The sequence below is a fragment of the Stenotrophomonas lacuserhaii genome (genome assembly GCF_039674585.1).
Lineage (GTDB): Bacteria > Pseudomonadota > Gammaproteobacteria > Xanthomonadales > Xanthomonadaceae > Stenotrophomonas > Stenotrophomonas pennii_A.
In genome coordinates this window covers 1-55,399 of sequence record NZ_JBDJNU010000011.1, presented here as the reverse complement: position 1 = coordinate 55,399, position 55,399 = coordinate 1, and the positions used below count along the sequence as shown (strand labels likewise).

At 64.7% G+C, this 55,399-nt stretch carries 59 protein-coding genes and 5 tRNA genes (1 of these 64 cut by a window edge); 57 read left to right on the top strand and 7 right to left on the bottom strand.

Going from position 1 to position 55,399, the window contains the following annotated elements; all coding sequences use genetic code 11:
- On the top strand, nt 1–3 hold the final stretch of the coding sequence (locus ABE522_RS06710; protein ID WP_346591010.1) for a TlpA family protein disulfide reductase. The gene continues 591 nt to the left of window position 1, outside the view; 3 of the gene's 594 nt are visible here — the last part of the coding sequence; its start codon lies beyond the left edge, outside the window; it ends in the stop codon at nt 1–3.
- A 54-nt stretch (nt 4–57) separates the two neighbouring features.
- Here the strand turns inward: ABE522_RS06710 and ppk2 are convergent, their stop codons facing one another.
- Genes ppk2 through hemA form a run of 4 tightly spaced genes read right to left on the bottom strand, consistent with a single transcriptional unit; the run spans nt 58 to nt 4,931 of the window.
- Nucleotides 58–831: a polyphosphate kinase 2 gene (gene ppk2, locus ABE522_RS06705; RefSeq protein ID WP_346591009.1), complete on the bottom strand. Its 774-nt coding sequence runs from the start codon at nt 829–831 to the stop codon at nt 58–60.
- A gap of 46 nt (nt 832–877) precedes the next feature.
- Nucleotides 878–2,581 (bottom strand): O-linked N-acetylglucosamine transferase, SPINDLY family protein, encoded by a 1,704-nt coding sequence (locus ABE522_RS06700; RefSeq protein ID WP_346591008.1) that lies wholly within the window; start codon nt 2,579–2,581, stop codon nt 878–880.
- A 3-nt stretch (nt 2,582–2,584) separates the two neighbouring features.
- Entirely contained in the window at nt 2,585–3,670 is a 1,086-nt protein-coding gene (gene prfA, locus ABE522_RS06695; protein ID WP_320506248.1) for a peptide chain release factor 1, read from the bottom strand.
- Nucleotides 3,648–4,931 (bottom strand): glutamyl-tRNA reductase, encoded by a 1,284-nt coding sequence (gene hemA, locus ABE522_RS06690; protein WP_346591007.1) that lies wholly within the window; start codon nt 4,929–4,931, stop codon nt 3,648–3,650. The genes prfA and hemA overlap by 23 nt, the downstream gene beginning before the upstream one ends.
- Before the next feature lie 63 nt (nt 4,932–4,994).
- Between hemA and ABE522_RS06685 the strand changes: the two genes are divergently transcribed.
- From ABE522_RS06685 to ABE522_RS06410, 56 genes are all read left to right on the top strand, one after another.
- On the top strand, nt 4,995–6,683 hold the full coding sequence (locus ABE522_RS06685; protein WP_346591006.1) for a tetratricopeptide repeat protein: 1,689 nt from the start codon (nt 4,995–4,997) through the stop codon (nt 6,681–6,683).
- Nucleotides 6,683–7,336 carry a lipoprotein insertase outer membrane protein LolB gene (lolB, locus tag ABE522_RS06680; protein WP_406846319.1) on the top strand — a complete coding sequence of 218 codons (654 nt, stop codon included), beginning with the start codon at nt 6,683–6,685 and terminating at the stop codon, nt 7,334–7,336. The genes ABE522_RS06685 and lolB overlap by 1 nt, the downstream gene beginning before the upstream one ends.
- Nucleotides 7,333–8,205 (top strand): 4-(cytidine 5'-diphospho)-2-C-methyl-D-erythritol kinase, encoded by an 873-nt coding sequence (gene ispE, locus ABE522_RS06675; RefSeq protein WP_346591004.1) that lies wholly within the window; start codon nt 7,333–7,335, stop codon nt 8,203–8,205. The genes lolB and ispE overlap by 4 nt, the downstream gene beginning before the upstream one ends.
- A gap of 12 nt (nt 8,206–8,217) precedes the next feature.
- Nucleotides 8,218–8,294 (top strand) — tRNA-Gln (locus ABE522_RS06670).
- A 138-nt stretch (nt 8,295–8,432) separates the two neighbouring features.
- Nucleotides 8,433–9,392 carry a ribose-phosphate diphosphokinase gene (locus ABE522_RS06665; RefSeq protein ID WP_042614861.1) on the top strand — a complete coding sequence of 320 codons (960 nt, stop codon included), beginning with the start codon at nt 8,433–8,435 and terminating at the stop codon, nt 9,390–9,392.
- Between the two features lie 110 nt (nt 9,393–9,502).
- Nucleotides 9,503–10,126 (top strand): 50S ribosomal protein L25/general stress protein Ctc, encoded by a 624-nt coding sequence (locus ABE522_RS06660; protein ID WP_042614860.1) that lies wholly within the window; start codon nt 9,503–9,505, stop codon nt 10,124–10,126.
- 77 nt (nt 10,127–10,203) lie between these two features.
- Nucleotides 10,204–10,782 (top strand): aminoacyl-tRNA hydrolase, encoded by a 579-nt coding sequence (gene pth / locus ABE522_RS06655; protein WP_346591003.1) that lies wholly within the window; start codon nt 10,204–10,206, stop codon nt 10,780–10,782.
- Between the two features lie 173 nt (nt 10,783–10,955).
- Complete coding sequence (gene ychF, locus ABE522_RS06650) at nt 10,956–12,047, top strand: redox-regulated ATPase YchF (protein WP_346591002.1); 1,092 nt, start codon at nt 10,956–10,958, stop codon at nt 12,045–12,047.
- Nucleotides 12,048–12,832: 785 nt separating this feature from the next.
- A complete protein-coding gene (locus tag ABE522_RS06645) occupies nt 12,833–13,876 on the top strand; it encodes an isoaspartyl peptidase/L-asparaginase family protein (protein WP_346591001.1) in 1,044 nt (347 codons plus the stop codon).
- Nucleotides 13,877–14,012: 136 nt separating this feature from the next.
- A tRNA-Tyr gene (locus ABE522_RS06640) sits at nt 14,013–14,098 on the top strand.
- A gap of 35 nt (nt 14,099–14,133) precedes the next feature.
- Nucleotides 14,134–14,207: transfer RNA gene (locus ABE522_RS06635), tRNA-Gly, on the top strand.
- Between the two features lie 53 nt (nt 14,208–14,260).
- A tRNA-Thr gene (locus ABE522_RS06630) sits at nt 14,261–14,336 on the top strand.
- Nucleotides 14,337–14,376: 40 nt separating this feature from the next.
- Nucleotides 14,377–15,567, top strand: coding sequence for an elongation factor Tu (tuf, locus tag ABE522_RS06625; protein WP_101098575.1), 1,191 nt, complete (start codon nt 14,377–14,379; stop codon nt 15,565–15,567).
- Nucleotides 15,568–15,670: 103 nt separating this feature from the next.
- A tRNA-Trp gene (locus tag ABE522_RS06620) sits at nt 15,671–15,746 on the top strand.
- A 46-nt stretch (nt 15,747–15,792) separates the two neighbouring features.
- Nucleotides 15,793–16,206 (top strand): preprotein translocase subunit SecE, encoded by a 414-nt coding sequence (gene secE, locus ABE522_RS06615; protein ID WP_101098572.1) that lies wholly within the window; start codon nt 15,793–15,795, stop codon nt 16,204–16,206.
- A 10-nt stretch (nt 16,207–16,216) separates the two neighbouring features.
- Nucleotides 16,217–16,780, top strand: coding sequence for a transcription termination/antitermination protein NusG (gene nusG / locus ABE522_RS06610; protein WP_042615323.1), 564 nt, complete (start codon nt 16,217–16,219; stop codon nt 16,778–16,780).
- 201 nt (nt 16,781–16,981) lie between these two features.
- Nucleotides 16,982–17,410, top strand: coding sequence for a 50S ribosomal protein L11 (gene rplK / locus ABE522_RS06605; protein WP_042615322.1), 429 nt, complete (start codon nt 16,982–16,984; stop codon nt 17,408–17,410).
- Nucleotides 17,411–17,414: 4 nt separating this feature from the next.
- On the top strand, nt 17,415–18,113 hold the full coding sequence (gene rplA, locus ABE522_RS06600; protein ID WP_042615321.1) for a 50S ribosomal protein L1: 699 nt from the start codon (nt 17,415–17,417) through the stop codon (nt 18,111–18,113).
- A 385-nt stretch (nt 18,114–18,498) separates the two neighbouring features.
- Nucleotides 18,499–19,032 (top strand): 50S ribosomal protein L10, encoded by a 534-nt coding sequence (rplJ, locus tag ABE522_RS06595; RefSeq protein WP_042615320.1) that lies wholly within the window; start codon nt 18,499–18,501, stop codon nt 19,030–19,032.
- A 63-nt stretch (nt 19,033–19,095) separates the two neighbouring features.
- Nucleotides 19,096–19,464: a 50S ribosomal protein L7/L12 gene (gene rplL, locus ABE522_RS06590; RefSeq protein WP_042615319.1), complete on the top strand. Its 369-nt coding sequence runs from the start codon at nt 19,096–19,098 to the stop codon at nt 19,462–19,464.
- 309 nt (nt 19,465–19,773) lie between these two features.
- Entirely contained in the window at nt 19,774–23,928 is a 4,155-nt protein-coding gene (gene rpoB, locus ABE522_RS06585; protein ID WP_042615318.1) for a DNA-directed RNA polymerase subunit beta, read from the top strand.
- A gap of 89 nt (nt 23,929–24,017) precedes the next feature.
- On the top strand, nt 24,018–28,262 hold the full coding sequence (gene rpoC / locus ABE522_RS06580) for a DNA-directed RNA polymerase subunit beta' (RefSeq protein ID WP_101098573.1): 4,245 nt from the start codon (nt 24,018–24,020) through the stop codon (nt 28,260–28,262).
- A 290-nt stretch (nt 28,263–28,552) separates the two neighbouring features.
- Nucleotides 28,553–28,927, top strand: a complete 375-nt coding sequence (gene rpsL, locus ABE522_RS06575) for a 30S ribosomal protein S12 (protein WP_042615316.1) — start codon at nt 28,553–28,555, stop codon at nt 28,925–28,927.
- An 11-nt stretch (nt 28,928–28,938) separates the two neighbouring features.
- A complete protein-coding gene (gene rpsG / locus ABE522_RS06570) occupies nt 28,939–29,406 on the top strand; it encodes a 30S ribosomal protein S7 (RefSeq protein ID WP_042615315.1) in 468 nt (155 codons plus the stop codon).
- 137 nt (nt 29,407–29,543) lie between these two features.
- Complete coding sequence (fusA, locus tag ABE522_RS06565) at nt 29,544–31,685, top strand: elongation factor G (RefSeq protein ID WP_346591000.1); 2,142 nt, start codon at nt 29,544–29,546, stop codon at nt 31,683–31,685.
- Between the two features lie 50 nt (nt 31,686–31,735).
- Nucleotides 31,736–32,926: an elongation factor Tu gene (tuf, locus tag ABE522_RS06560; RefSeq protein WP_101098575.1), complete on the top strand. Its 1,191-nt coding sequence runs from the start codon at nt 31,736–31,738 to the stop codon at nt 32,924–32,926.
- A gap of 331 nt (nt 32,927–33,257) precedes the next feature.
- Entirely contained in the window at nt 33,258–33,569 is a 312-nt protein-coding gene (gene rpsJ, locus ABE522_RS06555; RefSeq protein ID WP_010341589.1) for a 30S ribosomal protein S10, read from the top strand.
- A gap of 11 nt (nt 33,570–33,580) precedes the next feature.
- Nucleotides 33,581–34,231, top strand: coding sequence for a 50S ribosomal protein L3 (gene rplC, locus ABE522_RS06550; RefSeq protein WP_042614230.1), 651 nt, complete (start codon nt 33,581–33,583; stop codon nt 34,229–34,231).
- Between the two features lie 12 nt (nt 34,232–34,243).
- Entirely contained in the window at nt 34,244–34,849 is a 606-nt protein-coding gene (gene rplD, locus ABE522_RS06545) for a 50S ribosomal protein L4 (protein WP_042614229.1), read from the top strand.
- Nucleotides 34,846–35,145 (top strand): 50S ribosomal protein L23, encoded by a 300-nt coding sequence (gene rplW, locus ABE522_RS06540; RefSeq protein WP_042614228.1) that lies wholly within the window; start codon nt 34,846–34,848, stop codon nt 35,143–35,145. Before rplD ends, rplW begins: the two co-directional genes overlap by 4 nt.
- A 10-nt stretch (nt 35,146–35,155) precedes the next feature.
- Nucleotides 35,156–35,983: a 50S ribosomal protein L2 gene (rplB, locus tag ABE522_RS06535; protein ID WP_042614227.1), complete on the top strand. Its 828-nt coding sequence runs from the start codon at nt 35,156–35,158 to the stop codon at nt 35,981–35,983.
- 6 nt (nt 35,984–35,989) lie between these two features.
- Nucleotides 35,990–36,259, top strand: a complete 270-nt coding sequence (gene rpsS / locus ABE522_RS06530) for a 30S ribosomal protein S19 (protein WP_042614226.1) — start codon at nt 35,990–35,992, stop codon at nt 36,257–36,259.
- 12 nt (nt 36,260–36,271) lie between these two features.
- Nucleotides 36,272–36,607, top strand: coding sequence for a 50S ribosomal protein L22 (gene rplV, locus ABE522_RS06525; RefSeq protein ID WP_017355410.1), 336 nt, complete (start codon nt 36,272–36,274; stop codon nt 36,605–36,607).
- Nucleotides 36,608–36,624: 17 nt separating this feature from the next.
- A complete protein-coding gene (gene rpsC / locus ABE522_RS06520; RefSeq protein ID WP_042614225.1) occupies nt 36,625–37,356 on the top strand; it encodes a 30S ribosomal protein S3 in 732 nt (243 codons plus the stop codon).
- Nucleotides 37,357–37,361: 5 nt separating this feature from the next.
- A complete protein-coding gene (gene rplP / locus ABE522_RS06515) occupies nt 37,362–37,775 on the top strand; it encodes a 50S ribosomal protein L16 (protein ID WP_042614224.1) in 414 nt (137 codons plus the stop codon).
- Nucleotides 37,775–37,960: a 50S ribosomal protein L29 gene (gene rpmC, locus ABE522_RS06510; RefSeq protein ID WP_042614223.1), complete on the top strand. Its 186-nt coding sequence runs from the start codon at nt 37,775–37,777 to the stop codon at nt 37,958–37,960. Before rplP ends, rpmC begins: the two co-directional genes overlap by 1 nt.
- An 11-nt stretch (nt 37,961–37,971) precedes the next feature.
- Nucleotides 37,972–38,241 (top strand): 30S ribosomal protein S17, encoded by a 270-nt coding sequence (gene rpsQ, locus ABE522_RS06505; protein WP_042614222.1) that lies wholly within the window; start codon nt 37,972–37,974, stop codon nt 38,239–38,241.
- A gap of 13 nt (nt 38,242–38,254) precedes the next feature.
- Entirely contained in the window at nt 38,255–38,623 is a 369-nt protein-coding gene (gene rplN, locus ABE522_RS06500; protein ID WP_042614221.1) for a 50S ribosomal protein L14, read from the top strand.
- A gap of 16 nt (nt 38,624–38,639) precedes the next feature.
- Nucleotides 38,640–38,957, top strand: coding sequence for a 50S ribosomal protein L24 (gene rplX / locus ABE522_RS06495; RefSeq protein ID WP_042614220.1), 318 nt, complete (start codon nt 38,640–38,642; stop codon nt 38,955–38,957).
- A gap of 10 nt (nt 38,958–38,967) precedes the next feature.
- Nucleotides 38,968–39,510, top strand: a complete 543-nt coding sequence (gene rplE, locus ABE522_RS06490; RefSeq protein WP_042614219.1) for a 50S ribosomal protein L5 — start codon at nt 38,968–38,970, stop codon at nt 39,508–39,510.
- 20 nt (nt 39,511–39,530) lie between these two features.
- On the top strand, nt 39,531–39,836 hold the full coding sequence (gene rpsN / locus ABE522_RS06485) for a 30S ribosomal protein S14 (RefSeq protein WP_182342225.1): 306 nt from the start codon (nt 39,531–39,533) through the stop codon (nt 39,834–39,836).
- A 224-nt stretch (nt 39,837–40,060) separates the two neighbouring features.
- A complete protein-coding gene (rpsH, locus tag ABE522_RS06480) occupies nt 40,061–40,459 on the top strand; it encodes a 30S ribosomal protein S8 (RefSeq protein ID WP_004145387.1) in 399 nt (132 codons plus the stop codon).
- A 17-nt stretch (nt 40,460–40,476) separates the two neighbouring features.
- Nucleotides 40,477–41,001, top strand: a complete 525-nt coding sequence (gene rplF / locus ABE522_RS06475) for a 50S ribosomal protein L6 (protein WP_346590999.1) — start codon at nt 40,477–40,479, stop codon at nt 40,999–41,001.
- Between the two features lie 80 nt (nt 41,002–41,081).
- Complete coding sequence (gene rplR, locus ABE522_RS06470) at nt 41,082–41,441, top strand: 50S ribosomal protein L18 (RefSeq protein ID WP_346591031.1); 360 nt, start codon at nt 41,082–41,084, stop codon at nt 41,439–41,441.
- A 160-nt stretch (nt 41,442–41,601) separates the two neighbouring features.
- Nucleotides 41,602–42,144 carry a 30S ribosomal protein S5 gene (gene rpsE / locus ABE522_RS06465; protein WP_042614215.1) on the top strand — a complete coding sequence of 181 codons (543 nt, stop codon included), beginning with the start codon at nt 41,602–41,604 and terminating at the stop codon, nt 42,142–42,144.
- On the top strand, nt 42,137–42,328 hold the full coding sequence (gene rpmD, locus ABE522_RS06460; RefSeq protein ID WP_042614214.1) for a 50S ribosomal protein L30: 192 nt from the start codon (nt 42,137–42,139) through the stop codon (nt 42,326–42,328). Before rpsE ends, rpmD begins: the two co-directional genes overlap by 8 nt.
- Nucleotides 42,329–42,332: 4 nt before the next feature.
- A complete protein-coding gene (gene rplO / locus ABE522_RS06455) occupies nt 42,333–42,776 on the top strand; it encodes a 50S ribosomal protein L15 (protein ID WP_042614213.1) in 444 nt (147 codons plus the stop codon).
- A gap of 7 nt (nt 42,777–42,783) precedes the next feature.
- Nucleotides 42,784–44,151: a preprotein translocase subunit SecY gene (gene secY, locus ABE522_RS06450; protein WP_042614212.1), complete on the top strand. Its 1,368-nt coding sequence runs from the start codon at nt 42,784–42,786 to the stop codon at nt 44,149–44,151.
- A gap of 361 nt (nt 44,152–44,512) precedes the next feature.
- Nucleotides 44,513–44,869: a 30S ribosomal protein S13 gene (gene rpsM / locus ABE522_RS06445; RefSeq protein WP_042614233.1), complete on the top strand. Its 357-nt coding sequence runs from the start codon at nt 44,513–44,515 to the stop codon at nt 44,867–44,869.
- A gap of 11 nt (nt 44,870–44,880) precedes the next feature.
- The gene (rpsK, locus tag ABE522_RS06440) at nt 44,881–45,270 is read left to right on the top strand and encodes a 30S ribosomal protein S11 (RefSeq protein ID WP_042614211.1); all 390 of its coding nucleotides are present in this window, start codon (nt 44,881–44,883) and stop codon (nt 45,268–45,270) included.
- Between the two features lie 14 nt (nt 45,271–45,284).
- Nucleotides 45,285–45,914, top strand: coding sequence for a 30S ribosomal protein S4 (gene rpsD / locus ABE522_RS06435; RefSeq protein ID WP_042614210.1), 630 nt, complete (start codon nt 45,285–45,287; stop codon nt 45,912–45,914).
- 55 nt (nt 45,915–45,969) lie between these two features.
- The gene (locus ABE522_RS06430; protein WP_042614209.1) at nt 45,970–46,968 is read left to right on the top strand and encodes a DNA-directed RNA polymerase subunit alpha; all 999 of its coding nucleotides are present in this window, start codon (nt 45,970–45,972) and stop codon (nt 46,966–46,968) included.
- Between the two features lie 186 nt (nt 46,969–47,154).
- Entirely contained in the window at nt 47,155–47,541 is a 387-nt protein-coding gene (gene rplQ / locus ABE522_RS06425) for a 50S ribosomal protein L17 (protein WP_042614208.1), read from the top strand.
- A gap of 152 nt (nt 47,542–47,693) precedes the next feature.
- Nucleotides 47,694–48,197, top strand: coding sequence for a disulfide bond formation protein B (locus ABE522_RS06420; protein WP_042614207.1), 504 nt, complete (start codon nt 47,694–47,696; stop codon nt 48,195–48,197).
- Nucleotides 48,198–48,263: 66 nt separating this feature from the next.
- Nucleotides 48,264–49,622 (top strand): class II 3-deoxy-7-phosphoheptulonate synthase, encoded by a 1,359-nt coding sequence (locus ABE522_RS06415; RefSeq protein WP_346590998.1) that lies wholly within the window; start codon nt 48,264–48,266, stop codon nt 49,620–49,622.
- Nucleotides 49,623–49,720: 98 nt separating this feature from the next.
- Nucleotides 49,721–50,839, top strand: coding sequence for a mechanosensitive ion channel family protein (locus ABE522_RS06410; RefSeq protein ID WP_346590997.1), 1,119 nt, complete (start codon nt 49,721–49,723; stop codon nt 50,837–50,839).
- A 72-nt stretch (nt 50,840–50,911) separates the two neighbouring features.
- On the opposite strand, the gene ABE522_RS06405 is transcribed toward ABE522_RS06410, so the two are convergent.
- The 3 genes from ABE522_RS06405 to typA are packed head-to-tail and all read right to left on the bottom strand — an operon-like array spanning nt 50,912 to nt 54,890.
- A complete protein-coding gene (locus ABE522_RS06405; RefSeq protein ID WP_346590996.1) occupies nt 50,912–52,525 on the bottom strand; it encodes an amidase in 1,614 nt (537 codons plus the stop codon).
- A 41-nt stretch (nt 52,526–52,566) separates the two neighbouring features.
- Nucleotides 52,567–53,034, bottom strand: a complete 468-nt coding sequence (locus ABE522_RS06400) for a DUF2127 domain-containing protein (protein ID WP_042614204.1) — start codon at nt 53,032–53,034, stop codon at nt 52,567–52,569.
- 8 nt (nt 53,035–53,042) lie between these two features.
- Complete coding sequence (gene typA / locus ABE522_RS06395; RefSeq protein ID WP_042614231.1) at nt 53,043–54,890, bottom strand: translational GTPase TypA; 1,848 nt, start codon at nt 54,888–54,890, stop codon at nt 53,043–53,045.
- Nucleotides 54,891–55,399 lie beyond the last annotated feature (509 nt).

The window sequence follows — 55,399 nt, the reverse complement described above, 5'->3', positions numbered from 1 at the left end:
TGAGGTCAGGCTCAGGTTCCTTCTGCGGCGCAAAAGGAACCTGACCCCGAAGCGCTGTCAGACCACGTCCGGGATCGGCTCCAGCAGCGTGTAATGCTCGCGGTGCAGCTTGCCTTTCAGCTTCGGCAGCTTTGGCAGCGCCTCGTCGACATGGGTATCGGGCAGGCGGTCCAGCAGGTCGCGGACCAGGGTCAGCCGACCCGTGCGCTGGTCGTTGAAATCCACCAGCGTCCACGGCGCATGGGTACGGTGGGTTGCCTGCAGCATGGCCTCGCGGGCCTGGGTGTAGGCCTCGTACTTGTCGCGCGACTGCAGGTCCACCGGGGACAGCTTCCAGCCCTTCAGCGGATCGGCATGGCGCTCGGCGAACCGTTCCTCCTGCTGCGCCTGGTCCACCGCCAGCCAGTACTTGAACAGCAGGATGCCGTCGTCCACCAGCAGTTGTTCGAACACCGGCGCCTGCTGCAGGAACTGCCGGTACTGCGCATCGCTGCAGTAGCCCATCACCCGTTCCACGCCGGCGCGGTTGTACCAGCTGCGGTCCATCAGCACGATCTCGCCGGCCGCTGGCAGGTGGCTGGCATAGCGCTGGAAGTACCACTGCGTGGCTTCGCGGTCGGTCGGCCTGGGCAGTGCGACCACCCGGCATTGGCGCGGATTGAGATGCTGGCTGATGGCCTGGATGGCGCCGCCCTTGCCGGCGGTGTCGCGGCCTTCGAACAGCACCAGCACACGCTGGCCGGTCAGCTGCACCCAGCGCGCCATGGTGGCCAGTTCCAGCTGCATCGGTTCCAGCAGGGCCTCGTAGGCCTTGCGCTTCAGCTTTGCCATCGAAGGCTCCCGTTGGGTGGAAGCCCCAGTGTGCCGCGTGCGCGGTTCAGGCGGTGTGCGCGCCCTGCCAGCCCCGTTCGCTGGCCAGCTGCTGCAGCATCCGGGACAGGTCCACAGCGAAGCCGGCCATGTCGAACAGGCTGCTGCCGGCACGTGCCTGGGCCAACTGCGTGCGCAGCTGCGCCAGCGCCGCGGGGTCGTTGCCCAACGCGATGGCGCGGGTGATGAAAGCGGCATCGTCGGCCACGTTCATCGCATGCAGGCCGAGGTGGTGGTTCAAGCTGCCGGCCACCCGCGCGGCGAAGGTATCGCCGGGGCAGGTCAGCACTGGACAGCCGGCCCACAGCGCATCCGATGCGGTGGTGTGCGCGTTGTACGGATGGGTGTCCAGGAACAGGTCGGCCAGGGCGTAGCGGGCGAGGTACTGCGCATGCGGCAGCTTGGCCATGAACACCAGCCGCGCCGGATCCACCCCGGCCGCGCGCGCTGCATCACGCAGGCGGGCATCGGCGCGGCCCGGTCCGGACAGCAGCCACAGCACGCTGCCGGGCACGCCCCGCAGGACCTGGAAGGCCCGCGCCATGCTGCGCGGATTCAATTTGTAGCTGTTGTTGAAACAGCAGAACACCACGCCGTGTCCGGGCAGGCCGCACGCGGCACGCGACGGTGCCGGCTGCAGCACGCGGGTGTTGTCCGATGGCTGGAAGGCACGCGGCAGGCGCACGACGCGCTCGCTGAAGTGCGCCTCCAGCGCGGCCGGCAGCACGAAGTCGTCGGCCAGCGCCACGTCCATCCACGGGGCACCGGAGGTGCCCGGATAGGCGAGCCAGTTGACCTGCACCGGGGCCGGGCGCAGGGCCAGCACTTCCGGTACGCCGCCACCGCCCCAGCCGCGCAGGTCGAACAGCACGTCGACGCCTTCGCTGCGGATCCGGGCCGCCACGTCGGCATGCCGCAGGCCGGCCACGTCGTGCAGATGGGTGGCCGCGCACAGGCGCTGGCGGATCGGGCTGCCATCGTCGCGGGTGAGTGCGAACAGATGGATGTCCAGCGCCGTGTCCTGCCGCAGTTGTTCGAACACCGCCACGGTCAGCAGGCCGGTGGGGTGCGCGCCGAAGCCGTTGGACAGCAGGCCGATCCGCAGCGGGCCGCGTTGCCGCACCGGGGTCGGCGGCAGCGGCCGCACACCGCTGAACTGCGCCGCGCGCAGCCGCGCACAGGCCAGCTGTTCGGCGGCGCTGGCGTCCTCGCTGAGGAAGGCGAACGGTTCCACCGCGCCACGGCCGCCGGCCACGGCATCGCGGACCTGCCGTGACAGCGCATCAACGTCCTGCCAGTCGCACAGGCGGCGCTGCCAGGCCAGCCGCTGCGCGGCGATGTAGGGCTCATCGGGCAGCAGCGCGTGGGCGCGTCGGTAGGCATCGGCCGCGCCCTCGGCATCGCCGGCATCTTCCAGTGCGTGGCCGAGCCACAACGCGATGCCCGGGTGCTGCGGCGCGCTGGCTGCGGCCTCGCCGAGCAGCTGCGCGGCATCGCCGTGCGCGCCGGCCATCCACGCCACCCGGCCCAGCCGGGCCAGCGCTTCGGGATGCCGCGGGCGCAGCTGCAGGGCACGCCGCGCGGCCTGTTCGCCCGCTGCCAGGTCACCGGCTTCCAGTTCGGCATCGGCCAGCATCACCCAGGCGATGAAGTCCGTCGGTTGGCGACGTACCGCCTGCTGCAACTGCTGGCGCTGGCTGGTGGGCTGCATCGATCAGGCCGACGCGGCCAGCTGGGCCAGTGCATCGGCCTGGTGTTCCTGCGACAGCCGCTGCAGCAGCGCGTCCATGTCGCCGGCCATCACGTTGGGCAGGTCATACAGGGTCAGCCCTTCCACGCGGTGGTCGGTGATGCGGCCCTGCGGGAAGCTGTAGGTGCGGATGCGCTGGCTGCGGTCGCCGCTGCCGACCTGCAGGCGCCGCGACGCCGCCTGCGCTGCATCCTGGCGCGAACGCTCGGCATCCAGCAGCTGCGCCTTCAGGCGTTTCATCGCCTTGTCGCGGTTGGCGTGCTGGCTGCGTTCGGTCTGGCATTCCACCACCACCCCGGTCGGGACGTGGGTGATGCGGATGGCCGATTCGGTCTTGTTGACGTGCTGGCCACCGGCGCCGGAGGAACGGAACGTGTCCACCCGCAGGTCGGCCGGATTGATCTGCACCTCGTCGATTTCATCGGCTTCGGGGATGATCGCCACCGTCGCCGCGGAAGTATGGATGCGGCCCTGCGATTCGGTGGCCGGCACCCGCTGCACGCGGTGCGTGCCGGACTCGAACTTCAGGCGCGAGAACGCGCCGCGCCCGACCACCCGGGCCACCACTTCCTTGTAGCCGCCGTGCTCGCCCGGGCTGTCCGATTCGATCTCGACTTTCCAGCCCTGGCGTTCGGCGTAACGCGCGTACATGCGGAACAGATCGCCGGCGAAGATCGCCGCTTCGTCGCCGCCGGTGCCGGCACGCACTTCCAGGAACAGGTTGCCTTCGTCGCGCGGGTCGCGCGGCACCAGCAGCAGCGCCAGGTCCTGGTCCAGCTGCGCCAGCCGGGCCTGCGCGGCGTCCACTTCCTCTTCAGCCAGCTCGCGCAGGTCCGGGTCGGCGCGCATCGCCTCGGCGGCGGCCAGGTCGTCCTTGGCGCGGCGCTCTTCTGCCAGTGCGGTGGCGACCGGTTCCAGCTGGGCGAACTCGCGCGAAAGATCGCGGAAGCGCTTGTTGTCGGCCACCACGCTGGGGTCGGAAAGCAGGCGTTCGAGTTCTTCGCGGCGCTCGGCCAGCGCTTCAAGCTTACGGCGCAGGGTCGGCGTCATCAGGTCTCACGGCAGGGTGGTGGTATCCCGGCTGCGCCGGGAACAGGCGCTCGGCGGCGCGGGTCAGGTCGGCATCTCCGCTCAGCGCGGCGGCCCGCAGGGCAGCGGTGGGCGGGTGCAGCAGGCGGTTGGTCAGGCCATGGGCGAGCAGTTCCAGCACTTCATCGGCCGGCTTGCCGTTGGCCAGCTGTGCCCGCGCGCGCTCCAGCATTTCCGCGCGGGTGGTCTCGCCGAACGCGCGCAGCTGCCTGAGCGGTGCGTGGTGGGCGCCGGCCTGCTGGGTTTCCACGAAGCGCGCGACCTGCAGTTCGATGATCGCTTCGGCTTCGGCGGCGGCTTCGCGGCGGCTGCGGCGGTTGTCTTCCACCGCCCGCTCCAGGTCGTCCACGGTATACAGGAAGGCGTCGTCCAGGCTGGCCACGCTGGCTTCGATGTCGCGCGGCACGGCCAGGTCGAACAGCAGCATCGGCTTGTGCCGACGGGTGCGCAGCGCGCCGGCGACGGCCTCGCGGTGGATCACCGGCTCGCGTGCGGCGGTGGCGGAAAACACGATGTCCGCTTCCGCCAGGTGGCGATCCAGTTCGGCCAGCGGCAGCGCCACCCCGCCATGCCGGCTGGCCAGGTCCTGGGCGTGGGCCAGGGTGCGGTTGGCGATCAGCAGGCGGCGCACCTTGCCATCGCTCAGATGGCGTGCGGCCAGTTCGATGGTCTCGCCGGCGCCGACCAGCAGCACGGTGGAATCGTCCAGCCGCGCGAAGGAATTCTGCGCCAGCCGCACCGCGGCCGAAGCCACCGAGACCGGATTGGCGCCGACCTGGGTATCGGTCCGCGCGCGTTTGGCCACCGAGAAGGTCTGCTGGAACAGCCGGTCCAGGCGCTGGCCGAGCAGGCCGTGTTCGCGCGCCACCGACCAGGCGTCCTTCACCTGGCCGAGGATCTGCGGTTCGCCCAGCACCATCGAATCCAGGCCGGTGGCGACCCGGAACAGGTGGCGCACCGCATCGGCGTCGGCGTGCTGGTACAGATAGCCCTGCAGGTCGCCGGCCTGGCCCTGCAGCCACTGGTTCAGGGCGGCTTCGGACTCGGCCACCGCATACAGTTCGGTGCGGTTGCAGGTGGACAGCAGCACCGCTTCGGCGATCTGCGGGGTATTGCGCAACGAACCGAGCGCGCGCGGCAATGCGTCACCGGCGAAGGCCGCGCGTTCGCGCAGGTCCACCGGTGCGGTCTGGTGATTCAGTCCGAGCACCCACAGGGTCATTGTTCAGTTGCTTGCGATAAGCTGCTGGCCATAGGCACTCATTTTAAGGCCCCAATGCCGTCGATGCCCGCATTGATTCGCATCTCCAGTGTTCTGCTGCTCAGCCTGATGGCTGGCGAGGCGCTGGCAGCCCCCTCCGTCGCCCGCGTGCTGGACCAGGCCGAACGTGCCCAGGAACCTTCGCTGGAGCCTGCGCTGGTGGGCGAATTCGCCCTGCAGGCAGGCAAACTGCCCGAGTCGGCCACGCACTACCTGCTGGCCGCGCAGGCCAGTGATGGCGATGCCGGGCTGGCCGAACGGGCCACCCGGATCGCCATGCTGGCCAATGATGATGCCCGTGCCGCGCAGGCGCTGGCCCTGTGGCAGCAGCGTGCACCACGCGCGCTGGCGATGCGCAGCGCCGCCGCGGCGCTGGCCATGCGCCAGGGCAAGCCGGAGCGTGCGACCACTGAACTGAAAGCCCTGCTGGCCGCGCCCGGCGAGGAAGGCTGGCGCTTCACCCTGGCCGCGCTGGTCGGTGGCGGGCGCGATCCGGGGGTGCCCGCGCAGGTGCTCGAGGCGCTGGTCCAGGCCGATGCGATCCCCAACCGGATCGAGGTCTGGCAGGAATTCGGCCGGTTGGCGATGCGCATGGACAAGCCCGAGCTGGCCCAGCGCATGGTCGACGAAGTGGTGCGCCGGTTCCCGCAGGATCCGCGCGTGGCCCTGCTGCGCGCCAGCCAGCTGCAGCAGACCGGACGCACCGCCGAGGCGTTGGCGGTGCTGCAGGCGCTTGAGCCGCAGACCCGCACCAGCGTCGACCTGCGCAATGCCGTGGCGATTGCCTATGACAGCATGAACCAAGCGGAGGCTGCCGAGCGCGTACTGTCCAGCGGCCCGCAGGACACCCAGACCTACGGCATGCGCGCCTCGCTGCTGGCCAAGCAGGACGATGCCACGGCGCTGACTGCGTTGTACGCCGAGTTGTCGCGTGCCGCCAGCAAGCCCGATCCGGCGCAGCGGCTGCTGCTGGGCAAGATCGCCGAATACCTCAAGCGCTACCAGGAGGCGGTGGACTGGTACCACAGCGTGCCCGGCGGCGATGAGCTGAGCGAGGCACGCCTGCGCGCGGCCAACGCGCAGGGCCTGCTGGGCAACCAGGCCAAGGCACTGGAAGAAGTGCGCGCGGTGCAGTCCGATGCGGTGCTGGCCGAAGAAGCGCGCCGCGACGCCTATCTGCTGGAAGCCGAGCTGCGCCTGCGGGCCGGCGACGAGGCCGGCGAGCTGGACGCGCTGGCGCGCGGTCTGGCGGCGTATCCCGATGAGAACGCGCTGCTGTATGCGCGTGCGCTGGCCTGGGAGCGCCGCGACGACATCCCGCGTGCGGAGGCCGACCTGCGCAAGGTGCTGGTCACCGAACCGGAAAATGTCGCCGCATTGAATGCGTTGGGCTACACCCTGGCCGACCGCACCCAGCGCTACCAGGAGGCGCTGCAGCTCATCGACCGCGCCCGCGTGGCCGAACCGGACAACCCGGCGATCATAGACAGCCATGGCTGGGTACTGTATCGGCTGGGCCGCAACGAAGAGGCGCTGGTGCAGCTGCGCCGCGCCTACGCGCTGGCCAAGGATGCCGAGATCGCCGTGCACCTGGGCGAAGTGCTGTGGGTGATGGGCCGCCAGGACGAGGCGCGGCGCTACTTCGACGAAGCCGCCAGGCTGGATCCCGACAACCGCGCGCTGCAGCGCGTCCGTGAGACTTTCAAGCCATGATGCATTCGATGACCCGGCCGTTGCTGCTGGCAACGGTCACCCTGGCGCTGGCCGCCTGTACCTCGGTCGGTTCGCAGAAGACCCCGGTGCCGGACGTGGCCTATAGCGTGTCCCCGGCCGCCGAACGTGCCGAAGCTGCACGCGTGCAGGCGCTGCGGGCCCAGCCGGACTGGGCGTTCCAGGGCCGGGTGGCGGTCAGCAAGGGGAAGAACGGCGGCAGTGGCCGCATTGAATGGGACCAGCAGGGCAGTGCCTACCAGGTCCAGCTCAGTGCCCCGGTGACCCGGCAGAGCTGGCGCCTGCAGGGTGACGCCACGCAGGGCAGTGGCCGGCTGGAAGGGCTGGACGGTGGCCCGCGCGAGGGCGCCGATGCGCAGGCTGTCCTGCTCGAGGCGACCGGCTGGGACATCCCGGTCAACCAATTGCCGGACTGGACCCGTGGCCTGGTGCTGGAAGGCAGCGGTGAGGCCGCCGTGCAGCGCGACGCCGAAGGGCGACCACGCCAGCTGCGCCAGGCCGGGTGGCAGGTGGATTACCTGGACTGGTACCCGGCGCAGGACGGCCGACAGTCGCTGCCGCGGCGTATCGAAGCCAGCAAAGGCGACGCCAAGGTGCGCCTGGTGGTCGACCAGTGGGGCGACGCCGGTCCATGAATCCGTCGCATGATGACGCCGACGGCTGGTCCTGGTGGCCGGCTCCGGCAAAGCTGAATCTGTTCCTCAACATCACCGGCCGTCGCGCCGATGGCTACCACCAGCTGCAGACCGTGTTCCGGCTGCTGGACTGGGGTGACCGGATCGGACTCCGCCTGCGCCAGGACGGGCAGGTGCGTCGCCAAGGTGCCTCGCTGCCCGGCGTGGCGGAGTCCGATGACCTCGCCGTGCGGGCGGCGCTGCTGCTGCAGGCGTCTGGCAAAATCGGCGAAGGTGTTGACATCATCGTTGAAAAGCACGTTCCGGCGGGCGGTGGCTTCGGCGGTGGGTCGTCCGATGCGGCGACCGTCCTGGTGGCATTGAACCAGCTGTGGCGCACCGGGCTGGCCCCGGATGCGCTGGCCGCGCTGGGCCTGCAGCTGGGCGCGGACGTGCCGGTTTTCGTCCGCGGGCACAACGCCTGGGCCGAGGGCATAGGGGAGCAGCTGACCCCCATCGAGCTGCCGCCAGCGTGGTACGTGATCGCCGATCCGGGGGTCCATGTGCCCACTCCGGCCCTTTTTGCGGATCCGGATTTGACGCGCGACAGTCCAATGGCGAAAATAGAGGACTTCGTTTCCGGATACCTGTCCGGCAATGCGTTCGAACCGGTGCTGCGCCGCCGCGAGCCTGCCGTAGAGGCCGTGCTTGCTGCGTTGAGCAACATCGGCGCGGCGCGGCTGACAGGGTCGGGAAGTGGGTGCTTCGTCGAGTTCCCTTCGCAGCAGGCTGCGCAGGCGGGCAGGGCGGGGTTGTCCAAGGAGTTGCGGGCGTGGGTGGTGGCAGGCGTTGGCCGGTCACCACTGCTGGATGCACTCGAGCGTAACTGATTCATTTGATGCAGGGGCGTCGCCAAGAGGCCCAAGGCACCAGGTTTTGATCCTGGCATTCGGAGGTTCGAATCCTCCCGCCCCTGCCACTTGCGGCTTGGTCCGCGCCAACCAGCGCAGCTGTCTGCGCGGGACGTGGAAATGCCGTGGTGCAATCAGCCGCAGGGGCCTTCGGGCGCCTGGGGTAACCCGATCTCCGCCACTCGCCCCCGCCCGAGACAACCATGATGCAAGATTCGCCCAACCTGCTGGTCTTTTCCGGCAACGCCAACAAACGCCTCGCACAGAACATCTGCAAGGAGCTGGGCGTGCGTCCGGGCAAGGCGTTGGTGTCGCACTTCTCCGATGGCGAAGTGCAGGTCGAAATCGAGGAGAACGTCCGCAAGCAGGACGTCTTCGTGATCCAGCCGACCAGTGCGCCCAGCGCAGAGAATCTGATGGAACTGCTGGTGCTGATCGACGCGCTCAAGCGCGCATCGGTGGCCAGCGTCACCGCGGTAGTGCCGTACTTCGGCTACTCGCGCCAGGATCGCCGCATGCGGTCTTCGCGCGTGCCGATCACCGCCAAGCTGGCGGCGAAGATGTTCAGCACCGCCGGTGCCGATCGGGTGTTGACCGTGGACCTGCATGCCGACCAGATCCAGGGCTTCTTCGATATCCCGGTGGACAATGTGTACGCCTCGCCGCTGCTGCTCGCCGATATCTGGCGCGCCTACGGCACCGAAAACCTGATCGTGGTGTCCCCGGACGTAGGTGGCGTGGTGCGCGCGCGCGCCGTCGCCAAGCGCCTGGACGATGCCGACCTGGCGATCATCGACAAGCGCCGTCCGCGCGCCAACGTGTCCACCGTGATGAACATCATCGGTGACGTCGAAGGCAAGACCTGCGTGATGGTCGATGACATCGTCGATACCGCCGGCACGCTGTGCGCCGCTGCTGCTGCCCTGAAGGCGCGCGGCGCGCTCAAGGTCGCGGCGTACTGCACCCACGCGGTGCTGTCCGGCCCGGCGGTGGACAACATCACCAATTCCCAGCTCGATGAGCTGGTGGTGACCGACACCATCCCGCTGAAGGACGCCGCGCGGGTCTGCAGCAAGATCCGCCAGCTCAGCGTGGCGGAAATGCTGGCCGAAACGATGCGCCGCATCGCCTTCGGTGAGTCGGTCAGCTCGTTGTACGTGGATTGATTTTTTTTCGTTCCGGCCGGTAACGGCAGGGACCTCCAAGGGCACTTCTGGTCGCGGAAGTGCCTTCATCCGCCCCGCCACACGGCAGGGCACCCAACAGGTAGTAGAAAATGTCCAAGACCCATGAAATCAAGGTCACCAAGCGTGAACTGCAGCGCAAGGGTGCGAGCCGCCGCCTGCGTCACGCTGGCGTGATCCCGGCGATCGTCTACGGCGGCAACGCCGAGCCGGTCGCCATCAGCCTTGACCACAATGAAATCTGGCTGGCCCAGTACAACGATTGGTTCTACTCGTCCATCCTGGACCTGAACCTCGATGGCAAGGTCGAGCGCGTGCTGCTGCGTGACATGCAGCGCCACCCGTTCAAGCAGCTGATCCTGCACCTGGATTTCCTGCGCGTGAACGAGAACGAAGTCCTGACCGCTTCGGTGCCGCTGCACTTCATCAACGAAGAAACCTCGCCGGCTGGCAAGGCTTCGGACATCGTGGTCACCCACGAAGTGAAGGAAGTGACCGTGTCCTGCCTGCCGAAGGACCTGCCGGAGTCGATTGAAGTCGACCTGGGCGCCCTGGAAGCCGGTGGCGTGATCCATCTGTCCGACCTCAAGCTGCCGAAGGGCGTTGAGCTGCCGGCGCTGGCGCTGGGCAAGGATCACGACGATGCCGTGGTCACCGCCAAGCACGGCAAGGAAGACGCTGCCGACGCTGCCGAAGACGCAGAAGCCGCAGAGTAATGCCGTTGCGGCGCCTGTCCCCCGGGACGGGCGCCGTACCTGCCGGCAGCGCTGGCAGGCCGCAACAGGAAGAGACAATGGCAGGATTGCGACTGATCGTCGGCCTGGGAAACCCAGGTGCCGAGCACGCCCGGACCCGGCACAACGCTGGGTTTCATTTTGTGGAGGCCCTGGCCGAAAAGGCGGGCGCACGCTGGAGCGTGGACAGCAAGCTGTTCGGCGAAACCGCCAAGGTCGATATCGCAGGCCAGCCGGTCTGGCTGCTGAAGCCGGCCACCTACATGAACCTCAGTGGCAAGTCGGTCACCGCCGCGCAGCGGTTCTGGAAGATCGAGCCTGAAGAAACCCTGCTGGCACACGACGAGCTGGACCTGCCGCCGGGTGCGGCGCGGTTGAAGTTCGATGGCGGCCACGGGGGGCAGAATGGCCTTCGCGATACCATCCGCCTGCTCGGGCACGGCAGGTTCCATCGCCTGCGCGTGGGCATCGGTCATCCCGGCCACAAGGACCGTGTGGTGCCGTGGGTGCTGGGACGGGCATCGAAGGATGACGACGTGCTGGTCGCACGGGCCATCGACGACGCCATCGATGTGCTGCCATTGGCGGTGCAGGGGGATTTCAACGAGGCGATGAAGCGCCTGCATACCCCGAAGTAACCCAGCAAGATGGGTAGCGCCGAGCCATGCTCGGCGGAAATTGGTAGCGCCGAGCCATGCTCGGCGGAAATTGGTAGCGCCGAGCCATGCTCGGCGGTTGTGCGAAGAGAGCGATTTGCCAAGCCGCGCGCGCGCTGCTTCGCCAATCACTTTCACCCCAAAGGTTGTCGAACATGGGTATCAAATGCGGAATCGTCGGCCTGCCCAACGTGGGCAAGTCGACACTGTTCAACGCGCTGACCAAGGCAGGTATCGCTGCGGCCAACTTCCCGTTCTGCACCATCGAGCCGAACGTCGGCATCGTGCCGGTGCCGGATCCGCGGCTGAACGAGCTGGCGGCGATCATCAACCCGCAGAAGGTCATCCCGACGGCGGTCGAGTTCGTCGACATCGCCGGCCTGGTGGCCGGTGCGGCCAGCGGCGAAGGCCTGGGCAACAAGTTCCTGGCGCACATCCGCGAAGTGGATGCGATCACCCACGTGGTGCGTTGCTTCGAAAACGCCGACGTCATCCACGTCAACAACAAGGTTGATCCGCTGTCGGACATCGACACCATCGATACCGAGCTGGCGCTGGCCGACCTGGACAGCGTGGAGAAGGCGCTGAACCGCGCCGAGCGTTCGGCCAAGGGCGGCGACAAGGAAGCGGCGGCACGCAAGCCGGTGCTGGCCAAGCTGCAGGCGGCGCTGGCCGATGGCAAGGCCGGTCGTTCGGCCGGCCTGGACGAAGAGGAAAAAGCGCTGGTGCGCGACCTGTTCCTGCTGACGCTGAAGCCGGTGATGTACATCGCCAACGTGCTGGAAGATGGCTTCGAGAACAATCCACACCTGGATGCGGTGCGTGCGCGCGCGGCCGAAGAGGGTGCGAAAGTGGTGCCGGTGTCGGCGGCCATCGAAGAGGAGCTGTCGCAGCTGGATGACGAAGACCGTGACACCTTCCTGGCCGACCTGGGCCTGCAGGAGCCGGGCTTGAACCGCGTCATCAATGCGGCCTACCAGCTGCTGGGCCTGCAGACCTACTTCACCGCAGGCGTGAAGGAAGTGCGTGCGTGGACCGTGCGCAAGGGCGCCACCGCGCCGCAGGCGGCCGCGGTGATCCATACCGATTTCGAGAAGGGCTTCATCCGCGCTGAAACCATCGCCTACGACGACTTCATCAAGTTCAAGGGCGAAGCCGGTGCCAAGGAAGCCGGGCGCCTGCGCCTGGAAGGCAAGGAATACCGCGTGCAGGAAGGCGACGTGCTGCACTTCCGCTTCAACGTCTGATCCTGCAACAGGCGATCGGAAGCCCTCGCCTGCGGGTGAACGGCGGAGCGCCTCGTGGTGGGTCGCCAAGTGCGGGTTCGGTGGTTTGGGCCGGGCGGGAGGGGTTGGTGGGGGACGGCAGAAGCCGCTCCTGCGGGCCTCGTTTCGCGCCATCCTTGGCGCGGGTCCACGTCACCGCATTCGCGCTGCCGCTCCCACGCTTTGCTGCGCAAACCGTGGGCCCCATCTCACCAGCACCCACACCCCGCCGCTTCGCGGCCGCCCCTGACTCAGGGGCTCCCTCCACCCGATGGCCACCGAGGCCGTTTGGTGACGCCGGCCATGGGTCGGCGCTACCGCTTTTTCTTTTTTCTTACGTGGCGGGCCGCGCCCGGCCCCGGCGCGAGAACAAGCACTTCGCGACCCGCCACGAGTGGCTCTGCCGTTCGCTGCTGCGATACATCGTTCGCTTGAGTGAGCCGCATCACGGCTGCGTGCGGGGCTTCTTTCGCCTGGACAAATAATGACCAGCGTTCAAAACGCCTGCGGTGCGTGGCTCAGCGGTACTTGTCCACATCAAACCCCCACGGCTCTCCACGTGGGGTGTGGAGAACCGCATCGCGCTGGACAAATAATCGCCACCTTTCGAAACGCCTGCGGCATGGTGCTCAGCGGTACTTGTCCACACCAAACCCCCATCGCTCTCCACGCCGGGTGTGGAGAACCCGGCGCCGGCATCGAGCGGCACTTGCGAATGTCCGCGCCGCCGCGCAGCGTGTCGGCAACTGTGTGATGGGAGTTGCCGAATGAGCCTGCGCCTGGGAATGCTGTGCGCCCTGTTGTCGATCTCCGTTGCCGCCGCGGCCGCACCTGCACCTGCGCCTGCACCTGCACCTGAAACGGCGCCGCTGCTGGTCATCCATGGCGGTGCCGGCGTGCAGCGTGCGGGGTTGTCCGCCGAAGAAGAGCGCGCCGCGCGCACGGCGCTGCGCAATGCGTTGCTGCAGGGGCATGCCGAGCTGCAGGCAGGCCGCCCGGCACTGGCCGCGGTGACCCGGGCGATCACCGTGCTGGAGGATGACCCGACCTTCAATGCAGGGCGCGGTGCGGTGTTCACCCACGACGGCCGCAACGAGCTGGACGCTGCGCTGATGGACGGCGCGACGCGCCGCGCCGGCGCGGTGGCCGGCGTGCAGCGCGTGCGCAACCCGATCCTGCTGGCGCAGGCGGTGATGGCGCACTCCGCGCACGTGATGATGGTGGGGCAGGGGGCTGAAACGTTCGCTGCCGAACAGGGCATCAGCCTGGTCGATCCGTCCTACTTCCGCACTGAAAAGCGCTGGCAGCAGCTGCAGCGCGCCCTGCAGGAGGAGATGGCGGGGCAGGCGCATGCCGAGCTGGAAACCGCCAGGCACTTCGGTACCGTCGGCGCGCTCGCGCTGGATGCCGAAGGAAAGCTCGCCGCGGGCACGTCGACCGGCGGCATGACCAACAAGCGCTACGGACGGGTAGGCGACTCGCCGGTCATCGGCGCGGGGACCTGGGCCGACGAGGGTTGTGCCGTCTCCGGCACCGGCTGGGGCGAGTTCTACCTGCGCACCGCGGCCGCGCACGAGATCTGCGCACGCGTGCGGCTGGCGGGTGCGTCCGCCGCGCAGGCAGGGCGCGAGGTGATCAACGGGATGATCCCTGCGCTGGGCGGCGACGGCGGGGCGATCGTGCTCACTGCGAAGGGCGAGGTCGGGCTGCCGTTCAACACCGAAGGCATGTACCGCGGCTGGATCGGCGCGGACGGTGTGCCGCATGTTGCGATCTTCGACGACGAAGCGCTGCCGCTGCCGGGTCAATAACCTTGCGTATCAACGGGTTTGCGACAGCGTGTGAAAAAAAAGAAAAAACGTGTTGACAGACCCCCGCCGGATCAGCAGAATTGCGGGCTCACCACCACACACCGCAACGCTTCGGCGCCACGGCATGGGGTGGTAAGGAGGGATACCCAAGCGGCCAACGGGGGCAGACTGTAAATCTGCTGGCTTACGCCTTCGGTGGTTCGAATCCACCTCCCTCCACCAGTTTCACGTAGTTTCACGTTGTGGCAATTCCCGGTGCGGGAGTAGTTCAATGGTAGAACTTCAGCCTTCCAAGCTGATTGTGCGGGTTCGATTCCCGTCTCCCGCTCCATTGAATGTTTAGAACTTTGAAGATATTTCAGTTCGTGCCATAATGCAAAACTCGCTCACGTAGCTCAGTCGGTAGAGCACTTCCTTGGTAAGGAAGAGGTCGAAGGTTCGATTCCTTTCGTGAGCACCATCTTCAGCACCACCCCAAGACGAATTCGAGATAAGCAGCCATGGCCAAGGGTAAGTTCGAGCGCACCAAGCCGCACGTCAACGTCGGCACCATCGGTCACGTCGACCACGGCAAGACCACGCTGACCGCCGCACTGACCAAGATCGGTGCCGAGCGCTTCGGTGGCGAGTTCAAGGATTACTCCGCGATCGACGCCGCGCCGGAAGAAAAGGCGCGTGGCATCACGATCTCGACCGCACACGTCGAATACGAATCCACCGTTCGTCATTACGCCCACGTCGATTGCCCGGGCCATGCCGACTACGTCAAGAACATGATCACCGGTGCTGCGCAGATGGATGGCGCGATCCTGGTCTGTTCCGCTGCTGACGGCCCGATGCCGCAGACCCGCGAGCACATCCTGCTGTCGCGCCAGGTCGGCGTGCCGTACATCGTCGTGTTCCTGAACAAGGCCGACATGGTCGACGACGCCGAGCTGCTCGAGCTGGTCGAAATGGAAGTGCGCGAGCTGCTGAGCAAGTACGACTTCCCGGGCGACGACACCCCGATCATCGCCGGTTCGGCCCGCCTGGCGCTGGAAGGCGACCAGAGCGACATCGGCGTGCCGGCCGTGATCAAGCTGGTCGAAGCCCTGGACAGCTGGATTCCGCTGCCGGAGCGTGACGTCGACAAGCCGTTCCTGATGCCGGTGGAAGACGTGTTCTCGATCTCGGGCCGCGGCACCGTGGTGACCGGTCGTATCGAGCGCGGCGTGATCAAGGTCGGCGAAGAAATCGAAATCGTCGGTATCCGTGACACCGTCAAGACCACCGTCACCGGCGTGGAAATGTTCCGCAAGCTGCTCGACCAGGGTCAGGCAGGCGACAACGCCGGTCTGCTGCTGCGCGGCACCAAGCGTGACGACGTGCAGCGCGGTCAGGTCCTGTGCAAGCCGGGTTCGATCAAGCCGCACACCGAGTTCGAAGGCGAAGTGTACGTGCTGTCGAAGGATGAGGGCGGCCGTCACACCCCGTTCTTCAACGGCTACCGTCCGCAGTTCTACTTCCGCACCACCGACATCACCGGCGCTGCCAAGCTGCCGGAAGGTGTTGAAATGGTGATGCCGGGCGACAACGTGAAGATGGTTGTCACCCTGATCAACCCGGTCGCCATGGACGAAGGCCTGCGCTTCGCCATCCGCGAAGGCGGTCGTACCGTCGGCGCCGGCGTGGTCTCCAAGATCATCAAGTAATCTGCACTACCGGCGGTTTTTGTAAAGCTGCCGGTCGCGCGAGTGGCGGGCCGGGAACCTCGGTCCGCCTTCGCCGTCTAAGGCAAGGCAAAGTTTATAACGTACGCCAGTAGCTCAATTGGCAGAGCAGCGGTCTCCAAAACCGCAGGTTGGGGGTTCGAGTCCCTCCTGGCGTGCCATCTGCCTTCCTAACCAGCGGTCCGCCGCTAAAGCAGCCCGAGCCGGATGAACAGCAAGATCGAACACTCCAAGGATACGTCCACTTCTGGTGGAGACCTCGTCAAGTACGTCGCCGCAGCCCTGTTGGTGCTGGCCGGACTGTTCGTGTGGTTCTGGTTCTCTGCAGACTCCGGTCGTGCCGCCCAGCTGGGTGCATGGGCCGGTCAGATCCGCGCGCTGGCCGTCATTGTCGGCCTGGCGGGCGGTATTGCCGTTTTCATGCTGACCGGGAAAGGCCGCGATACCCGCGAATTCCTGTCCGAGTCGCGCTTCGAGCTGCGCAAAGTGGTCTGGCCGACGCGCCAGGAAGCCATCCGGATGACCTGGGTCGTCATCGTCGTTGTGATCATCCTCAGCCTGCTGCTGGGTGGGTTCGACTTCGTCATTCAGAAACTGACTCAGCTGTTCCTGAGCCGGTAAGGAGATACCCATGAAGCGCTGGTACGTTGTTCACGCCTATTCAGGCTTCGAGAAGTCGGTTGCGCAGGCGCTGCGCGATCGCATCGTTCGTGAAGAGAAGCAGGAGCTGTTTGGTGATGTGCTGGTCCCGACCGAAGAAGTGGTCGAGATGCGCGCTGGCCAGAAGCGCCGCTCCGAACGCAAGTTCTTCCCCGGCTACGTGCTGGTCCAGATCGAGACCCACGAAGAAGGCGGCATCCCGCGCATCGACAGCGAAAGCTGGCACCTGGTGAAGGACACCTCCCGCGTGCTGGGCTTCATCGGCGGTACCGCCGACCGTCCGCTGCCGATCGCCGATTCAGAGGCCGAGGCCATCCTGAACCGGGTCCAGGACGGGATCGAGAAGCCGCGTCCGAAGGTGCTGTTCGAGCCGGGCCAGATGGTCCGCGTCACCGACGGCCCGTTCAACGACTTCAATGGCGTCGTGGAAGAAGTCAACTACGAGAAGAGCCGCCTGCGCGTCTCGGTGCTGATCTTCGGTCGCGCCACGCCGGTCGAACTCGAGTTTGGCCAGGTCGAGAAGGCCACCGGCTGATAGCCCGTCGTGTCGAGTGCGCTCGACACTGCCGGGTAGCGCTGGTATAGTGCCCGGCTTCCTGCCAGGGAACTGGCAAAAGTGAAGGCCGCCGAAAGGTGGCCTTCGGCGTGTATTCAAAAACGCGATGCCGGGACGCGTGATTCCCGGTCCGATGGGGAGCCTGTTGTCGTAAGGCGCTAGCACCCGGAGAGCATACTCATGGCAAAGAAAGTTGTCGGTTACATCAAGCTGCAGGTGAAGGCCGGTCAGGCCAACCCCTCGCCGCCGGTCGGTCCTGCGCTGGGTCAGCGCGGCCTGAACATCATGGAATTCTGCAAGGCCTTCAATGCCGCCACGCAGAAGCTCGAGCCGGGCCTGCCGGTTCCGGTGATCATCACGGCCTATTCGGACCGTACGTTCACCTTCATCACCAAGAGCACCCCGGCGACCACCCTGCTGAAGAAGGCTGCTGGCATCTCGTCGGGCTCCAAGCGCCCGAACACCGAGAAGGTCGGCAAGGTCACCCGCAAGCAGCTGGAAGAGATCGCCAAGGCGAAGGAACCCGACCTGACCGCCGCTGACCTGGACGCCGCCGTGCGTACCATCGCCGGCTCGGCCCGTTCTATCGGCATCGTGGTGGAGGGCTAATAACATGGCACTGAACAAGCGTGAAAAGGCCCTGAAGGCCGCCGTCGTCCCGGGCAAGTCGTATGGCTTCGAAGACGCGATCAAGATCCTGAAGACCACCGCCAGCGCCAAGTTCGTCGAGTCGATCGACGTGGCCGTGCGCCTGGGCGTGGACGCCAAGAAGTCCGACCAGCAGGTGCGCGGTTCCACCGTGCTGCCGGCCGGTACCGGCAAGTCGGTCCGCGTTGCGGTGTTCGCACCGGCCGGTGCCAAGGCTGACGAAGCCCTGGCCGCTGGCGCCGAAGCCGTCGGCATGGACGACCTGGCCGAAAAGATGCAGGCCGGTGATCTGAACTATGACGTCGTGATCGCGACCCCGGACGCGATGCGCGTCGTGGGTAAGCTGGGCACCGTGCTCGGCCCGCGCGGCCTGATGCCGAACCCGAAGGTCGGCACCGTTTCGGCCAACCCGGGTGAAGCCGTCAAGAACGCCAAGTCGGGCCAGGTGCGTTACCGCACCGACAAGGCCGGCATCATCCACTGCACCATCGGCAAGGCCAGCTTCGAAGACGAAGCGCTGAAGTCGAACCTGCAGGCGCTGCTGCTGGACCTGATCAAGGCCAAGCCGGCCACCTCGAAGGGCCTGTACCTGCAGAAGGTGTCGGTCAGCTCGACGATGGGCCCGGGCGTCACCGTCGACCAGTCGACCCTGACCCTGAAGTAATCGTTTGAAGCGGATGTGGGGCCCCCGGGTCCCGCATCCGTCCCATTTGAAGGCAACCGCCGGCAGCGCATCGCCGGTGGCAGCCGTCAAAGACCGCAGGTGCGGTCGTGGCATGCCGGCGACGGGCACGGAAGCTCGATTTGGCAGGGAGTCGCCGCCGGAGCAGTCACGAACGCTTAATCGATCCATCCGGATCACCCTGCGTAGATGGTGCCCTTCTGGAGTTTTTCTGGTTCACGCAATCCTGGGTAGCCCCAGGTTGAGTCCAGGTCTGGAACGGCCCACCCCCCGGAACATCAACCCGATGTTCCCGGTGTCCAGGAAGGACGCCGCCCAGGACCGCAAACGGCAGGAGCCGTAAGCGGAGTTCAATCGGAGGAGTGCAATGGCTCTCAATCTGTCCCAGAAGCAAGAAGTAGTCGCGGAGCTGGCAGACATCGCCGCCAAGGCCCACTCCTTGATCGCAGCCGAATACGCTGGCACCACGGTCTCCCAGATGACCGCGATGCGCAAGCAGGCTCGTGAAACCGGCGTTTTCTTGAAAGTTGTCAAGAACACCCTGGCGTCGCGTGCCGTTGAAGGCACCGAATTCGCATGTGCACAGGACAAGCTGGTCGGTCCGCTGCTGTATGCGTTCTCGCTCGAGGAGCCCGGCGCAGCCGGTCGCCTGATCAAGGAATTCGCCAAGGGCAACGATAAGCTGCAGCCCAAGGTTGTCGCCATTGGTGGCGAAGTGTTCCCGGCAAGCCACGTTGACGTGTTGGCCTCGCTGCCGACCCTCGACCAGGCCCTGGCAATGCTGGCACGCGTCCTGACCGAGCCGGTCACGATGTTCGCGCGCGCCAACAAGGCACTGGCGGATCAGCTGGGTGGTGGCGAAGCCGCTGCTGCTGCTGAGCCGGTCGCCGAGACCGCCTGAGTTTCGACCTACCGTGGTTCCTGACGGAACCTCAATCCAGAAAATCATTCAAAGGTAATCAAAATGTCCCTTTCCAACGAACAGATCGTCGAAGCCATCGCCTCGAAGTCCCTGATGGAAGTGATGGAGCTGGTCAAGGCCATCGAAGAGAAGTTCGGCGTTTCCGCCGCTGCTCCGGTCGCCGTGGCTGCTGCCGCTGGCCCGGCTGCCGCTGTTGAAGAGCAGACCGAATTCACCGTGACCCTGAAGTCGCCGGGCGACAAGAAGGTCGAAGTGATCAAGGCCGTCCGCGCCATCACCGGCCTGGGCCTGAAGGAAGCGAAGGACCTGACCGAAGCCGGCGGCGTCGTGAAGGAAGGCGCGTCGAAGGACGAAGCCGAGAAGATCAAGAAGGACCTGGAAGCTGCTGGCGCGACTGTCGAAGTCAAGTAAGCAGATCCCTTGCGTCGCCATCGATTTCCGGCGATGCAGCCAAGGCTGGGGGCGTAAAGCCCCCGGCCTTTGGTCGTTTCATGCGGTACCCCGAACATCGTTGAAAAAAGCCCAACACGGGCTGCAGGAAAAGGCCCGCCCGGCCAGCGCCAAGCGCGGCGGCGGTCAAGCAGATGCAGTCAAGTTGGCAGTTGGAAGTAGCAATAGAAGGCGTGCTGGTGCCGGCAATACCAGCGACTTCCAACTGACAATTTCAAGTTTCCTTTTGGGTCGTGGACGCACGCCCCGCACAACAAGGTGGAAGATCTCATGACGTCCTATTCGTTCACCGAGAAGAAGCGCATCCGCAAGGATTTCGCCAAGTCGCGCGCGATTCTCGAAGTGCCGTTCCTGCTCGCCATCCAGGTGGATTCCTACCGCGAGTTCCTGCAGGAAAACGTCGATCCGGCCAAGCGCACGGACCACGGCCTGCACGCCGCACTGAAGTCCGTCTTCCCCATCTCCAGCTACAGCGGCAATGCCGCGCTGGAATATGTCGGCTACAAGCTGGGCGAACCGGTGTTCGACGAGCGCGAGTGCCGCCAGCGTGGCATGAGCTACGGCGCGCCGTTGCGCGTGACCGTGCGCCTGGTGATCTACGACCGTGAGTCGTCGACCAAGGCCATCAAGTACGTGAAGGAGCAGGAGGTCTACCTCGGCGAGATCCCGCTGATGACCGAGAACGGCACCTTCATCGTCAACGGCACCGAGCGCGTCATCGTCTCCCAGCTGCACCGCTCGCCGGGCGTGTTCTTCGACCACGACCGTGGCAAGACCCACAGCTCGGGCAAGCTGCTGTACAGCGCCCGCATCATCCCGTACCGCGGTTCCTGGCTGGACTTCGAGTTCGACCCGAAGGACGCGCTGTTCACCCGTATCGATCGCCGTCGCAAGCTGCCGGTGTCGATCCTGCTGCGCGCGCTTGGCTACAGCAACGAAGAGATGCTGGCCGAGTTCTTCGAGATCAACACGTTCCACATCAACCCCGACGAAGGCGTGCAGCTGGAGCTGGTCGCCGAGCGCCTGCGTGGTGAAACCCTGGGCTTCGACCTGGCCGACGGTGACAAGGTCATCGTGGAAGCCGGCAAGCGCATCACCGCGCGCCACGTCAAGCAGCTGGAAGCCTCGGGCATCGCCGCCCTGGCCGTGCCGGACGATTACATCGTCGGCCGCATCCTGTCGCACGACGTGGTCGATTCGGCCACCGGCGAACTGCTGGCGCAGGCCAACGACGAAATCACCGACGACCAGCTGCAGGCCTTCCGCAAGGCCGGCGTGGACGCGGTGGGCACCCTGTGGGTGAACGACCTCGATCGTGGTCCGTACCTGTCCAACACCCTGCGCATCGATCCGACCAAGACGCAGCTGGAAGCGCTGGTCGAGATCTACCGCATGATGCGTCCGGGCGAGCCGCCGACCAAGGACGCCGCGCAGAACCTGTTCCACAACCTGTTCTTCACCTTCGAGCGTTACGACCTGTCCACGGTCGGCCGGATGAAGTTCAACCGTCGCGTGGGCCGCAAGGAAACCACCGGCGAAGCCGTGCTGTACGACCGCAAGTACTACGGCGAGCGCAACGACGAAGAGTCCAAGCGCCTGGTCGCCGCGCATGGCGAATCGTCCGACATCCTGGACGTGATCAAGGTCCTGACCGAGATCCGCAACGGCCGTGGCGTCGTCGATGACATCGACCACCTGGGCAACCGTCGCGTGCGTTCGGTCGGTGAAATGGCCGAGAACGTGTTCCGCGTGGGCCTGGTCCGCGTCGAGCGCGCGGTCAAGGAACGCCTGTCGATGGCCGAATCCGAAGGCCTGACCCCGCAGGAACTGATCAACGCCAAGCCGGTGGCTGCGGCGATCAAGGAATTCTTCGGCTCCTCGCAGCTGTCGCAGTTCATGGATCAGAACAACCCGCTGTCGGAAGTCACGCACAAGCGTCGCGTCTCGGCCCTGGGCCCGGGCGGCCTGACCCGCGAACGCGCCGGCTTCGAAGTGCGCGACGTGCACCCGACCCATTACGGCCGCGTCTGCACCATCGAAACGCCGGAAGGCCCGAACATCGGCCTGATCAACTCGCTGGCCGTGTACGCCCGCACCAATGAGTACGGTTTCCTTGAAACCCCGTACCGCAAGGTCGTGGACGGCAAGGTGTTCGACGAAGTCGAGTTCCTGTCGGCCATCGAAGAAAACGAGTACGTCATTGCCCAGGCCAACGCCCTGACCAATGCCGACAGCGTGCTGACCGAGCAGTTCGTGCCGTGCCGCTTCCAGGGCGAGTCGCTGCTGAAGCCGCCGGCGGAAGTGCACTTCATGGACGTCTCGCCGATGCAGACCGTGTCGGTCGCCGCGGCGCTGGTTCCGTTCCTGGAACACGATGACGCCAACCGTGCACTGATGGGCGCCAACATGCAGCGCCAGGCCGTGCCGACCCTGCGTGCGCAGAAGCCGCTGGTGGGTACCGGTATCGAACGTGCCGTGGCACGCGACTCCGGCGTCACCGTCAACGCCCGTCGTGGTGGTGAAGTGGTGCAGGTCGATGCCGCACGCATCGTGGTCAAGATCGTCGAAGAAGAAATCATCGGCGCGACCGACGCCGGCGTGGACATCTACAACCTGGTCAAGTACACCCGTTCCAACCAGAACACCTGCATCAACCAGCGTCCGCTGGTGAACGTGGGTGACGTGGTGGCGCGTGGCGACGTGCTGGCCGACGGTCCGTCCACCGACATCGGCGAACTGGCCCTGGGCCAGAACATGCTGATCGCCTTCATGCCGTGGAACGGCTACAACTTCGAAGACTCCATCCTGCTCTCCGAGCGCGTGGTGGAAGAGGATCGTTACACCACGATCCACATCGAAGAGCTGACCTGCGTCGCGCGTGACACCAAGCTGGGGCCGGAGGAAATCTCCGCCGACATCCCGAACGTGTCCGAGCAGGCGCTGAACCGCCTGGACGAATCCGGCGTGGTGTACATCGGTGCCGAAGTGCGCGCCGGCGACATCCTGGTCGGCAAGGTCACCCCGAAGGGTGAAAGCCAGCTGACCCCGGAAGAGAAGCTGCTGCGCGCGATCTTCGGCGAGAAGGCTTCGGACGTGAAGGACAGCTCGCTGCGCGTGCCGCCGGGCATGGACGGCACCGTCATCGACGTGCAGGTCTTCACCCGCGACGGCATCGAGAAGGACAAGCGTGCGCGCCAGATCGAGGAATCCGAGATCAAGCGCGTCAAGAAGGACTTCGACGACCAGTACCGCATCCTGGAAGGTGCCATCTACGCCCGCCTGCGTTCGCAGATCGTCGGCAAGGTGGTCAACGGCGGTGCCAACCTGAAGAAGGGCGACGTCATCACCGACGCCTACCTGGACGGCCTGAAGAAGGCTGACTGGTTCGTGCTGCGCATGAAGGACGAGGACGCTTCGGAAGCCATCGAACGCGCCCAGAAGCAGATCCAGGCGCACGAGAAGGAATTCGAGCGTCGCTTCGCCGACAAGCGCGGCAAGATCACCGCCGGCGACGACCTCGCCCCGGGCGTGCTGAAGATGGTCAAGGTGTTCATGGCCGTCAAGCGCCGCATCCAGCCGGGCGACAAGATGGCAGGCCGCCACGGCAACAAGGGTGTGGTCTCCAACGTGGTGCCGGTCGAAGACATGCCGTACATGGCCTCGGGCGAGACCGTGGACATCGTGCTGAACCCGCTGGGCGTGCCGTCGCGCATGAACATCGGGCAGATCCTTGAAGTCCACCTGGGCTGGGCCGCCAAGGGCCTGGGTCGCAAGATCCAGGGCATGCTGGAAGCCCAGGCCGCCGTGGCGCAGCTGCGCGTGTTCCTGGACGAGGTGTACAACCACGACAGCGACAACGTGGCCACCCACGTCGACCTGACCCAGTTCAGCGATGAAGAGCTGCTGCGCCTGGCCGGCAACCTGACCGACGGCGTGCCGATGGCAACGCCGGTCTTCGACGGTGCCACCGAAGCGGAGATCAAGCGCATGCTGGAACTGGCGGACCTGCCGACCAGCGGCCAGACCCAGCTGTATGACGGCCGTACCGGCGAGGCATTCGATCGCCACACCACCGTCGGCTACATGCACTACCTGAAGCTGAACCACCTGGTCGACGACAAGATGCACGCCCGTTCGACCGGCCCGTACTCGCTCGTCACCCAGCAGCCGCTGGGCGGCAAGGCGCAGTTCGGCGGCCAGCGCTTCGGTGAAATGGAAGTCTGGGCGCTGGAAGCCTACGGCGCGGCCTACACCCTGCAGGAAATGCTGACGGTGAAGTCCGATGACGTGCAGGGCCGCAACCAGATGTACAAGAACATCGTCGACGGCGAGCACGAGATGGTGGCCGGCATGCCGGAATCCTTCAACGTGCTGGTGAAGGAAATCCGTTCGCTGGCCATCAACATGGAACTGGAAGACAACTGATCGCGCAGGCGCTGCTGCTCCCGGGCAGCAGCGCCGCCGCTTAGTCCCGACAGCCCATCGACAACGCATTCCTCCTTCTGGAGAACACCATGAAAGACCTGCTCAACCTCTTCAACCAGCAGCGCCAGACGCTGGATTTCGACGCGATCAAGATCGCGCTGGCGTCGCCCGACCTGATCCGTTCGTGGTCGTTCGGCGAAGTGAAGAAGCCGGAAACCATCAACTACCGTACGTTCAAGCCCGAGCGTGACGGCCTGTTCTGCGCCGCGATCTTCGGACCGGTCAAGGACTACGAGTGCCTGTGCGGCAAGTACAAGCGCATGAAGCACCGCGGCGTGGTCTGCGAAAAGTGCGGCACCGAAGTGACCCTGGCCAAGGTGCGCCGCGAGCGCATGGGCCACATCGACCTGGCCTCGCCGGTCGCGCACATCTGGTTCCTCAAGTCGCTGCCGTCGCGCATCGGCCTGATGCTGGACATGACCCTGCGTGACATCGAGCGCGTGCTGTACTTCGAAGCCTACGTGGTGACCGAGCCGGGCCTGACCGCCCTGGAGCGCCGCCAGCTGCTGACCGAAGAGCAGTACCTGACCGCACGCCAGGAACACGGCGACGACTTCGACGCCGCCATGGGCGCCGAGGCCGTGTACGAACTGCTGCGCACCATCGACCTGCAGTCGGAAATGACCCGCCTGCGCGAAGAGATCGCCAGCACCGGCTCGGAAACCAAGCTCAAGCGCCTCACCAAGCGCATCAAGCTGATCGAAGCCTTCCTGGAATCGGGCAACCGTCCGGAGTGGATGGTGATGACCGTGCTGCCGGTGCTGCCGCCGGACCTGCGTCCGCTGGTGCCGCTGGACGGTGGCCGCTTCGCGACCTCCGATCTGAACGACCTGTACCGCCGCGTCATCAACCGCAACAACCGCCTGCGCCGCCTGCTCGAACTGAGCGCGCCGGACATCATCGTGCGCAATGAAAAGCGCATGCTGCAGGAATCGGTCGATGCACTGCTGGACAACGGCCGTCGTGGCCGTGCCATCACCGGCACCAACAAGCGCCCGCTGAAGTCGCTGGCCGACATGATCAAGGGCAAGCAGGGTCGCTTCCGCCAGAACCTGCTGGGCAAGCGCGTGGACTACTCGGGCCGTTCGGTCATCGTGGTCGGTCCGTACCTGCGCCTGCACCAGTGCGGCCTGCCGAAGAAGATGGCGCTGGAACTGTTCAAGCCGTTCGTGTTCGCCAAGCTGCAGCGTCGTGGCCTGGCCACCACCATCAAGGCCGCCAAGAAGCTGGTCGAGCGCGAAGAAGCCGAAGTCTGGGACATCCTGGAAGAGGTCATCCGCGAACATCCGGTGATGCTGAACCGTGCGCCGACCCTGCATCGCCTGGGCATCCAGGCGTTCGAGCCGGTGCTGATCGAAGGCAAGGCCATCCAGCTGCACCCGCTGGTCTGCACCGCGTTCAACGCCGACTTCGACGGTGACCAGATGGCCGTCCACGTGCCGCTCTCGCTGGAAGCCCAGCTGGAAGCGCGTGCGCTGATGATGTCCACCAACAACATCCTGTCGCCGGCCAACGGCGAGCCGATCATCGTGCCCTCGCAGGACGTCGTGCTGGGTCTGTACTACATGACCCGCTCGCTGGTGAACAAGAAGGGCGAGGGCATGGCCTTCGCCAACATCGCCGAAGTCAAGCGCGCCTATGACAACCGCGTGGTGGAACTGCACGCACGCGTCAAGGTCCGCATCACCGAAGTGGTGACCGACGAAGACGGCAACAAGCAGGACAAGACCTCGATCGTGGAAACCACGATCGGTCGTGCGCTGCTGGCCGAAATCCTGCCGGAAGGCCTGCCGTTCGCGCTGGCCAACACCGAGCTGACCAAGAAGAACATCAGCCGCCTGATCAACTCCAGCTACCGCCAGCTGGGCTTGAAGGACACGGTCGTGTTCGCCGACAAGTTGATGTACACCGGCTTCGCCTATGCAACCCGCGCCGGCGTGTCGATCGGCATCGACGACATGCTGATCCCGGACGAGAAGCGCGGCATCCTCACCGAGGCCGAAGCCGAAGTGCTGGAAATCCAGGAGCAGTACCAGTCGGGCCTGGTCACCGCCGGCGAGCGTTACAACAAGGTGGTCGACATCTGGTCGCGCACCAACGAGCGCATCGCCAAGGCGATGATGGACACCATCGGTACCGAGAAGGTCACCGATTCCAAGGGTGACATCATCGACCAGAAGTCGATGAACTCGCTGTACATCATGGCCGACTCCGGTGCGCGTGGTTCGCAGGCGCAGATCCGCCAGCTGGCCGGTATGCGCGGCCTGATGGCGCGTCCGGATGGCTCCATCATCGAAACGCCCATCAAAGCGAACTTCCGTGAAGGCCTGAACGTGCAGGAGTACTTCAACTCCACCCACGGTGCCCGTAAGGGTCTGGCCGATACCGCGCTGAAGACCGCCAACTCGGGTTACCTGACCCGTCGTCTGGTGGACGTGGCGCAGGACGTGGTGATCACCGAAGTGGATTGCGGTACCACCGAAGGCCTGACCATGACCCCGATCGTGGAAGGCGGCGACGTCGTGGAGCCGTTGAAGGACCGCGTGCTGGGTCGTGTCGTGGCCGAGGACGTGTTCCTGCCGGGCAACGACGAAGATCCGATCGTGACCCGCAACACGCTGCTCGACGAAGCGTGGGTGGCCAAGCTGGAAGATGCCGGCGTGCAGACCATCAAGGTCCGTTCGACGATCTCCTGCGCCTCCGCGTTCGGCGTCTGCGGTCGCTGCTACGGCCGCGACCTGGCCCGTGGCCACATCGTCAACATCGGTGAAGCGGTCGGCGTCATCGCCGCGCAGTCGATCGGTGAGCCGGGTACCCAGCTGACCATGCGTACGTTCCACATCGGTGGTGCGGCATCGCGTGCGGCAGCAGTGGACAACATCACCGTCAAGACCACCGGTTCGGTGAAGTTCAACAACCTGAAGTCGGTCGAGCACGCCAACGGTTCGCTGGTGGCGGTGTCGCGCTCGGGCGAAATCTCGGTGCTCGATGCCCATGGCCGCGAGCGCGAGCGTTACAAGCTGCCGTACGGCTCGATGATCGCGTCCAAGGACGGCGATGCAGTGAAGGCTGGCCAGACCGTGGCCAACTGGGATCCGCATAACCACCCGATCGTGTCGGAGGTCGCTGGTTTCCTGCGCTTCATCGACTTCGTCGACGGCATCACCGTCATCGAGAAGACCGACGAACTGACCGGCCTGGCCTCGCGCGAGATCACCGATCCGAAGCGTCGCGGCTCGATGGGCAAGGACCTGCGTCCGTTGATCCGCATCGTCGATGCCAAGGGCAACGACCTGCTGATCCCGGGCACCGACATGCCGGCCCAGTACCTGCTGCCGCCGCGCTCCATCGTCAACCTGCAGGACGGCGCCGCCGTGGGCGTGGGTGACGTGGTCGCCAAGATCCCGCAGGAAGCGTCCAAGACCCGCGACATCACCGGTGGTCTGCCGCGCGTCGCCGATCTGTTCGAAGCACGCAAGCCGAAGGATCCGGCGGTGCTGGCCGAGCGTTCGGGCATCATCAGCTTCGGCAAGGACACCAAGGGCAAGCAGCGCCTGATCATCAAGGACACCGATGGTTCGGAACACGAAGAGCTGATTCCGAAGTACCGCCAGGTGATCGTGTTCGAAGGTGAGCACGTGACCAAGGGCGAGACCATCGTGGACGGCGAGCCGAGCCCGCAGGACATCCTGCGCCTGCTGGGTGTCGAGCCGCTGGCCGCCTACCTGGTCAAGGAAATCCAGGACGTGTACCGCCTGCAGGGCGTGAAGATCAACGACAAGCACATCGAGGTGATCACCCGCCAGATGCTGCGCAAGGTCGAGATCACCGACCAGGGCAACAGCAAGTTCCTGAATGGCGAACAGGTGGAACGTCAGCGCGTTATCGAGGAGAATGCACGCCTCGGTGCCCGTAGCGAACTGCCGGCGCAGTACGATCCGGTCCTGCTGGGCATCACCAAGGCCTCGCTGGCCACCGAGTCGTTCATCTCGGCGGCGTCCTTCCAGGAAACCACCCGCGTGCTGACCGAAGCTGCCGTCCGCGGCACCAAGGACAACCTGCGTGGCCTGAAGGAAAACGTCATCGTCGGTCGCCTGATCCCGGCCGGTACCGGCCTGTCGTATCACGCCAACCGCCGCCGCAACGCGAGCGGGCTGACCGATTCGGAAATGCAGACGCTGGCCGGTACCCCGGTTGCCCCTGCCGCCGTTGTCGCCGAGCCGGTGATCGAAGCCGCTGCCGAAGCCGACCAGGCTCCGGGCAGCGACGAGTAAGCAGGGCGGTCCGGTTGAAAGACCGGACCTGCCGGGTTGCAGCACCGGGCCAATGGCCGGGTGGTAGTGAAAGGGCAGGGGAGACTCCGGTCTCTCCCGCCAGTCTGAACGGGGTACACGGAGGCCCCCCGGTAACCTTCCAGGATAAGGAAGGGCTTGACAGGAGCGCATTTGACTGCGTTTCTGGCAGGTTGCTACAATCGTCTGTCTCAGCAGGCCAGTCATGGTCTGCTTTAACATTTCCGCATCTCTGGCCGGCATCTGCCGGCCCCAATCAGAAGAACCTACTGATGGCGACGATCAACCAGCTGGTCCGCAAGCCGCGGCAAGCTACCACCTACAAGAGTGCCTCGCCGGCGCTCGAGAAGTGCCCGCAGCGCCGTGGCGTCTGCACGCGCGTCTACACCACCACCCCGAAGAAGCCGAACTCGGCCCTCCGCAAGGTTGCAAAGGTCCGCCTGACCAACCAGGAAGAGGTCATCAGCTATATCGGTGGTGAAGGCCACAACCTGCAGGAGCACTCCGTGGTCCTGATCCGCGGCGGTCGCGTCAAGGATCTGCCGGGTGTGCGTTACCACACTGTTCGCGGTTCGCTCGATGCCTCCGGTGTCGCCAAGCGTCGCCAGGCCCGTTCGAAGTACGGCGCCAAGCGTCCGAAGGCATAAGGAGAGAGCACATGTCGCGTAAAGGTAATACTCCCCAGCGTTCCGTCCTGCCCGATCCGAAGCACGGAAGTGAAACGATCGCCCGCTTCATCAACATGGTGATGCTGAGCGGCAAGAAGTCCGTGGCCGAGAAGATCGTCTACGGTGCGATGGACGTGATCAGCGAAAAGAACGCCAACTCGATCGAGCTGGTGCAGAAGGCGCTGGACAACGTTGCGCCGTCGGTCGAGGTCAAGTCCCGCCGTGTCGGTGGTGCCACCTACCAGGTGCCGGTCGAAGTGCGTTCCTCGCGCAAGATGGCCCTGGCCATGCGTTGGCTGATCGACTCCGCGCGCAAGCGTGGCGAGAACACCATGCCGAAGAAGCTCGCTGCTGAACTGATCGATGCCTCGGAAAACCGTGGCGGCGCCATCAAGAAGCGCGAAGAAACCCACCGTATGGCCGAAGCCAACAAGGCATTCGCCCACTACCGCTGGTGAGTTTGACGGCCTTGCAAAACAGGCAGGGCAGCACCATCTGAGTGCTGCCCCGCGACCCCGGAAGGGTCGCGCCAATCCGAAGGCCGCCGAAAGGCGGCGTTCGGCCATCCGAAATCCAAGAAATCGAGAGGCTCCCCGTGGCCCGCACCACTCCCATCGAGCGTTACCGCAATTTCGGCATCATGGCCCACATCGATGCCGGCAAGACCACCACGTCCGAGCGCATCCTGTTCTACACCGGCAAGAGCCACAAGATCGGTGAAGTGCACGACGGCGCTGCCACCATGGACTGGATGGAGCAGGAGCAGGAGCGTGGCATCACGATCCAGTCCGCTGCCACCACCGCGTTCTGGAAGGGCATGGACAAGTCCCTGCCGGAGCACCGTTTCAACATCATCGACACCCCCGGGCACGTCGACTTCACCATCGAAGTGGAGCGCTCGCTGCGCGTGCTCGACGGTGCGGTGTTCGTGCTGTGCGCCGTCGGTGGCGTCCAGCCGCAGTCCGAAACCGTGTGGCGCCAGGCCAACCGGTACAAGGTGCCGCGCATTGCCTTCGTCAACAAGATGGACCGTACCGGTGCCAACTTCACCAAGGTCGTTGGCCAGCTGAAGGCCAAGCTCGGTGCCGTTGCCGTGCCGATGCAGCTGCCGATCGGCGCTGAAGAAAACTTCAAGGGCGTGGTCGACCTCATCAAGATGAAGGCCATCCATTGGGATGAAGCTTCGCAGGGCATGAAGTTCGATTACCTGGAGATCCCGGCCGACATGCTGGCGGAGGCCGAAGAGGCCCGCACCTACATGATCGAAGCCGCGGCTGAAGCCAGCGAAGAGATGATGGAAAAGTACCTGGGCGGCGAAGAGCTGACCGAGGCCGAGATCGTCGAGGCCCTGCGCGTGCGCACGCTGGCCACCGACATCGTGCCGATGTACTGCGGTTCGGCGTTCAAGAACAAGGGCGTGCAGGCCATGCTGGACGGCGTCGTGCAGCTGCTGCCGTCGCCGATCGACGTGCCGGACGTGACCGGTACCGACGTGGACGACGAAACCGTCGCCCTGAGCCGCAAGTCGGACGACAAGGCGCCGTTCTCGGCGCTGGCCTTCAAGATCATCACCGACCCGTTCGTCGGCGCGCTGACCTTCTTCCGTGTCTACTCGGGCACGCTGAACGCCGGCGACCAGCTGCTGAACTCGGTCAAGGGCAAGAAGGAGCGCATCGGTCGCATCCTGCAGATGCACTCCAACGATCGCGAAGAGATCAAGGAAGTGCTGGCCGGTGACATCGCCGCGGCCGTGGGTCTGAAGGACACCACCACCGGTGACACGCTGTGCTCGCAGGAGCACCCGATCATCCTGGAGCGCATGGTGTTCCCGGAGCCGGTCATCTCGATGGCCGTCGAACCGAAGACCAAGTCCGACCAGGAAAAGATGGGTCTCGCCCTCGGCCGCCTGGCCCAGGAAGATCCGTCGTTCCGCGTGAAGACCGACCAGGAATCCGGCCAGACGATCATCTCGGGCATGGGTGAGCTGCACCTGGACATCATCGTCGACCGCATGAAGCGCGAGTTCAACGTTGAAGCCAACGTCGGCAAGCCGCAGGTGGCTTACCGCGAAACCATCCAGATGTCGGATGTGAAGTCGGACTACAAGCACGCCAAGCAGTCCGGTGGTAAGGGTCAGTACGGTCACGTCGTGATCGAGCTGTCGCCGATCACCGCTGAAGACCGTGCCGATCCGAAGATCGGTCCGATGATCAAGGACGACTTCCTGTTCATCAACGACATCACCGGTGGCGTGATTCCGAAGGAATTCATTCCGTCGATCGAAAAGGGCCTGCGCGAAACCATCACCAGCGGTCCGCTGGCTGGCTTCCCGGTCGTGGACGTCAAGGTCAAGCTGGTGTTCGGCTCGTACCACGACGTCGACTCCTCGGAAATGGCGTTCAAGCTGGCCTCCTCGATGGCCTTCAAGCAGGGCTTCTCCAAGGCCAAGCCGGTCCTGCTGGAGCCGATCATGAAGGTCGAGATCGTGACCCCGAGCGACTATCAGGGTGACGTGATGGGCGACGTCAGCCGTCGTCGCGGCATGCTGCAGGGTTCGAGCGTGACCGGTGACGGTTCGGCGGAAATCATCAACGCGATGATCCCGCTGGGTGAAATGTTCGGCTACGCGACCTCGCTGCGTTCGCAGACCCAGGGCCGTGCCACGTTCACGATGGAGTTCGACCACTACGAGCCGGCGCCGAGCAACATCGCCGACGAAGTCATGAAGAAGGCCTGAGCCCAGCTCAGGTCCTCCACACCACTTTAGAAACTAAAAGGTAGATAGAAATGGCAAAGGGTAAGTTCGAGCGCACCAAGCCGCACGTCAACGTCGGCACCATCGGTCACGTCGATCACGGCAAGACCACGCTGACCGCCGCACTGACCAAGATCGGTGCCGAGCGCTTCGGTGGCGAGTTCAAGGATTACTCCGCGATCGACGCCGCGCCGGAAGAAAAGGCACGTGGCATCACGATCTCGACCGCACACGTCGAATACGAATCCACCGTTCGTCATTACGCCCACGTCGATTGCCCGGGCCATGCCGACTACGTCAAGAACATGATCACCGGTGCTGCGCAGATGGATGGCGCGATCCTGGTCTGTTCCGCTGCTGACGGCCCGATGCCGCAGACCCGCGAGCACATCCTGCTGTCGCGCCAGGTCGGCGTGCCGTACATCGTCGTGTTCCTGAACAAGGCCGACATGGTCGACGACGCCGAGCTGCTCGAGCTGGTCGAAATGGAAGTGCGCGAGCTGCTGAGCAAGTACGACTTCCCGGGCGACGACACCCCGATCATCGCCGGTTCGGCCCGCCTGGCGCTGGAAGGCGACCAGAGCGACATCGGCGTGCCGGCCGTGATCAAGCTGGTCGAAGCCCTGGACAGCTGGATTCCGCTGCCGGAGCGTGACGTCGACAAGCCGTTCCTGATGCCGGTGGAAGACGTGTTCTCGATCTCGGGCCGCGGCACCGTGGTGACCGGTCGTATCGAGCGCGGCGTGATCAAGGTCGGCGAAGAAATCGAAATCGTCGGTATCCGTGACACCGTCAAGACCACCGTCACCGGCGTGGAAATGTTCCGCAAGCTGCTCGACCAGGGTCAGGCAGGCGACAACGCCGGTCTGCTGCTGCGCGGCACCAAGCGTGACGACGTGCAGCGCGGTCAGGTCCTGTGCAAGCCGGGTTCGATCAAGCCGCACACCGAGTTCGAAGGCGAAGTGTACGTGCTGTCGAAGGATGAGGGCGGCCGTCACACCCCGTTCTTCAACGGCTACCGTCCGCAGTTCTACTTCCGCACCACCGACATCACCGGCGCTGCCAAGCTGCCGGAAGGTGTTGAAATGGTGATGCCGGGCGACAACGTGAAGATGGTTGTCACCCTGATCAACCCGGTCGCCATGGACGAAGGCCTGCGCTTCGCCATCCGCGAAGGCGGTCGTACCGTCGGCGCCGGCGTGGTCTCCAAGATCATCAAGTAATCTGTTAGACTCTGCACCCCGATGTTGCCTGGGTAGGGCATCGGGGTGCTTTTAAAAGGGAAAAGAAACACAGGATGTGTTTCGTGTTCCCCGGACCAGGATCGGTCGCGCCATTCAGGCTTTGTCAACACACTGTGTTGACAGGCTTTTTGTATGTGCGCTATGCTTCTACGTCTGGGCAGGCCGGGAAACCGACCTGCCTACGTTTTTGAGGTTAAGGGATTGACCTTGTCGGCCTGCAGGAGTGCGGGCCGTCTGTATTCAGGATATTCATGGGACATGGCAACCCAGAGGCCTTGTCCGTCGCTCTTTTAACGAAGGAACCCCCGTCATGGCGGACCAAAAGATCCGTATCCGGCTGAAGGCGTTCGATCATCGCTTGATCGACCGTTCGGCCAGCGAGATCGTAGAAACGGCAAAGCGGACCGGCGCGCAAGTGCGTGGCCCGATCCCGCTGCCGACCAAGATCGAACGCTACACCATCCTCGTCTCCCCGCACGTCGACAAAGACGCGCGTGACCAGTACGAGACCCGCACGCACAAGCGCGTGCTCGATATCGTTGATCCGAACGACAAGACCGTGGACGCGCTGATGAAGCTCGAACTGGCTGCCGGCGTCGACGTTCAGATCAAGCTGACCTGAGGACTACGACCATGACGAAGAAATATTCGTTGGGCTTCGTGGGCCGCAAGGCTGGCATGAGCCGCGTTTTCACTGAAGATGGCCAGTCCATCCCGGTGACCCTGATCGAAGCTTCCCCGAACCGCATCGCGCAGATCAAGACCGTCGAAACCGACGGCTACAGCGCCGTGCAGGTGACCGTCGGCGCACGTCGTGCTGCCCTGGTCAACAAGCCGGAAGCCGGCCACTTCGCCAAGGCGAAGGTCGAAGCCGGTCGTGGCCTGTGGGAATTCCGCGTTGAAGACGCGCAGCTCGGCGATTTCGCCGTTGGCGGCGAAGTCAAGGCGGACATCTTCGAAGTCGGCCAGATCGTCGACGTCCAGGGTGTCACCAAGGGCAAGGGCTTCCAGGGCACCATCAAGCGCTACAACTTCCGCATGGGTGACGCTACCCACGGCAACTCGCTGTCGCATCGCGCGCCGGGTTCGCTGGGTCAGCGCCAGACGCCCGGCCGCGTGTTCCCGGGCAAGAAGATGTCCGGTCACATGGGTTCGGTGCAGCAGAGCACCCAGAACCTGGAAGTTGTCAAGGTCGACGTCGAGCGCGGTCTGATCGCAGTTCGCGGCGCCGTTCCTGGCGCGGCGGGTGGCGACGTGATCGTCCGTCCGGCGAGCAAGGCATAAGGAGAGATGACGATGGAACTCGTTATCACGGGTAGCAACAACAAGGTCTCGGTCTCCGAAGCCGTGTTCGGTCGCGATTTCAGCGAAGATCTGGTTCACCAGGTCGTCGTCGCCTATCGCAACGCCGGTCGCGCCGGTACCAAGGCTCAGAAGACTCGTTCTGAAGTGGCTGGCACCACCAAGAAGTCGAAGAAGCAGAAGGGCGGCGGTGCGCGTCATGGCGCGCTGACGGCTCCGATCTTCGTCGGCGGTGGCGTCACCTTCGCGGCCAAGCCGCGCAGCTTCGAGCAGAAGGTCAACCGTAAGCAGTACCGTGCCGCCATGTGCGCGATCCTGTCCGAGCTGAACCGCCAGGGCCGTTTGACGATCGTGGAGGCCTTCGATGTCGAAGCGACCAACACCAAGTCGTTGATCGCCAAGCTGGCCGGCCTGGAAGTGGGCAAGCGCCCGCTGATCGTCACTGAAGATGCATCCGAGCACCTGTACCTGTCGGCCCGCAACATTCCCTACGTGGAAGTGCGTGACGTGCAGGGCCTGGACCCGGTGTCGCTGGTCGGTGCCGATACGGTCATCATTACCGCTGACGCGGTCAAGAAGGTCGAGGAGTGGCTGGCATGAGCAGCAACGAGAAAATCTTCAGCGTGCTGCGCGCTCCGCGAGTCTCTGAAAAGACCGCGCGCCTGCAGGAACTTTCCAACCAGTATGTCTTCGAGATTTCGAACGAAGCCACCAAGGCCGATGTAAAGGCCGCGGTAGAGCAGCTGTTCGACGTCAAGGTCGAGGCCGTCAACGTGCTGAACGTCAAGGGCAAGAACAAGTCCTTCCGTAACCGCGCTGGCCGCCGTGGCGATTGGCGCAAGGCGTACGTGCGCCTGGCCGATGGCCAGTCCATCGATGTAACGGCCAAGGCCTGAGGTCCATCCCATGCCATTGATGAAATTCAAGCCCACTTCCCCCGGCCGCCGTTCGGCCGTGCGCGTGGTTACGCCCGATCTGCACAAGGGCGCACCGCACGCAGCGTTGCTGGAGCCGCAGAGCAAGTCCGGTGGTCGTAACCACCACGGTCGCATCACCACGCGTCACGTCGGTGGTGGTCACAAGCAGCATTACCGCGTCATCGATTTCAAGCGCAACAAGGAAGGCATTCCGGCGCGCGTGGAACGGATTGAATACGATCCGAACCGCACCGCCCATATCGCCCTGCTGTGCTACGTCGACGGTGAGCGTCGCTACATCATCGCACCGAAGGGCCTGAAGGCCGGTGACCAGGTGATCGCGGGCTCCGATGCGCCGATCAAGGCAGGCAACACGCTGCCGCTGCGCAACATCCCGGTCGGTACCACCATCCACGGCATCGAACTGAAGCCGGGCAAGGGTGCACAGATCGCTCGTGCCGCCGGCGCCGCCGTGCAGCTCGTTGCTCGTGAAGGCATCTACGCCACCCTGCGCCTGCGCTCGGGTGAAATGCGCAAGGTGCCGGTCGAGTGCCGCGCCACCATCGGTGAAGTCGGTAACGACGAGCACAACCTGGAAAAGCTGGGCAAGGCTGGCGCCAAGCGCTGGCGCGGTGTCCGCCCGACCGTTCGTGGTGCTGCCATGAACCCGGTTGACCATCCGCACGGCGGTGGTGAGGCGAAGGCCGGCCAGGGTAATCCGCATCCGGTCACCCCGTGGGGTGTCCCGACCAAGGGTTACAAGACGCGCCACAACAAGCGCACTCAGCAGTTCATCGTCCGCGATCGTAGGGGCTAATCGACCATGGCACGTTCACTCAAGAAAGGCCCGTTTGTCGATCACCACCTGGTTGCTAAGGTGGCTGCCGCTGCGGGTAGCAAGCGTCCGATCAAGACCTGGTCGCGTCGTTCGATGATCCTGCCTGACATGGTAGGCGTCACCATTGCCGTGCATAACGGCAAGAACCACATCCCGGTTCTCATCAACGAGAACATGGTCGGCCACAAGCTCGGCGAATTTGCCATCACCCGGACCTTCAAGGGTCACGGTGGTGACAAGAAGTCCGGCAAGTAAGGAGAGATGACAATGGAAGCGAAAGCCATTTTGCGCTCCGCACGCATCTCTGCGCAGAAAGCACGCCTGGTCGCTGACCAGGTGCGCGGCCTGCCTGCCGAGCGTGCGGTCAACCTGCTGAAGTTCTCGGACAAGAAGGCTGCCCACCTGATCAAGAAGGTGGTGGAGTCGGCTATTGCAAATGCCGAGAACAACCAGGGCGCTGACGTCGACGAGCTGAAGGTCCAGACCATCATGGTAGATGAAGGTCCGACCCTGAAGCGTTTCATGGCGCGGGCGAAAGGCCGCGGTACCCGCATCCTCAAGCGCACCAGCCACATCACTGTGGTTGTGGGCGCCGGCAAGTAAGCGGAAAGGAAAAGACCATGGGTCATAAAGTTCATCCGATTGGTATCCGCCTCGGTATTTCCAAGGATTGGAACTCCAAGTGGTACGCCAACAAGGCCGAGTTCGCTGGTTACCTGGCGGCCGACCTGAAGGTGCGGGAAATGCTGCGCAAGAAGCTCGCGCAGGCCGGCATCAGCAAGATCCTGATCGAGCGTCCGGCCAAGACCGCTCGCGTGACGATCCACACCGCCCGTCCGGGCGTGGTGATCGGCAAGCGCGGTGAGGACATCGAGAAGCTGCGCAAGGAAGTGAGCGAAATGATGGGCGTCCCGGCGCACATCAACGTCACCGAAGTGCGCAAGCCCGAGCTGGACGCCCAGCTGGTTGCCGAGTCCATCGCGCAGCAGCTTGAGCGTCGCATCATGTTCCGCCGTGCAATGAAGCGCTCGGTCGGCAACGCGATGCGCCTCGGTGCCCTGGGCATCAAGGTCAACGTCGGTGGCCGCCTCAACGGTGCGGAAATCGCCCGTTCGGAGTGGTACCGCGAAGGCCGCGTGCCGCTGCACACGCTGCGTGCCGACATCGACTATGGCTTCGCTGAAGCCAAGACGACCTACGGCATCATCGGCATCAAGGTCTGGATCTACAAGGGCGAAGTCTTCGATTTCTCCCAGGTTGGCCAGGAAAAGCAGGACGATTCCCCGCGCAACGATCGTAACGATCGCGGCGACCGCGGTGACCGTCAGCGCCCGGCTCGTGAAGCGAGGTAACGACAATGTTGCAACCCAAGCGAACCAAATACCGCAAGGTACATAAGGGTCGTAACGACGGCCTGAGCTGGAGCGCCAACGCTGTCAGCTTCGGCGAGTACGGCCTGAAGGCAACCGCCCACGGTCAGCTGACCGCGCGTCAGATCGAAGCGGCCCGCCGCTCGATCAGCCGCTACGTCAAGCGCGGTGGCAAGATGTGGATCCGTGTGTTCCCCGACAAGCCCATCACCAAGAAGCCCATCGAAGTTCGAATGGGTTCGGGTAAGGGCAACGTGGAATACTGGGTGGCCCAGATCCAGCCCGGCCGCATGATCTATGAAATCGAGGGTGTAACCGAAGACGTGGCACGCGAGGCGTTCCGCCTGGCCGCCGCCAAGCTTTCGGTCACCACCACTTTCGTAACCCGGACGGTGCGCTGATGGACCTCAAACAACTCCGTGAAAAGTCGGCTGACGAACTGAAGGCCCACCTGATCGACCTGCGTAAGGAACAGTTCTCTGTCCGTATGCAGCAGGTCACCGGCCAGCTGCCGAAGACTCACGATATCCGCCGGGTCCGGCGCGAGATTGCTCGCACCAAGACCCTGCTCGGCAGCATCAAGTAAGGATGGCCGCTATGAGCGACAATACTGAAAACAAAGCGCTGCGCACGGTCGAAGGCCGTGTCGTCAGCAACAAGATGGACAAGACGGTCACCATCCTGGTGGAACGCCAGGTCAAGCACCCGCTGTACGGCAAGTACATCAAGCGCTCGACCAAGCTGCACGCCCACGATGCCGACAATGCCTGCAACGAAGGCGATGTCGTGCGCGTGACCGAGATTGCTCCGATGTCCAAGACCAAGAACTGGCGCGTGGTGGAAGTCATCACGCGTGCGGCTGAATAAGGAGATCTGACTCATGATCCAGATGCAGAGCTACCTTGACGCCGCGGACAACTCCGGTGCCAAGGAACTGATGTGCATCAAGGTGCTTGGCGGTTCCAAGCGCCGTTATGCCCACATCGGTGACATCATCAAGGTCACCGTGAAGGATGCGATTCCGCGCGGCAAGGTCAAGAAGGGCGAAGTCTACGACGCCGTTGTTGTCCGTACCCGCAAGGGTGTTCGTCGTCCGGACGGTTCGCTGATCCGCTTCGACGGCAACGCGGCTGTCCTGCTGAACAACAAGCAGGAGCCGATCGGCACCCGTATCTTCGGACCGGTGACGCGTGAACTTCGTTCCGAGAAGTTCATGAAGATCGTCTCGCTCGCTCCCGAAGTGCTGTGAGCGACAGGAGATAATCATGGCTAACCGTATCAAGAAGGGCGACCAGGTTGTCGTCACCGCTGGCAAGGACAAGGGCAAGCAGGGCGAAATCGTCCGCGTCGACGGCGACCGTGTGGTCGTCGCCAACGTGAACATCGTCAAGCGCCACACCAAGCCGAATCCGCAGGCAGGCGTTGCCGGCGGCGTGGTCGAGCGTGAAGCGTCGATCCATATCTCCAACGTAAGCGTCGTCAACCCGGCAACGGGCAAGGGCGAGCGCGTTGGCTTCAAGGTGCTGGAGGATGGACGCAAACTGCGTGTGTTCCGCTCCAGCGGTGAGGCGCTCGACGCCTGAGGATGCGCTGATGAATACCCGTCTCGAAAAGTTTTACAAGGAAGAAGTAGTCCCGGCGCTGATGAAGCAGTTCGGCTACAAGAATCCGATGGAAGTGCCGAAGCTGGTCAAAGTCACCCTGAACATGGGTGTCGGTGAAGCAGCGACCAACAAGAAGATCCTGGAAAACGCCGTCGGCGACATGACCAAGATTTCCGGCCAGAAGCCGGTTGTCACCAAGTCGCGTGTGTCGGTTGCGTCGTTCAAGATCCGCGATGGTTGGCCGATCGGCTGCAAGACCACGCTGCGCCGTGAAAAGATGTACGAGTTCATGGACCGCCTGATCAACATCTCGCTGCCGCGCGTGCGCGACTTCCGTGGTGTTTCCGGTCGTTCCTTTGACGGTCGCGGCAACTTCAACATGGGTGTGAAGGAACAGATCATCTTCCCGGAAATCGACTTCGACGCTGTCGACGCGATCCGCGGCATGGATATCGCCATCACCACCACGGCGAAGACCGATGCGGAAGCGAAGGCGCTGCTGGCAGCGTTCAAGTTCCCGTTCCGTAACTGATACGTCGAGGAATATCCGAAATGGCAAAGACCTCCATGGTCAACCGCGACATCAAGCGGAAGAAGCTGGCTGAGAAGTTCGCTGACAAGCGCGCTGCCCTGAAGAAGATCGTGTCCTCCCCGGACGCGTCTTACGACGAGAAGATCGAAGCCTCCACCAAGTTGTCGAAGCTGCCGCGCGATTCGTCGCCGAGCCGCCACCGCAACCGTTGCGAACTGTCTGGCCGCCCGCGTGGCGTGTACAGCAAGTTCGGCCTGGGCCGCAACAAGCTCCGCGAAGCCACCATGCGTGGTGACGTCCCGGGCCTGCGCAAGGCCAGCTGGTAACAGCTGACCGCCTTGCCTGAACAGGGCAGGGCGGATCCAGGGGAGGCAAGTTCAGCTGCCCTCCAGAAAAAACCAGGGAGCCCGACGCAAGTCGGGCTCTTTTGGCGTATACTCCCGCGTCTCGCTCTGCGCCTGTCGTGGGGGAGTAACAGGGTCCTGGCCCATTCCAGGAACAAAGACAGAATTCGCGAAAGCGGATATCGGTGCACTCAAAGGTACTCATAATGAGCATGACTGATCCCATCGCCGACCTGCTGGTCCGCATCAAGAATGCGGCAGCGGTTGGCAAGCAGACGGTGAAAGCCCCGTCGTCCAAGATCAAGGTTGCGATCGCCCAGGTCCTGAAGGACGAGGGTTACATCACCGACCTGCGCGTTACCGCGCTCGAGAACAACAAGTCCGAGCTGGAAATCGTGCTGAAGTATTTCGAAGGCAAGCCGGTCATCGCGACCCTGAAGCGCTTCTCGCGTTCGGGCCTGCGCCAGTACCGTGGCAAGAGCGAACTGCCGAAGGTCATGAACGGCCTGGGCATCTCCATCATTTCCACCTCCAAGGGCATCATGACTGATGCGCAGGCGCGCCAGTTGGGCGTCGGCGGCGAAGTCCTGTGCTTCGTGGCCTAAGGCGAAAGGAGTAAGACATGTCCCGTGTAGCCAAGAAGCCGATCGACCTGGGTAAGGTCGAACTGAACGTCCAGAACGACAACGTCACCGCCAAGGGCCCGAAGGGCACCCTGTCGCTGGCCAAGCCGGCTGGTATCGCAATCAATGTCGAGAACGGCGTTGCCACCCTGAGCACCGAAGACGCAGCCCTCGTGCCGCTGACCGGTACCGTCCGCGCGATCCTGGCCAACATGGTCAAGGGCGTCACCGAAGGCTTCGAGCGCAAGCTGGAGCTGGTCGGCGTCGGTTACCGTGCGTCGATGCAGGGCAAGGACCTGAGCCTGGCGCTCGGTTTCTCGCACCCGGTGCTGTACGTGGCGCCGGAAGGCATCACCATCTCCACCCCGACCCAGACCGAGATCCTGGTCCAGGGCGCGGACAAGCAGGTCGTCGGTGAAGTCGCCGCCAAGATCCGTGCGTTCCGCAAGCCGGAACCGTACAAGGGCAAGGGCGTGAAGTACTCCGACGAAGTCATCATTCGCAAGGAAGCCAAGAAGGCGTAAGCGCCAGTCCCTCGCAAGAGCCCGCACCTCCGTGTGCGGACTCCCCAGGGAGAAGCCTGACCTTCAGCTTTCCAGGACAAATAATCATGAACAAGAACATCGCCCGTCTGCGTCGTGCCAAGTCGACCCGCGCCCACATCCGTGTGCTCGGCGTCGCCCGTCTGTCGGTGCTGCGCACCGGTCAGCACCTGTACGCGCAGGTCTTCACTGCCGACGGCTCGAAGGTGCTGGCTGCCGCCAACACCACCCAGGCCGACGTCAAGGATGGCCTGAAGAATGGCAAGAACGCCGACGCCGCCGCCAAGGTGGGTCGTATCGTTGCCGAGCGCGCCAAGGCCGCTGGCATCGAGAAGGTTGCCTTCGACCGTTCGGGTTACCGTTACCACGGCCGCATCAAGGCCCTGGCTGACGCTGCCCGCGAAGCCGGCCTGCAGTTCTAAGGGACAAGGAAAGGAGCCTGCGGGCTCCTTTCCGCCTGCTCGCCGGCCAGAGGGTGGCCGGACGCTGTCGTTCTTCTGCAACGACATGACGGAACAACGCTCCACTCCACAACCATAAGCGGCCCTGAGCCGTACATACCCAATCAACCAAGGAATAGAAATGGCAGAAGAACGTCAGCAGCGGGGTCGCGATCGCGACCGTAACCGCGAAGAGAAAGTCGACGACGGCATGATCGAGAAGCTGGTCGCGGTCAACCGCGTCAGCAAGACCGTCAAGGGCGGTCGCCAGTTCACCTTCACCGCACTGACCGTGGTCGGCGATGGCGAAGGCAAGGTCGGTTTCGGTTATGGCAAGGCGCGTGAAGTGCCGGTCGCCATCCAGAAGTCGATGGAACAGGCCCGCAAGAACCAGGTCACCGTCGATCTGAACAACGGCACCCTGTGGCACACGGTCAAGGACGGTCACGGCGCAGCCCGTGTGTTCATGCAGCCGGCCTCGGAAGGTACCGGCGTGATCGCCGGCGGCGCCATGCGTGCCGTGCTGGAAGCCGTTGGCGTGAAGAACGTGCTGGCCAAGGCCACCGGCTCGCGCAACCCGATCAACCTGGTGCGTGCCACCGTGAAGGGCCTGGCTGCCACGCAGTCGCCGGCCCGCATCGCGGCCAAGCGCGGCAAGAAGGTAGAGGATCTGAACCATGGCTAATGAAACCGGCAAGACCGTCAAGGTGCGCCTGGTGCGCGGCCTTCGTGGTTCCCAGTCGCTGCACCGCCTGTCGGTCCGCGCCCTGGGCCTGAGCAAGCTCAACGATGTGCGTGAACTGAAGGACAGCCCGCAGGTTCGCGGCCTGATCAACAAGGTTCACTACCTCGTCAAGGTTGAGGAATAATCCAATGACCATGCATCTGAATGACCTGAGCCCGGCACCGGGCGCCCGTACCGCACGCACCCGCGTCGGTCGTGGCATCGGCTCCGGCCTGGGCAAGACCTGCGGCCGCGGCCACAAGGGTTCGTTCGCCCGCAAGGGTGGCGGCAAGATCAAGGCCGGCTTCGAAGGCGGCCAGACCCCCATGCAGCGTCGTCTGCCGAAGATCGGCTTCAATTCGCCGATCGCCAAGGACACCGCTGAAGTGCTGCTGTACCAGCTGGACAAGCTGCCGGCCGGCGAGATCACCTTCGCCATCCTGCGTGAAGCCAAGCTGGTCCCGAGCATTGCCAAGCGGGCCAAGATCGTCGTCAAGGGCGAACTGACCAAGGCGTACACCCTGAAGGGCATCGTTGCCACGGCTGGTGCCAAGGCTGCGATCGAAGCTGCCGGCGGCAGCGTAACGGAGTAATAGCATCATGGCGCAAGCTGGCATCGGTAACCTCGCGGGTGGAATGGGCAAGTTCACTGAACTTCGCCAACGTCTGCTGTTCGTGGTCGGGGCTTTGATCGTCTATCGGATCGGCTGCTATGTGCCGGTCCCGGGCGTCAATCCCGATGCCATGCTTGCCATGATGGAACAGCAGGGCGGCGGCATCGTGGACATGTTCAACATGTTCTCGGGCGGCGCCCTGCACCGTTTTTCGATCTTCGCGCTGAACGTCATGCCGTACATTTCGGCATCGATCGTGATGCAGCTGGCGGTCCACATCTTCCCGGCGCTGAAGGCGCTGCAGAAGGAAGGTGAGTCCGGACGCCGCAAGATCACCCAGTATTCCCGCATCGGCGCCGTGTTGCTGGCGGTGGTGCAGGGCGGCAGCATCGCGCTGGCGCTGCAGAACCAGGTCTCGCCGGGTGGCGCGGCCGTGGTGTATGCGCCGGGCATGGGCTTCGTGCTCACGGCCATCATCGCGCTGACCGCCGGTACGATCTTCCTGATGTGGGTCGGCGAGCAGGTCACCGAGCGCGGTATCGGCAACGGTGTGTCGCTGATCATCTTCGCCGGCATCGTCGCCGGCCTGCCGGGCGCGATCATCCACACCTTCGACGCCTACCGCGACGGCAACATCCAGTTCATCCAGCTGCTGCTGATCGCGCTGGTGGTGCTGGCCTTCACCTTCTTCGTGGTGTTCGTCGAACGCGGCCAGCGCCGCATCACGGTGAACTACGCACGTCGCCAGGGTGGCCGCAACGCGTACATGAACCAGACCTCGTTCCTGCCGCTGAAGCTCAACATGGCCGGCGTGATCCCCGCGATCTTCGCCTCCAGCCTGCTGGCCTTCCCGGCAACGCTGGCGATGTGGTCCGGCCAGGCCGCCAACCAGAGCACCACCGGTCAGTGGCTGCAGAAGATCGCCAATGCGCTGGGCCCGGGCGAGCCGCTGCACATGATCGTGTTCGCTGGCCTGATCACTGGTTTCGCGTTCTTCTATACCGCGCTGGTGTTCAACTCGCAGGAAACCGCCGACAACCTGAAGAAGTCGGGCGCGCTGATCCCGGGCATCCGTCCGGGCAAGGCGACCGCTGATTACATCGACGGCGTGCTGACCCGCCTGACCGCAGCCGGTTCGGCCTACCTGGTGATCGTCTGCCTGCTGCCGGAACTGATGCGCACGCAGCTGAATGCTTCGTTCTACTTCGGCGGCACCTCGCTGCTGATCGTGGTGGTGGTGGTGATGGACTTCATCGCCCAGGTGCAGGCGCACCTGATGTCGCACCAGTACGAGAGCCTGCTGAAGAAGGCAAACCTGAAGGGCGGCAACCGCGGCGGTTTTGCGCGCGGCTGATCTCCCTGTTACACTATCGTCTTCCTGATGTGATGGTCCTCCGCTTCGCGGACCCGGCTATCCAAAGAAGGGCGGCCCCCGCAGCGGTTCCGGGTGGGGGTGAGATCTGGTGGTCCTGCGCAGGAGTAGCGCGGGCGGCCACGGCAGCAATCCCCCGGGATTGCCGTCGCGACCAACCTGATCCGGCGCCGGAGCCTGGGCACACTCCCCGGGCCAAGGTTCATGAAGCCTTCGTGGTTTCACGGACTTTCCAGTAAACCGGAACCTGCTTGTTTGTTGGTTAACATTTTTGATCCATCCTGCCGGATTTGCGCGCCTTCACGGTGCGCTGTCGGCCATCACTCAGCTGGAGAACCGCGTCATGGCGCGTATTGCAGGCGTCAACCTGCCAGCCCAGAAGCATGTCTGGGTCGGGTTGCAAAGCATTTACGGCATCGGCCGTACCCGTTCGAAGAAGGTCTGCGAAGTCGCAGGCGTTGCTTCGACCACCAAGATCCGCGATCTGTCGGAGCCGGAAATCGAGCGTCTTCGTTCGGAAGTCGGCAAGTACATCGTTGAAGGTGATCTGCGCCGTGAAATCGGCATCGCGATCAAGCGCCTGATGGACCTGGGCTGCTACCGCGGTCTGCGTCATCGTCGCGGTCTCCCGCTGCGTGGCCAGCGTACCCGTACCAACGCCCGCACCCGCAAGGGTCCGCGCAAGGCGATCAGGAAGTAAGGGACACATAAATGGCTAAGCCCGCTGCTAAGACCAAGAAGAAGATCAAGCGCGTCATCACTGATGGCGTTGCCCACGTCCACGCTTCTTTCAACAACACCATCGTGACCATCACCGACCGCCAGGGTAATGCCCTGTCGTGGGCGACCTCCGGTGGCGCCGGCTTCCGCGGTTCGCGCAAGTCGACCCCGTTCGCTGCCCAGGTTGCCGCCGAAAAGGCCGGCCGTGCTGCGCTCGACTACGGCGTGAAGTCGCTGGAAGTCCGCATCAAGGGCCCGGGTCCGGGTCGTGAGTCCGCCGTTCGTTCGCTGAACAACGTCGGTTACAAGATCACCAACATCATCGACGTGACGCCAATCCCGCACAACGGGTGCCGTCCGCCGAAGAAGCGTCGCGTCTAAGGGAGCGATAAGAAATGGCTCGTTATATCGGTCCTACCTGTAAGCTCGCCCGCCGCGAAGGCGCCGACCTTTCCCTCAAGAGCCCGGCGCGTGCGCTGGACTCCAAGTGCAAGCTGGAGCAGAAGCCCGGCCAGCACGGCGCCACTGCCCGCAAGGGTAAGCTGTCCGACTACGCCACCCAGCTGCGTGAAAAGCAGAAGGTCAAGCGTATCTACGGCCTGCTGGAGCGTCAGTTCCGCAACTACTACAAGAAGGCCTCGACCAAGAAGGGCAACACCGGCGAGAACCTGCTGCAGCTGCTGGAAACCCGTCTGGACAACGTCGTCTATCGCATGGGCTTCGCTGTGACCCGTCCGGCTGCGCGTCAGCTGGTCTCGCACCGCGGTGTCACCGTCAACGGCAAGTCGGTCAACCTGGCTTCGTACCAGATCAAGGCCGGCGACGCGGTTGCACTGTCCGAAAAGGCTGCCAAGCAGCTGCGCGTTCAGGAAGCCCTGACCGTTTCGGCCACGCACGACATGCGTCCGTCGTGGATTGAAGTGGATTCCGGCAAGTTCGCCGGCGTCTTCAAGGCGGTTCCGGATCGTTCGGACCTGCCTGCAGACATCAATGAAGCGCTGATCGTCGAGCTGTATTCGAAGTAATTCACATTGGAGAGCCCCCGGCGACGGCCGGGGGTTCACTAGGAGAACCCGCAACATGACGGTTACCGCCAACCAGGTTCTGCGTCCTCGTGGCCCGCAGATCGAACGCCTTACCGACACACGCGCCAAGGTCGTTATCGAACCCTTGGAGCGTGGTTATGGGCACACGCTGGGCAACGCCCTGCGTCGCGTCCTGCTGTCGTCCATCCCGGGCTTCGCGATCACGGAAGTCGAAATCGACGGCGTGTTGCATGAGTACACCACGGTCGAAGGCCTGCAGGAGGACGTGCTTGAAGTCCTGCTCAACCTGAAGGACGTGGCCATCCGTATGCATACCGGCGACAGCGCCACCCTGTCCCTGTCCAAGCAGGGTCCGGGCGTCGTTACCGCTGCCGACATCAAGGTCGATCACAACGTGGAGGTCCTCAACGGCGACCACGTGATCTGCAACCTGACCAAGGATACGGCAGTCAACATGCGTCTGAAGATCGAACGTGGTTTCGGCTACCAGCCGGCTGCCGCGCGTCGTCGTCCGGACGAAGAAACCCGTGCCATCGGCCGCCTGGTCCTGGATGCCTCGTTCTCGCCGGTCCGCCGTGTCGCCTATGCCGTGGAAGCGGCACGTGTCGAACAGCGCACCGACCTGGACAAGCTGGTCATCGATATCGAGACCAACGGCACCATCGACGCCGAAGAAGCCGTGCGCACCGCCGCCGACATCCTCAGCGACCAGCTGTCGGTGTTTGGTGACTTCACCCACCGCGACCGCGGTGCGGCCAAGCCGGCCAACAACGGCGTGGATCCGGTGCTGCTGCGCCCGATCGACGACCTGGAGCTGACCGTGCGTTCGGCCAACTGCCTGAAGGCGGAAAGCATCTATTACATCGGCGATCTGATCCAGAAGACCGAAGTGGAGCTGCTGAAGACCCCGAACCTGGGCAAGAAGTCGCTCACCGAAATCAAGGAAGTGCTGGCCCAGCGTGGCCTGTCACTCGGCATGAAGCTGGAGAACTGGCCGCCGGCCGGTGTCGCCAGCCACGGCATGCTGGGCTGATACCTGCTTCTGCAGTACGGCGAAAGGCTCCACCGGCGACGGTGGGGCCTTCGCACAAACCGACGGACGAAACGTCCGCGGACAGGCCGACCAGGACGGGCGGCCAGGACCATCCGCAGTCCGAATTCAGCGCCATGACGGCGACAACGATCCCCAAAGCCTCAATCTTGCAAAGGAATCACCACCATGCGTCACCAGAAATCCGGCCGTAAGTTCAGCCGCACCAGCGCCCACCGCGAAGCGATGTTCAAGAACATGGCTGCCTCGCTGTTCAAGCACGAGCTGATCAAGACCACCCTGCCGAAGGCCAAGGAACTGCGCCGCGTCGCCGAGCCGCTGATCACCCTGGCCAAGGTCGACTCCGTCGCCAACCGTCGCCTGGCCTTCGCCCGCCTGCGTGACAACGAAGCTGTCGGCAACCTGTTCACCATCCTCGGCCCGCGTTACGCGTCGCGTCCGGGTGGCTACCTGCGCCTGCTGAAGTGCGGTTTCCGCGCCGGCGACAATGCGCCGATGGCCTACGTCGAGCTGGTCGACCGTCCGGCTGCCGTTGCCGAGGAAGTGGCCGAGTAATCGGACCGTTTCCTGATTTTCCGTCAGAAGCCCGGCCTCGTGCCGGGCTTTTGCGTTGGCAGGCGGCGATATTCCGACCGGCGCGGCGCGCGGCGGTTCGAACGGCGGCGCCGGTCGGTTACCCTTGGCACCTGCCTGGCTAGAGTCGCCCTATGAATCCGTTCCGTTGGCCGTTCCGCGCCCAGTTCCTGCTGGGTTTCCTGATCTGTGCGGGTCTGCTCGGCTACGCCATCTTCCTGCAGTTGCAGATGGGGCTGGAGCCGTGCCCGTTGTGCATTTTCCAGCGCATCGCCTTCGCCGCGCTGGGCCTGCTGTTCCTGATCGGTGCGCTGCACGGGCCGTCCAACCGCCCCGGCCGGGTCACCTACGGGGTACTGGCCTTCATTGCCGCCGGCGTGGGCATCGGCATCGCCGCACGGCACGTGTACGTGCAGATGATCCCGCCGGAGTTCGGCGCCACCTGCGGCCCGCCGCTGGCCTTCCTGAGCGAAACCATGGGGCCCTTCGAAGTGTTCCGCACGGTGCTTACCGGCACCGGCAACTGCGGCAACATCGACTGGACCTTCCTGGGCCTGACGATGCCGATGTGGTCGCTGGCGTGGTTCGCTCTGCTGGCGGCCTGGGCGTTGCTGGTATCGTTTCGCCGCACGCGCTGATCGTGCCTGCTGTAGTTGTTCCGCCGGGCATGGCTCGGCGCTACCCTGAACGTTCTGGAGTTCGCCATGTCGTCCGTTGATTCCCTGCCCACCGTCGACTGGTCACCGGACAGCTGGCGCGGCAGGACCGCACTGCAGATGCCCACCTACCCGGATCCAGTGGCGCTGGATGCCGCACTGCATGAGCTGAAGCGGCTGCCGCCGCTGGTGACCTCGTGGGAGATCGTCGCACTGAAGCAGCAGCTGGCCGACGCCCAGGAAGGGCGCCGTTTCCTGCTGCAGGGCGGTGACTGCGCGGAGAACTTCAGCGACTGCGAGTCGGGCATGATCTCCAACCGGCTCAAGGTGCTGCTGCAGATGAGCTTGGTGCTGGTGCACGGCCTGCGCAAGCCGGTGATCCGGGTCGGGCGCTTCGCCGGCCAGTACGCCAAGCCGCGTTCTGCCGATACCGAAACGCGCGACGGGGTGACCCTGCCGAGCTACCGCGGCGATGTGATCAACGCGCCGGCGTTCACCGAGGCGGCCCGCCTGCCTGATCCGAAGCGGATGCTGCAGGCGCATGCGCATTCGGCGATGACGATGAACTTCGTGCGCGCGCTCATCGACGGCGGCTTCGCCGACCTGCACCACCCGGAATACTGGAACCTGGAGTGGGTGCGGCATTCGCCGCTGGCCGTGGAGTACCAGAAGATGGTGACCTCGATCGAAGATTCGATCGGCTTCATGGAAACCATCTCCGGCTCGCGCGTGCACAACCTCAAGCGCGTCGATTTCTACACCTCGCACGAGGCGCTGCTGCTGCCCTACGAGCAGGGCCTGACCCGCCAGGTGCCGCGCCAGCAGGGCTGGCTGAACCTGAGCACGCACTACCCGTGGATCGGCATGCGTACGGCGGCGCTGGACGGTGCCCACGTGGAGTACCTGCGTGGCGTACGCAACCCGATCGCGATCAAGGTCGGTCCGTCGGTGCAGCCGGACCAGTTGCTGCGGTTGATGGACGTGTTGAATCCGCAGGACGAACCGGGTCGCCTCAGCTTCATCCACCGCATGGGCGCGGCGCAGATCGCCGACAAGCTGCCGCCGCTGCTGGATGCGGTGAAGCGCGACGGGCGTCGCGTGCTGTGGGTCTGCGATGCGATGCATGGCAATACCGAAAGCACCGGCAACGGCTACAAGACGCGTCGCTTCGACAACATCCGCGGTGAGGTGGAGCTGTCCTTCGACCTGCATGCCGCGGCGGGCACGCGACTGGGTGGCGTCCACCTGGAGATGACCGGCGAGGATGTCACCGAGTGCACCGGCGGCGCACGCGAGCTCACCGAACGCGACCTGGAACGAGCGTATCGATCCAGCGTGGATCCGCGACTGAACTACGAGCAGTCGCTGGAAATCGCAATGGCGATCGTGCGCAAGCAGGCGGGCTGACCCCTGACGCTGACCCCCTGTTTACGAACGGCTGACGCCGCGATCATGGCCTTTGCGACACGCTGATCCTTTGACGTGGTGGCGGAGGTGCAAGGGTGATGCAGTGGGAACAGGTGCAGGCTTACGTGGTACCGCTGGGCATCGCACTGGTGGTCGGTGCGCTGGGCGCATGGGTCATCCTGGCGCTGTATCGTCGCCTGGCCGGCAGGGACCGGCGGCGCGCACGTATCGGCCGGATGCTGGGTCCGCCGCTGGCGCTGGCGTTCCCGTTGTTCCTGATGGTTCCGGCGCTGGAAGCCACGCCCCTGCACGGTGGCTGGCTGGTACAGGCACAGCGCGTCGCCCACATCGGCTTGACCGCCTGCTTCATCTGGCTGCTGGTGCGCGCGGTCGCCGCCGGTGAAAAAGCCATCCTGCGCAACCATCCCATCGAAGTCGCCGACAACCTCGAAGCCCGTCGCATCCAGACCCAGACCCGCGTCCTCAGCCGCGTGCTCATGGGCGGCATCATCATCCTGGGCGCGTCGCTGGTGCTGCTGCAGTTCGAGATGGTGGCCAAGATCGGCTCGGCGCTGCTGGCTTCGGCAGGCCTGATCGGCCTGGTCGCCGGTATTGCCGCCAAGCCGGTGTTCGGCAACCTGATCGCCGGCATGCAGATCGCGGTGACCCAGCCGATCCGGCTGGATGACGTGGTGATCGTGGAAGGGGAGTGGGGGCGCATCGAGGAGATCGGCAGCAGCTACGTCGTGGTCCGCATCTGGGACGAACGACGGATGGTGGTGCCGCTGACCTGGTTCATCGAAAACCCGTTCCAGAACTGGACCCGGCGCAGCGCCGACCTGCTGGGTACCGCCTTCCTGTGGCTGGACTACCGCGCGCCGATTCCCGCGATACGGGCAGAGCTTGAGCGCATCTGCAAGGACGCCCCGCTATGGGATGGCCGGGTCTGCGTCACCCAGGTCACCGAGACCACCGAACACACCCTGCAGGTGCGCCTGCTGGTCAGTGCGCGCAACTCCGGCGACGCCTTCGACCTGCGCTGCCTGGTGCGTGAACGCATGCTGGATTTCCTCGCGCGTGAGCACCCGCAGGCGTTGCCGCGGCTGCGCGCGCAGATGGAAGAGGGCGCCGACATGCCGCGTCACCGGGTGGCGGCGCCGCCCGAAACGGATGTCCGTTCTCCCGGTGCGGAAGATGGCGAGCCGGCCGTGGGGTAGCGCCGAGCCATGCTCGGCGGCCGCACCCGGGTAGCGCCGAGCCATGCTCGGCGGAATGTCGACGAGCCAGGCTTACAACGGCGGCGGACGGCGCGCCATGGTCCGCTGTTCGTAGGCATAGCCCAGTTCGATCAGGCGCGGTTCGGTCCAGGCGGTGCCCATGAACAGCAGCCCCACCGGCAGGCCATCCACGTGGCCCATCGGCACGCTCAGACTGGGGTAGCCGGCAACGGCGGCGGCACTGTAGCTGCCGCCGGGGAAGGCATCGCCGCCGCTGCGGGTGATCGGCCATGCGGTACCGGTGGTCGGCGCCACCAGGGCATCCAGCTGGTGGGCGCGCAGCAAGGCATCGATGCCTTGTTCACCGGCCAAACGCCGCGCCTGGCTGCGCGCCTGGATATAGCCTGCATCGCCCAGCGTGCCCGCCTGTGCCGACGCTTCCAGCAGTTCCTGGCCGAACAGCGGCAGTTCCTGGGCGGCGTGTTCCCTGTTGAAGGCGATGAGTTGGGGCAGCGTGCGCAGCGGCGCCTTCCAGCGACGCAGATAGCGTTCCAGGCCGGCCTTGAACTCGAAGCGCAGCACGGTCTGCTCGGCCTCGGCCCACTGCGTCTCGTCCAGCGCCGGCACCCTCACCACCGTCGCGCCGGCCCGGCGCAGTTCGTCCACCGCATGCTGCATCAGCGGGCCGATGCCGGGGCGCTGGGTCAGTGGGCTGTCCAGCACGCCGATGCGGGCGCCGCGCAGGCCATCGGGATTCAGCCGCGCGGTGTAGTCGTACACCGCGCGTCCCGGCAGGGTGGCGGTAGCCGGGTCGGCATCATCACGTCCGGCGATGGCCGTCAGCACTGCGGCGGCATCGGCCACCGTGCGGGTGATCGGCCCTGGCGTGTCCTGGCTGAAGGAGATCGGGACGATGCCATCCCGGCTGACCAGGCCCACGGTGGGCTTCAGGCCGACCACGCCGTTGACGGCGGCAGGACAGACGATGCTGCCATCGGTTTCGGTGCCGATGGACACGGCGGCCAGATTGGCGGACACCGCCACCGCGCTGCCACTGCTGGAGCCGCAGGGGCTGTAGCCGGGCCGATACGGGTTGCGGGTCTGGCCGCCGCGTGCGCTCCAGCCGGAGGGGGAGTCCTCGCCCCGGTAATTCGCCCATTCACTCAGGTTGCCCTTGCCGAGGATCACCGCGCCGGCCTCGCGCAGGCGACGCACCAGGAAGGCGTCCGGCGGGCGGAAACCGGCCAGGGCCAGCGAACCGGCCGTGGTGCTCATGGGCGCGGCGTTGATGTTGTCCTTCAGCAGCACCGGGATGCCATGCAGGGGGCCGCGCAGGCGGCCGCTGCGGCGCTCCTGGTCGCGTTCGCCGGCCTCCTTCAGCGCATCCGGGTTGAGTTCGATGACCGCACGCAGGCGCGGTCCCGTGCGGTCCAGCGTAGCGATCCGTTCCAGATAGGCGCCGGTGAGGGTGCGGCTGGTCAGCTCCCCGGCCAGCATGCGTGCCTGCAGGTCGGCGACTTCGGCTTCGGCATAGGCGAAAGGCGCCGCAGCCGCAGCCGCAGCCGCAGGATGCGCCGTGGGCGTTCGTGACGGCGCTGCCGACAGGCCGCCCGGGCACGCCAACAGCACCGCGGCGAGCACGGTGGACAGGCGGAAACAGGGTTGCAGCTTCGGGACGATGCGCATGAGGGGCGGCTTGGTCACCGGCCCAGTGTATCGCGGGGTCGTCAGGGTTTGCGCTTGAGGATGTCGCGCGCCAGCACGTAGACCACCAGCAGGTTGATCACCAGCACGGTCCAGGAGGCCCAGCCGGGATGGCGGGCAATGGCGTACACATCGAAGGGCAGGTAGATGCCGGCTGACACGCAGCCCAGCCACGACGCCCAGGCCTTGGCGCGCCACAGGCCCCAGGCTTCCACCAGGTGCAGCACCGCATAGGCGAGCATCGCCGCCGCCGCCAGGTGCACCGCGTCGGGACTGATCATGTTGAGCAGCGAGGGCAGGGCGCCGTGATCCGGGTCCAGGCTGAAACGCCGGATCAGGGCACTGATTCCATCGCGCAGTGGCTGCGGACCGAGCAGTTCCAGCCCGGTCGCCGCCAGCAGTGCAAGCACCGCCTTGCCCGTTTCGAGCAGGGCGATGACATGCAGCCCCGGATGCCGTTTCGGATCCGGGTTGTAGGCGGTCTGGCTCACGTGCCGGCTCAGCCGCCGCGCGAGGCCTTCTTGCGATCGCTTTCGGTCAGCCCCTTCTTGCGCAGGCGGATTTCCTTCGGCGTGATCTCGACCAGCTCGTCGTCTTCGATGAAGTCCAGGGCCTGCTCCAGCGAGTACTTGATCGCCGGGGTCAGCTGGATCGCATCGTCCTTGCCGGAAGCGCGCATGTTGGTCAGCGGCTTGGTCTTGATCGCGTTGACGGTCAGGTCGTTGTCCTTGGAGTGGATACCGATCAGCTGGCCTTCGTACACGTTGTCGCCTTCGGCAGCGAACAGCTTGCCGCGTTCCTGCAGCGGTCCCAGCGAGTAGGCGGGGGTGGCGCCCGGCGCATTGGCGATCATCACGCCGTTCTGGCGCTTGGCGATGCTGCCCTGTTCCTTGGGACCGTAATGGTCGAAGACGTGGAACAGCAGGCCCGAGCCCTGGGTCAGGGTCTTGAACTCGTTCTGGAAGCCGATCAGGCCACGCGCCGGGATCTGGTATTCCAGGCGCACGCGGCCCTTGCCGTCCGGCTCCATGTTCTTCAGCTGGCCCTTGCGGGTGCCCAGCTTTTCCATGACGCCGCCCTGGTGCTGTTCTTCGATGTCCACCACCAGCTGTTCGATCGGCTCCATGGCCTGGCCGTCGATCTGCTTGATGATCACTTCCGGGCGCGACACGGCCAGCTCGTAGCCTTCGCGACGCATGTTCTCGATCAGCACCGACAGGTGCAGCTCGCCACGGCCGGAGACCAGGAACTTGTCGGCGTCTTCCAGCTGTTCCACCTTCAGGGCCACGTTGTGGACCTGTTCGCGGTCCAGGCGGTCCTTGATCTGGCGGCTGGTCAGGAACTTGCCACCGGACAGGTCCTTGTTGCCGGCGAACGGCGAATTGTTGACCTGGAAGGTCATCGAGATCGTCGGTTCATCGACGGTCAGCGCCGGCAGCGCTTCCGGGGTATCCGGATGGCACAGGGTGTCGGAGATGGTCAGCTCGGCGATGCCGGAGATGGCGACGATGTCGCCGGCTTCGGCGGTGTCCTGCTCGATGCGCTCCAGGCCCAGGAAGCCCAGCACCTGGGCGACCTTGCCGTTGCGCTTCTTGCCTTCACGGTCGATCACCGCGACCTGCATGTTCTTCTTCAGGGTGCCGCGCTGGATGCGGCCGATGCCGATCACGCCCACGAAGTTGTTGTAGTCCAGCTGGCTGATGCGCATCTGGAACGGGCCGTCCGGATCCACTTCCGGCTTCGGCGCGTGCTGCATGATGGCTTCGTACAGCGGGGTCATGTCGCCGTCGCGGACGCTGTCTTCCAGGCCGGCATAGCCGTTCAGGGCCGAGGCGTAGACGATCGGGAAATCGAGCTGCTCATTGGTGGCGCCGAGCTTGTCGAACAGGTCGAAGACCTGGTCGATCACCCAGTCCGGACGCGAGCCCGGACGGTCGACCTTGTTCACCACGACGATCGGCTTGAAGCCCATCGCGAAGGCCTTCTGGGTCACGAAGCGGGTCTGCGGCATCGGGCCGTCCATCGCGTCGACGAGGATCAGCACGGTGTCGACCATCGACAGCACGCGCTCCACTTCGCCGCCGAAGTCGGCGTGTCCGGGGGTATCGACGATGTTGATCCGGTTCTTGATACCGGTCTTCTTGTCTTCCCAGGTGATGGCCGTGTTCTTGGCCAGGATGGTGATGCCGCGTTCCTTTTCCTGGTCGTTGCTGTCCATCACGCGCTCGGCGAGGACGGTACGCTCGGACAGGGTGCCGGACTGCTTCAGCAGCTGATCGACCAGGGTGGTCTTACCATGGTCGACGTGCGCGACGATGGCGATGTTGCGAAGATTTTCGATGGACATGCGAAAGGGGGCCAGTCGGCGCCGGATTTGGAAAAAGAAGTCCATCATCATACCGCGATCTGGCCGTTTCGCGAAAACCTTGTTTCAGGCGCGGGCAGATGCCCATTCAGGTGGAAGCGCAGCGCCTTCGTTTCCACGGTGGGGCGGGGTCGGGGCAGGCCACACAGGACACGCCGTGAACCCTTCCATGGGGGCTTCAGTTCGGCTCCTGCCTCACAGAGTCCTGTGTGGCCTGCCCCGACCCCGCCTGCGAGTCCCCGTGCCCGGCGGCAGGACCCCTGCCACGGTCGACCGCCTTTGCCCTTGCTCTTCCTTCCCCCACAGCAGCGGCCATCTGTCTGGCGGGGTGGGAGGGGGCGGTGCGGGGCCGTTAGAGCCGCATGGATGCGGCGACGAGCCTACAGGGAGGTATTCACGGCGTGGCCCCCCCCCCCCCCCCCCCCCACCCCCCCCCCCACAAAAACAAACCCCCACCGAAAACAAACAAGAAAGTGAAACCCCGCCCCCGA

Coding starts and splice junctions, on each gene's coding strand:
- ppk2 (WP_346591009.1), bottom strand. CDS start 831: ATGGCAAAGCTGAAGCGCAAGGCCTACGAGGCCCTGCTGGAACCGATG.
- ABE522_RS06700 (WP_346591008.1), bottom strand. CDS start 2,581: ATGCAGCCCACCAGCCAGCGCCAGCAGTTGCAGCAGGCGGTACGTCGC.
- prfA (WP_320506248.1), bottom strand. CDS start 3,670: ATGACGCCGACCCTGCGCCGTAAGCTTGAAGCGCTGGCCGAGCGCCGC.
- hemA (WP_346591007.1), bottom strand. CDS start 4,931: ATGACCCTGTGGGTGCTCGGACTGAATCACCAGACCGCACCGGTGGAC.
- ABE522_RS06685 (WP_346591006.1), top strand. CDS start 4,995: ATGCCCGCATTGATTCGCATCTCCAGTGTTCTGCTGCTCAGCCTGATG.
- lolB (WP_406846319.1), top strand. CDS start 6,683: ATGCATTCGATGACCCGGCCGTTGCTGCTGGCAACGGTCACCCTGGCG.
- ispE (WP_346591004.1), top strand. CDS start 7,333: ATGAATCCGTCGCATGATGACGCCGACGGCTGGTCCTGGTGGCCGGCT.
- ABE522_RS06665 (WP_042614861.1), top strand. CDS start 8,433: ATGCAAGATTCGCCCAACCTGCTGGTCTTTTCCGGCAACGCCAACAAA.
- ABE522_RS06660 (WP_042614860.1), top strand. CDS start 9,503: ATGTCCAAGACCCATGAAATCAAGGTCACCAAGCGTGAACTGCAGCGC.
- pth (WP_346591003.1), top strand. CDS start 10,204: ATGGCAGGATTGCGACTGATCGTCGGCCTGGGAAACCCAGGTGCCGAG.
- ychF (WP_346591002.1), top strand. CDS start 10,956: ATGGGTATCAAATGCGGAATCGTCGGCCTGCCCAACGTGGGCAAGTCG.
- ABE522_RS06645 (WP_346591001.1), top strand. CDS start 12,833: ATGAGCCTGCGCCTGGGAATGCTGTGCGCCCTGTTGTCGATCTCCGTT.
- tuf (WP_101098575.1), top strand. CDS start 14,377: ATGGCCAAGGGTAAGTTCGAGCGCACCAAGCCGCACGTCAACGTCGGC.
- secE (WP_101098572.1), top strand. CDS start 15,793: ATGAACAGCAAGATCGAACACTCCAAGGATACGTCCACTTCTGGTGGA.
- nusG (WP_042615323.1), top strand. CDS start 16,217: ATGAAGCGCTGGTACGTTGTTCACGCCTATTCAGGCTTCGAGAAGTCG.
- rplK (WP_042615322.1), top strand. CDS start 16,982: ATGGCAAAGAAAGTTGTCGGTTACATCAAGCTGCAGGTGAAGGCCGGT.
- rplA (WP_042615321.1), top strand. CDS start 17,415: ATGGCACTGAACAAGCGTGAAAAGGCCCTGAAGGCCGCCGTCGTCCCG.
- rplJ (WP_042615320.1), top strand. CDS start 18,499: ATGGCTCTCAATCTGTCCCAGAAGCAAGAAGTAGTCGCGGAGCTGGCA.
- rplL (WP_042615319.1), top strand. CDS start 19,096: ATGTCCCTTTCCAACGAACAGATCGTCGAAGCCATCGCCTCGAAGTCC.
- rpoB (WP_042615318.1), top strand. CDS start 19,774: ATGACGTCCTATTCGTTCACCGAGAAGAAGCGCATCCGCAAGGATTTC.
- rpoC (WP_101098573.1), top strand. CDS start 24,018: ATGAAAGACCTGCTCAACCTCTTCAACCAGCAGCGCCAGACGCTGGAT.
- rpsL (WP_042615316.1), top strand. CDS start 28,553: ATGGCGACGATCAACCAGCTGGTCCGCAAGCCGCGGCAAGCTACCACC.
- rpsG (WP_042615315.1), top strand. CDS start 28,939: ATGTCGCGTAAAGGTAATACTCCCCAGCGTTCCGTCCTGCCCGATCCG.
- tuf (WP_101098575.1), top strand. CDS start 31,736: ATGGCAAAGGGTAAGTTCGAGCGCACCAAGCCGCACGTCAACGTCGGC.
- rpsJ (WP_010341589.1), top strand. CDS start 33,258: ATGGCGGACCAAAAGATCCGTATCCGGCTGAAGGCGTTCGATCATCGC.
- rplC (WP_042614230.1), top strand. CDS start 33,581: ATGACGAAGAAATATTCGTTGGGCTTCGTGGGCCGCAAGGCTGGCATG.
- rplD (WP_042614229.1), top strand. CDS start 34,244: ATGGAACTCGTTATCACGGGTAGCAACAACAAGGTCTCGGTCTCCGAA.
- rplW (WP_042614228.1), top strand. CDS start 34,846: ATGAGCAGCAACGAGAAAATCTTCAGCGTGCTGCGCGCTCCGCGAGTC.
- rplB (WP_042614227.1), top strand. CDS start 35,156: ATGCCATTGATGAAATTCAAGCCCACTTCCCCCGGCCGCCGTTCGGCC.
- rpsS (WP_042614226.1), top strand. CDS start 35,990: ATGGCACGTTCACTCAAGAAAGGCCCGTTTGTCGATCACCACCTGGTT.
- rplV (WP_017355410.1), top strand. CDS start 36,272: ATGGAAGCGAAAGCCATTTTGCGCTCCGCACGCATCTCTGCGCAGAAA.
- rpsC (WP_042614225.1), top strand. CDS start 36,625: ATGGGTCATAAAGTTCATCCGATTGGTATCCGCCTCGGTATTTCCAAG.
- rplP (WP_042614224.1), top strand. CDS start 37,362: ATGTTGCAACCCAAGCGAACCAAATACCGCAAGGTACATAAGGGTCGT.
- rpmC (WP_042614223.1), top strand. CDS start 37,775: ATGGACCTCAAACAACTCCGTGAAAAGTCGGCTGACGAACTGAAGGCC.
- rpsQ (WP_042614222.1), top strand. CDS start 37,972: ATGAGCGACAATACTGAAAACAAAGCGCTGCGCACGGTCGAAGGCCGT.
- rplN (WP_042614221.1), top strand. CDS start 38,255: ATGATCCAGATGCAGAGCTACCTTGACGCCGCGGACAACTCCGGTGCC.
- rplX (WP_042614220.1), top strand. CDS start 38,640: ATGGCTAACCGTATCAAGAAGGGCGACCAGGTTGTCGTCACCGCTGGC.
- rplE (WP_042614219.1), top strand. CDS start 38,968: ATGAATACCCGTCTCGAAAAGTTTTACAAGGAAGAAGTAGTCCCGGCG.
- rpsN (WP_182342225.1), top strand. CDS start 39,531: ATGGCAAAGACCTCCATGGTCAACCGCGACATCAAGCGGAAGAAGCTG.
- rpsH (WP_004145387.1), top strand. CDS start 40,061: ATGAGCATGACTGATCCCATCGCCGACCTGCTGGTCCGCATCAAGAAT.
- rplF (WP_346590999.1), top strand. CDS start 40,477: ATGTCCCGTGTAGCCAAGAAGCCGATCGACCTGGGTAAGGTCGAACTG.
- rpsE (WP_042614215.1), top strand. CDS start 41,602: ATGGCAGAAGAACGTCAGCAGCGGGGTCGCGATCGCGACCGTAACCGC.
- rpmD (WP_042614214.1), top strand. CDS start 42,137: ATGGCTAATGAAACCGGCAAGACCGTCAAGGTGCGCCTGGTGCGCGGC.
- rplO (WP_042614213.1), top strand. CDS start 42,333: ATGACCATGCATCTGAATGACCTGAGCCCGGCACCGGGCGCCCGTACC.
- secY (WP_042614212.1), top strand. CDS start 42,784: ATGGCGCAAGCTGGCATCGGTAACCTCGCGGGTGGAATGGGCAAGTTC.
- rpsM (WP_042614233.1), top strand. CDS start 44,513: ATGGCGCGTATTGCAGGCGTCAACCTGCCAGCCCAGAAGCATGTCTGG.
- rpsK (WP_042614211.1), top strand. CDS start 44,881: ATGGCTAAGCCCGCTGCTAAGACCAAGAAGAAGATCAAGCGCGTCATC.
- rpsD (WP_042614210.1), top strand. CDS start 45,285: ATGGCTCGTTATATCGGTCCTACCTGTAAGCTCGCCCGCCGCGAAGGC.
- ABE522_RS06430 (WP_042614209.1), top strand. CDS start 45,970: ATGACGGTTACCGCCAACCAGGTTCTGCGTCCTCGTGGCCCGCAGATC.
- rplQ (WP_042614208.1), top strand. CDS start 47,155: ATGCGTCACCAGAAATCCGGCCGTAAGTTCAGCCGCACCAGCGCCCAC.
- ABE522_RS06420 (WP_042614207.1), top strand. CDS start 47,694: ATGAATCCGTTCCGTTGGCCGTTCCGCGCCCAGTTCCTGCTGGGTTTC.
- ABE522_RS06415 (WP_346590998.1), top strand. CDS start 48,264: ATGTCGTCCGTTGATTCCCTGCCCACCGTCGACTGGTCACCGGACAGC.
- ABE522_RS06410 (WP_346590997.1), top strand. CDS start 49,721: ATGCAGTGGGAACAGGTGCAGGCTTACGTGGTACCGCTGGGCATCGCA.
- ABE522_RS06405 (WP_346590996.1), bottom strand. CDS start 52,525: ATGCGCATCGTCCCGAAGCTGCAACCCTGTTTCCGCCTGTCCACCGTG.
- typA (WP_042614231.1), bottom strand. CDS start 54,890: ATGTCCATCGAAAATCTTCGCAACATCGCCATCGTCGCGCACGTCGAC.